Raw genomic sequence first — 56,730 nt, forward strand, 5'->3', positions numbered from 1 at the left:
ACGGGCGCCCCCATCAAGGGGCGCATCACCGAGCGCATCAAAGGTGGACTGAAAGTTAACCTGGGTGGGGTGGACGCCTTCTTGCCGGCGAGCCAAGTGGACCTGCGGCAGGTCCGAAATCTGGAGGCCTGGAAGGGCCGAGAGATCGAAGCCAAAGTCATCAAGGTCAATCGGCGGCAGAATAACATCGTCCTCTCGCGCCGCGCGCTCCTCGAAGAAGAGGAAGCGCGACGTCGCGCGGAGATTCTCAGCCAACTCGACGAGGGATATATCGTCGAAGGACGCATCAAGAGCCTGGCCGATTATGGCGCCTTCGTGGACATTGGCGGAATTGATGGCCTCCTTCACATCACCGATATCGCGTGGAAGAAGATCGCCCATCCGAAGGAGGTCTTCAACGTCGGTGAGATCGTCCAGGTGAAGATCCTCAAAATTGATCGAGAGACGGGACGCATCAATCTCGGGTATAAGCAGCTTTGGCCCAATCCGTGGGATACCCTCGCCGAACGATTGCCGCCCGGTTCTCGCATCAAGGGCAAGGTCACGCGCATCACCGACTACGGGGTGTTCGTCGAGGTGGAGGAGGGCATCGAGGGACTGATCCACGCGTCTGAGTTGACATGGGAGAAGCGCCCGAAACACCCGTCGAAGTACGTGGCCATCGGGGATGAGGTGGTGGTGGAGGTCTTACACGTGGACGTGCCAAACCGTCGGTTGAGCTTGAGCCTGCGACAACTGCAACCGGATCCGTGGCGGCTCTTCGCCGAGACTCACTCCATCGGCACGCGCGTGCGCGGCCGCGTGCGCGGGATTACGGATTTCGGCGCCTTCGTCGAAGTCGAGAAAGGGATCGAAGGTTTGATCCACGTCTCCGACATCTCGCGCCGACGCGTGAAGCATCCCTCGGAGGTCTTGAAGAAAGGCCAAGAGGTTGAGGCCATCATCAAGGAGCTGGACCTGAGCGCGCGACGCTTGGGGCTCTCGATGAAAGAGCTGGAGCCCGATCCGTGGGAGGAGTTCTTCAACGCTCACCGGGTGGGCGACATCGTCCGCGGGAAGGTGGTGCGTTTCGCTAGCTTCGGCGCGTTCGTGGACGTAGGGGGCGTCGAGGGCCTTTGCCACATCTCTGAGCTCTCGGACGAACACGTCGAGAAGCCCGAGGACGCTGTTCAAATCGGCGATGAGCTGGACTTTCGTATCCTGCGCCTGGATCCCGAAAGCCGACGCATTGCGCTCTCGGCCCGCGCTGCTCGTCGTGATCGCGAACCCGCCTACACGATCGGCGAAGATACGGGACGCATCGCGAGCCTGGGCGAGATCGCGCGACTCCAACAGGGAGAAGGCGATTGAAGGCGATTAAGGCCCTCTCTCAGTGAATTCTCGCTCCCCAGGCAACCCATCCGCCCTCTCCTGAATCTTAGTGAGCGACCACGTACCACCACGATACCTCCTTAGTTTGGGCGGGGTGAGCCAGAAAGACCGGCTCACCCTATCTTCGTTCGATGATGCAAAAATTGCTCGGAAATCCACAAAATTACGCGCTCACCTCTTACGAGTGACGACGGCGAAGGCGGCTGCCAGCGCCGAGATCAACTCATCAATGTGATCCTTCGTAGCGATCAAGGGCGGACCAATACGAATCACGTTCCCGTAGAGCCCGCCTCGACCGATGAGCACGCCACGTTTCTTTGTCTCTTCGAAGATCTGCTGCAGAGCTTCGGGATTCGGCTCTTTGGTCTTGGGATCTTTCACCAACTCGATCGCTTGCATCAATCCCATGCCCCGCACATCGCCGATGATTTGCGGATACGCTTCCTTGAGTGCCTCCAGTTGCTCGCGCAGATAATCGCCGACCCGGCGTGCGTTCTTCGGCAATTCTTCCTCCTCGATCACGCGGATCGTCGCCAAGGCGGCGCGACAGGCGACAGGATTGCCACCGAAGGTTGAGAAGGTGAGCGAAGGATAGGCATCGGCGATCTCCGGCGTGGCGATCGTGGCCCCGATGGGCGTTCCATTGGCCAGACCCTTGGCGAAGGTCATGATGTCCGGCTCCACCTCCCAGTGCTCGATGCCGAACATCTTCTCCCCCGTGCGCCCCCATCCGGTTTGCACCTCGTCGCAGATGAAGATGCCGCCATAGCGACGTACGATCTCGACGACGACTTTGAAGTACTCTTTCGGGGGAACGACGAATCCACCGACGCCCATGATCGGCTCCGCGATGAGCGCAGCGATGCGTCCCGAAGTCGCCGTTTGAATCAGTTCCTCCACATCACGTGCGCATGCCAGATCGCACGCCGGATAGGTGAGTTTGAAGGGACAGCGATAGCAGTAAGGGGCGACGGCGTGCACGATTCCGGCGACATAGGGCGTCCCGAGCTTCCAGGGCGCTTGCCCACTGACGCTCATCGCCAAGGCGGATCGACCGCTGTAGCCGTGGCGCAGCGCGATGATTTCCTGCCGCCCGGTGTAGAGCCGCGCGAGCACGAGCGCCGTCTCATCGGCTTCGGTGCCACTGTTGGTGAAGAAGCTCTTTTGCAGTCGTCCCGGCGTGAGCTCAGCCAGCTTCTCGGCCAATCGCACCTGCGGTTCATTGATGTAGAGCGTGGAGGTGTGCGAGATCTTCCGAACCTGATCCGTGATCGCTTCCACGACCTTGGGATGCGCATGTCCGACGCTGATCGTCAGGACGCCGCCGAAACAATCCAAGTAGCGTCGTCCCTGCGCGTCCCACACGTACATCCCTTCGCCCCGCTCGATCACCAAGGGCTCTCGGTAATACGTCGAGACACACCGGAAGAGGTATTCCTTCTGCTTGCGCACCAATTCCTCGTTGCTCATAGCCATCAACTCCTGGATCGTCTCGGGGGGAAAGCGTACTCCGCAACCGCCGTTTCGCGCAACCAGGCGGAGCCCCATGGGCGGGACGCTCGAGCTGATTCGAGGACGACTTGGTCCGAGATTTGACCCTCTCGCAGGTGGAGTGTTACCCTGAAGGATCGGATTTCGTAGGAGTCGAGCGCGACGATGTCGGCGAAGATCACGGTCCTTCTGTACATCCTCGTGTATTTCGAGCTGGGAGCCATCCTGATCGTGGCGCCGTGGACGTCCTTTTGGAGCGACAATGTGCTTTTGGCGTATCTCGTGCAGCGCACAGGATCGGCTGAGCTGCTGCTCACATTCAACAGCTTCGCCGTCAAAGCGAGCGTCACCGGACTTGGCGTGCTCAATCTCATCTTGGGCGCGTGGGAAGCCTCTCGATATCGCGATCTCCTCCGGCTAATCGAAGAAGGGAGGCGACGGCCTTCCTCCTCGGAGAGCGAACGATGAAGACGTTGGGGAATCCGCCCCTGCTCTACCTCATCACCGATCGAAAGCTCTGCCCATCGCGTTCGATCCTCGAGCTCATCGTGGAAGCGGCGCGCGCGGGCGTGGATCTAATTCAGATTCGGGAGAAGGATCTGCCGATCCGAGAGCTATGCGCGCTCGTCGAAGAAGCGGCAGCGCGAATCGCGGGAACGCCGGCGCGACTCCTCGTCAATGACCGCTTCGATGTGGCCGTAACTTGCGGCGCTCACGGTGTTCATCTGACGACGCGATCGTTGCCCGCCGCGATCGTGAGAGAGATCGTCGGGCCGGACGTGCTGATCGGCGTCTCGGCGCATTCGCTCGAAGAGGCGCGCGACGCCGAAATCGGAGGCGCGGATTTTCTTGTGCTCGGCCCCGTCTTCGAGACGCCGAGCAAAAAACCCTATGGACCGCCCCTCGGCTTGGAAGCATTCGCGTGCATCGCGGTGGCGGTTCGCCTTCCTGTTCTCGCCATCGGGGGCATCACGCCGGAGAACGCGCCGCAGGTGCTCGCCCGTGGAGCGGCAGGTATCGCGGCCATCCGTATGTTCGTCGAAGCGGAACAGCTCATCCCACTCGTTGCCCGACTCAAAGGGCACTGATGAGCGCGCTTTCGGTCACAACTCGGCGATGCCCTTGACGATGAGAGCCAGCGTCAATTCTCCCCCGGCCGTCGTCTTCACGGGTGCGACAAGTAGCGTATATCGAGAGGCCAATTCCACGACGGTCGGAACTGTTTTATACCCCTCCGCCGAGCGGAGACTGAGCCCGGCCGGATGATTCGTTCCGGCCGCCTTGGCGCTCAACTTCATCAACTCCTCGAACGAGTATCGAGCCGTTGCATCTTGATCCAGATCGGCTGGAACGAGCAAGAGGAAATCGCGATTGGGAGCGATGCCCATGTGATTACCGTCTGCCGGATACAATGCATACCGCAGCGTATAGGCACCCGGCTTGATCGCTTGCCCTCGATAGTCCGTCGTCGGGTGCGGGAACACGATCACGCCGACGAAGGTGGATTCTTCCATCCCTACGTAGACGACATCGGGATCCGCCGTTTTCCCGGCCTGGATCGGAACGGCCGCGCGGAACCAGATTTCGCATACGACGCGTCCATCCGCTTGGAGAACACGATACCCCTTCGGCTCCAGGACCTTTCGGATGGACTCCGGAACGGACGGCGCCGTCAGTGGACCGATGGCCTCCACCCGTCCCTCTTGAGCGAAAGTCGGGCCGACGAGGCTCAAGACGAAGCTCAATATGAAGATGAGAGCTCTTGCATGAGACCGTCGCATCGTTTTCCCCTCTCACAAAAAAGAGCGGGATGATCCCGCACTAAGGAGAAAGAGGCCACCTTCAGAGGCAGTGGCCTCGCCTTTCAGCATTGGTTTCACGAGAGCGCTTCTGCGCTCATCGCGCGAAGTGGCCGACGAAAGCGCTTCGCTTGCCACTGATGGTCCAGGTGACGCCCAAACCATCTCCGCGGAACTGATTGAGGACGGCGACGGCAGGCATTGCGTGCTGGACTGGAGCGAGCGGTGGATAGAAGATCTCCTCATTGCCGCAGATATGATCCTGCTCATTCAAGGGACGCGTCTCGATCCGCGCCCACTCGCCCGCTCGCACGATGGCTCGAGCCGCGTGCTCGCCCTCATCCCGAACGTCGAAGCGGATCGGAGCAGCTACGACGCGCACGACGTTCCCGAGCAGTTCACCCGCCATCGTTTGAGCGAAACGGAGCAAGGCCTCGCGTTGCTCCCGATTCGCCCGCTCGTCCACGACCACGAGGGCCTTCGCCGGATAGGGTTTCCCTTGTGGGTCTCCCAGCGTCGCGCGCGCTTTGACGATGCCGACGACGCTCAAGCCATCGAGGCGAATCCCCTCCCAGCTCCCTCGCTGAATGCGCCAGGCGAGGATCGCCTGATCGCCCACAAACCCCGCCTCCGCGTTGGCGAAGCAAGGACCAGTGTAAACATCCGCATTGCGCGCCTCGACATAGTCGCCGAGGATTTGCTGCGCATGCGCTTGCTCGAAGACGCCCGCAATGGCTGCGAGCACGAACAATACCATGATCAGGCTTCGCATAAATCGCACCTCCTCCAAAATCTCGCCCTGCTCCGACGGACGCCTCGCATCCGTCGGGGCCTCCGCGCTCGCCTCATCGAGCAACATCTTATCGCACTCGCCCCGTCCCATAACAAGCCCGCTGCGCCGAGGCACAGGATTCGGGCTCGACCAAGGCCCCATCGGGCCCCAGGCACGTCTGCGTGAACGCGCACCAGAAGAACCCATCATCAGGGGGCGGCGGCGGAGCGATGGGCGTCTCCGTGTAGAACTGCGTCTTCCACCGCAGGTGCGGGCAAAGCGTCCAGTACACTTCCGAGAATCGTTCCGCGTCGATCATCGTCGCGCTCCTCCTCCGACGGCTTGCTGGATCGCTCGACGCACGGCGACGCGAGCCAGCTGAATCTTGTATTCGTTCTTCCCTAAGCTTCGCGCCTTTTGTACGGCGGCGTCAGCGGCCGCCTTCGCGACTTCTTCGGTCACGGCCTTTCCCACGAGAGCGCGCTCCGCCTCGGGCGAGGGCCAGGGGATCGGAGCAACGTGTCCGAGCACGACGCGCGCTGAGCGCACGCGCTGGCCATCGAGCACCAAAGCCACGGATGCCGCCGCCAACGGCCAATCGAGCGCCTCGTGCTGACGCACCTCATAGGTCGCGCTCATCATCCCTGCCGGAGGCGGCGGCACGAGGATGTCGGTCACGATCTCATTCGGCTGCAAATCATATTCGCGCTCGGTCTCCGATTTCGGAATGCGGAAGAACCGCTCGACCGGGACTTCACGTGTCCCCTGCGGGCCGAAGATGCGAAGGCGCGCCCCATAGGCGATGAGTGCCGGGGCCAAACTCGAGGGATTAACGAAGTAAGCCGGCCCCTCATTGCCCAGGATTGCATGGTACCGATTGTCCCCCTCCAGCACGAGCGAGCGTCCCGTCTCATCGCGAGCCAAGAGGCCGAAGCCCGAGCGGAAGTACCAACAGCGCGGCCGCTGACAGAGATCCCCGCCGACGGTCCCCATGTTTCGAATCTGTGGACTGGTGATGCCACGGACGGCCTGCGCGAGCGCCGGATAGACGCGCGCGATCTCAGGATGATCGAGCAACTCCTGAAGAGTGACCGTCGCGCCCAAACGCAACCCCGTCCGCGGTGAGAAGCTGATCCCTCGCAGTTCGGCAATCTCCTTGATGTTGACCAAGCGTCGCGGCCGCACGATGTCATCTTTCATGAGCGCGAGCAGGTCAGTACCGCCAGCGAGGATTTCCGTCTCTCCCCACGTGCGGGAGAGCAGCGCGACGGCTTGCTCCTTCGTCGTCGGACTCACGTACTCAAACGCGCGCATGGCTCCCTCCCTTCTTCAAAGCCTCCAGGACGCGTTCGGGCGTGAGCGGCAAAAACGGCACGCGCACGCCGATGGCGTTGGCGACGGCATTGGAGATCGCCGCTCCCGGCGAGACCACCGGTGGTTCCCCGAGTCCGATGACGCCTCGCCGATCGTACTTCTCTCCGGTCATCATGTGCACGACCAATTCGCCGATATCCGCCAGGCCCGCCAACTTGTAGAACTCCATGTTCGGATTGAGCATCCGTCCGGTGACCGGGTCCATGATCTTCTCCTCGTAGAGGGCATAGCTGATGCCCATGATCATGGCGCCGTAGCATTGACTCTCGGCTGCCTTCATGTTGATGATCAAGCCGCAGTCCTGGACGGCGACCATCTTGTTGATGCGGACGATGCCCGTCTCAATGTCCACGGAGACATCGGCCATTTGCACACCGGCTGCGCCCGCCGTCGTCAGCTCGCCCGGACCGGGATTCTCTCCGCGTACAGTGAGCGGCATGCCATCGAGCCGAGCGCACGCTTGTTCCCACGCGATCGAGCGGCTCGGGTCCCCCTTCACCCGAATGCGTCCGTCCCATGCCTCGAGCTGATCCGGCGCGGCATTGAGCAACGGAGCGACGCGAGCGAAGAATTGATCCAAGGCATTGAGAGCGGCTCGGCGCGCCGCCGAACTGACACCGCCGATGGTCGTGCTGCCGCCGGAGCCTCCAGCCGGAGGATATTGATTGTCTCCAATCCGCACGCGCACAGCTTCCAGCGGGAGGCCCAGTGTATCGGCCACGACGATGGCAATCGCCGTGCGCGTTCCCGTGCCCAGGTCTTGCGAGGCGAGCTTCACCTCAACCGACCCATCCGGATGGATGGTCAAATCGCATCGGCATGCATGACCGCGCCCGGGCCAGGTATGGATCGAGACGCCGAGCCCGCGCTTGATCGGTCCGGGCGACGGATCGCCTCGCGGATGCCACCGTTTCTTCCACTCCATCAACTCGGCCGCGATCTGCAACTCCTCGCGATAAACGTCGGCGCGCTCACCCGCCAATTCGATGTTCTTCAAGAGCAGATCCAGCGGATCCATGCGCAAGGCGGCGGCCAGATCATCGATCGCCGCCATGGTCAGCAAACACGCTTGCGGATGTAAGGGCGCGCGCCAGGCTCGCGCCGGTCCGCTGTTGGTCGCAATCGCGATGTGTCGCTTCCGCTGATTCGGAATGCGCAGCACATACGGCAGCGGGAGTGGACTTGTTGGCGGAATGCCGCCCGTCCCCCACGTCTCCGATTCCCATGCGATCAGGGTTCCATCGCGCTTAGCACCCACGCGAACGCGTCCATAGTACGAAGGACGCGCGCCGGCGACCATCAACTCGGCATCCCGTTCGAGCATGATCTTCACAGGCCGTCCACCAGCCATTTTGGAGAGCCGCGCGGCGGCGATCCCCCAACTGTCCGGACCGAATTTGCTCCCGAATCCGCCGCCAATATGCTCTTGCTTCACGCGGATATTGCCCGCCGGAACGCCAAGCGGTCCAGCCATCTGCCCGGCGATCCCTGAGACGGCTTGCGTCGAGATGTGCACGAGTACGGAGTTCTCACCTTCCCACTCGACGACGGCGCCGTGTGGCTCCAGGCAACAGTGGGTGATCACGGACATGCCGTAGAGCCCCTCAGCGACGACCTCCGCCTCGCGAAATGCGGCGTCCGGATCCCCCTCGATCTGCTCGGCCGTCGGACGCGCTCGCTCGCCCGCTGCTTTCGGATCGGTGTCCAGAACGAAATGCGGCAGCTTCTCGTACTCGACGACGATGGCGCGAATGGCATCCTCGGCCGTGGGTTCATCAACAGCAGCAACGGCTACGACTTCATCGCCCGCCCAGAGGATCTCATCGCCCACCTTCTTCAAGGGGAGAACCGCCTTCACGCCCGGCATCTTCTCGGCCGCGCTCGTATCCAACCGCACGATCCGCGCGCGCGCATGTGGGCAGTGCAGAATCTTCCCGGCGAGCATCCCCGGACGATTCACGTCATAGGTATATTTGGCGCGCCCGCTCACCTTATCCGGGCCGTCCACGCGCGAGACGCGCTTGCCGATTAAGCGCCGTTGCCCAGGCTCCGGCCATTTGTATTCCGCCATCTCCACAGCCTCTCGTTCGGCCATAGCTCATCCTCCTCTCTGCATTCGCGCGGCCTGTGCGATGGCCGCTCGGATCCCCACATAGGTCCCGCAGCGACAGAGGTTCCCGCCCAATCCAGCCACCAGGTCCTCCGGCGTGGGATTGGGGATCCGATCCAGAAGCGCCTTGCAAGCGACGACGAATCCCGGCGTGCAGAATCCGCATTGCAAGGCATCGTTCTCGACGAACGCTTGCTGAATGGGATGCAGCTTCCCGTCCTGCATGAGGCCTTCGACGGTCGTGATCGCTCTCCCCTGCGCTTCGATTGCGAGCACGGAACAGGCGTAGACGGGCTTGCCGTCCAAAAGCACTGTGCACGCGCCACACGTCCCGCGATCGCACACCCGCTTGGCGCCAGTCAGATCGAATTCATTCCGAAGCGCATCGAGCAAGGTCACGCGCGGCTCTAGTTCCGCCCGATACGTCTTCCCATTGATGGTGAACGTCATCGGGACCTTCCCGGGACCGAAGACCTTCACCTCCGCCCCGGCGACCTTGAGCACGCGCGGCCCGACCACCAGAGGGACCGTGAGCGTGATCCCCGAGACTTTCAGAAAATCACGCCGTGAAAGGCTTCCCGGTTTCGATGGCTGTTTCTCCATAAGACCATTCCTCCTCACCCTCTCAATGCCGTGCTCTCACGGAGCGATGATCGGAGTCTCCTCGCGCACCAGCTCTTTCTGGCAACACGGGCAGACCCCAGGCACCGAGGATTTGATCTGACAAACGTCGCAGGTATAGGCGATGTCATACAGTCGCCCACCTCGAACGAGACGAATGCGGATGCTCTCCAAGCGATCGTCGCCATGCCGAAGGGCCAGGATTTGAAGGTCCTCGGCCCGAAGGTGTGAATCCGCAAAAAGTGCAATGGCCGGGTCCGCTGGGCCGAAGAAATACACTCGCCCTTCGACCGTGCGAATCCCGATGCGTTCGGGTGAACACGAATCCTCACGCTCGCCCGCAGACTCGGCACAGACCAAACGCCCGCGCACGAGCACCGATAAGGGATCGTGCGAAGAGGAGAGGGCCGATTCACCGCTCACCGTCAACAGGAGCAACAGGCTCACCTCGACGCTTCGCTTCCGAATATATGCGCTCACCCCTTTCCCCTCCTCCTTCGGCATGGGCGAGCCCAATCTTACTGAAAGAGCGCTGAAGCTGTCAACACGCTATCGCACCCCTTCCTCAGGGAGCATGGGCGTCCGAGCGGAAATCCTCGAGCGCGAGATACCCGACGATATAGCCGTCGGCATCGAGCACGGCACTGGCGCCCAGGCCATTGCGACGAAGCAGACGATGCGCCTCCCAAAGCGGCGTCTCCGGATGAACGAACATCGAGGGAGCGACCGGCTGCATGAGGTCTCGAACGGTCGTGCGCGCCCATTGCTCGCGCGGCAACGCGTGAAGAGCAGGGACGAGTAAGATGCCATGCAACCGACGATCTCGAGAGACGGGGAACGTTCGGCTCCGATGCTTCGGCAGCACGCGCGCAGCCAATTCCTCAATGGTCATCTCCGGCGGCAGCAGTGCCGGCGGATCCCGCATGACATCCGCGACGCGGATCCGCCTCATCTGATCCACCTGCTTGAGGGAAAGGCGACTATTTTCGGCCACATCGCGGAGGAAGATCCCGACCAAGATGGACCATGCTCCCGCGAAGATGTCCGCGCTCGTGCGCGCGCGCAGCACCCAGAAGATGCCCAAGCCAACAAGGAGATACGCGATCCCCTGCCCCACGCCGATAGCCCAGCGGCTCGCTCGCCAGTAATCCCCCCAACGCGCCCACAACCATGCTCGAAAGACGCGTCCACCATCCAGGGGAAACCCCGGCAGCAGGTTGAAGAGCGCCAGGATCAGATTCGAGAGGGCGAGATAGTTCGTGATGAGCGCCGCCGGTCGCGAGTCGAAGACGTGCACGCTCAATTGATTCAGCAGGAAGAACACCACAGCATAAAGGAAACTCGCGCTCGGCCCCGCGACGGCGATCCGAAATTCCGAGCCCGGCGTATGCGCCTCATGCTCAAAGCGCGCGAATCCCCCAAAGAGGTGGAGCGTGATATCGTAGATGCGTATGCCTTCGGCGCGCGCGACCAATGCGTGTCCGATCTCATGCCCCAACACCGAGAGAAACAGCAACAGCGTCGTGACTCCTCCGAGCGTCCAATGGGCGAGCGGATGAAAGTCGGGCAGATGCCGCGGGAGATAGAAGACCGAGACGGCATATATGTGCAAGAAGACGACGGGGATCCATCCGTAGCTCACCCGAATGGGGATGCGAAAGAGCGTCGCCAGTTGAATCGGTCGGAGTCGCACGGCCACTTCCCGTCCTTAGTGAAGCGACGAATCCTTCCTCATGAAGGAGGGGGCGACCGATGGGCGGGCGAAGTTGCGGAGCCGTCGGATGACGCTGCCGGATGGAGTCCCAATCGGTAGAGCGCGTGCGCCGTCGGATACCCGGTCACCTCGATGCCCTCCGCTTGCTGAAACCGCTTCATCGCCTCCACGGTCCGCGCGTCGTAGACGCCCGTCGGTGGGCCTTCTAAGAATCCCCGCTCGATGAGGGCCAATTGGATCTCGCGCACGCGCTCGCGCGGGATCAACTTTCCAGGACGCAAGACGAGGCGACGCACTGTTCGTCGGCGCGCGGAGGCGCGAGCGCGTTGCCTGGTGAGACGTCGGTTCCGCGCTGAAGCCGAGCGCGAGCGCACAGCCGACGTTCGCGAGCCTTGTGCCTTTGAGCGAGCCGCCGACGTTGCCGAGGGCGCATTCTGTCGGCTTTGAGCGAGCGTTTCTTCTCCCTGGCGCCATTCCCCCATCGGGATCGCTAGAAGAAGCAACAGCAGGCTGCTCACTGCGAATCGAGCCGTGGGTTTCACCTACCCTCCTCCTACGGGATCGTCCCCGAGAGCACCGAACGATTTGGGCCAAGCCCCCGATGGGCGCGCGCGACGATCATCACCACATCGTCGCCCGATTTCAACCCCTCGAAGACTCGCTTGACGTCCTCCGGACCTCGAACTTCCACGCGATTGATGGAGAGGATCACATCGCCCGGCATGAGGCCGAGGGTCTCAGCGAAGCTCTCCTCCTCGATCTCACCGACGACGGCCCCGCGAACGGCCCCGAGCTTGAGAACCTCGGCCACATGCGGCGTCACCGGCTCTAATGTCGCCCCCAAGCGCGGCGGTCCGGATGACTTCTTCTCCTCCGGTGGCTGAGCGTTCTTATCGCGCGGCTCTTCTCGCAATGGCTCCTCACGACGATCCGCAAGCGACGGACGAACGCCGAGCTTGACGCTGGTGACATGCTCGCGCCCATTGCGGATGTACTTCAACCGCACCGTACGTCCGACGTCCATCGAAGCCACGCGCCGCGTGAGATCGCGACTATCCCGAACGGGCTCACCATCAATCTCCACGATGATGTCGCCCGTCTGCAAGCCAGCATGCGCGGCCGGACTCTCCGGATCGGTCACGCTTTCGACGAGTGCGCCCTGTGGTTCTTTCAAGCCATTCAGACGCGCGATCTGCGGCGATACCGGCTTCACATAGACGCCCAAATACCCCCGCGCGACGCGGCCGCGCTGGACCAATTGATTATAGACCTCGACGGCCAAGGCCGATGGGAGCGCGAATCCCACCCCGTTGAAATATCCGGTGCTGGTCGAAATCTGCGTGTTGATGCCGATGACCTCCCCCCTCAAATTGACGAGCGGCCCGCCGGAATTCCCAGGATTGATCGCCGCATCCGTTTGCAGGAAGCGTTGGAACGGGGCGTTCTCCCCATCGGTGATGCGATCCTTCGCACTGATGATTCCCGCTGTGACCGTCTGCTCCAACCCGAATGGACTGCCGATGGCCAGCACCCAATCGCCGACGCGCAACTTGTTCGAATCGCCCATGCGCGCATAGGGGAAGGGCTCGCTCCGCGAGATCTTGATCACGGCCAGATCCGTCTCCGGATCCACGCCGATCACCTCCGGCGTATAGGTCTTGCCCTCGAAGGTCTTGACCCGAATTGTCGAAGCGCCGCGAATGACGTGGTAATTAGTGAGGATATACCCCTCTGGGTCCACGATCACCCCCGATCCCGTCCCGCGACGTGGCCGTCCGCGCGGCCCGAAGAAGAAATCGAAGGGATCCTCCGATCGCCGACTCGCTCGCGCGGCTTCCGTCTCAATATGGACGACAGCCGGCTCGACCTGACGCGCGACTTGCGCGAATGCGTCCGAGAGGGCGAGCGCCGTCGCCAGTGCTCCCGTCGGCGGGACATGGCTCTCACTCACGTGAAGCGGTCGCGCCGATTGTCGGGCTGAAGTCCCCCCGGAGATCCACACTCCGACGCCGATGCCAAGGATCACACTCAGGCTCAAGCCGATGGGCATCGTCCATCGTGGCCACGCCCCCCATCGGGACGAAGGACCGACACCTGACATCTGCTCCATGTTCGCCTCCCTCGCGTTCTGTTCACGCCCCTTCATTATACCAGATGTCCCTCAAGCACGCATCGAAACGCTCGATGAGCGTCGGGGATGAGGTTTGACAGTGGCGCGCTTCATCTGGTAGCTTGCCTATTTCGGCGGACGGTGAACGCGGGGCTCTGTAAGAGATTGAGCAAAGGCGGCGCGGTCCTTCTCCTCGTGTGGGGCCTGTTAACCAGCATTGGCTGTGGTCTGGTCTCGCGCGAGGTGAAGGTGCCCCAATTGGTCGCCCCATTGAGCACAGCGACGCTGGAGGAGCTGCTCGCGCGCTTGAACGATTTTCAGCAAGTGCGCACGCTCTCGGCGCGCGTCGCGATCCAATTCCAAACCGAAGCGCCCGAATCGGGATTGGGCCAGCGCTATCGCACGGCTGATGGGCGGTTGATCCTCGCCCGACCGGCCAACGTGCGCTTGCTCATTCAAGCGCCGCTGGTGAAGACGACCATTGCTGAATTGGCCTCGGACGGCCATCGGTTCCAACTCCTCGTCTATCCCGAAGATCATCGCCTCTTCGTCGAAGGCTCGAACGATCGGGATTATACGGAGCGCGAGGAAGCGCTGCAGCGCGATCCGCAGTGGCGCGAAGTCGGATCGTTGCGGCGCGTCCGGCCGCAGCACATCACCGAAGCTCTGCTCTGGGGGCCGGTGGACGACGGCGCTTCGAATCGCCTCACGACGCTGGAGGAATTCCGGCAGATCGAGGAAGAGCGCGCGTCCGGTCAGAAGCCGCGCATGGTCATCCGGAGTTACTACATCATCTCGCTCTTGGAACCGATCGGCCCTAACCGGGCGCGCATTCTGAGGAAATTCTGGTTCGACCGCACGCGCGGTCTGCTCCTTGTGCGCCAACAGGTCTTCGGCGAGGCCGGCGAGATCCGCAGTGAGATTCGCTACGAAGAATTCGCCACCGCTCCGAACTCTCCCTATCTCATCCCCGTCGAGATTCGGATCGCGCGCCCATACGACCGGTACTCGGTTCGCTTGGGTCTCGATCGCACGAGCTTGGTCATCAACGGCGAGGTCTCCGAAGCGCTCTTTCGCTTGGAGAAACCCGCCGAGTGGGGGGACGCCGTCCGAACCATCAACCTGGATCGAAAAGGGAACTGAATGCGGCACAGCTTCGTCTTAGCGAATATCCTGGCGCGCCCGACGCGGACGATCGCGAGCATGCTGGGGATCGCCTTGGGCGTCGTGCTCATCTTGGTGACCGTCGGATTGGCGCGCGGGATCCTTTATGAGACGGGACAACGGGAGAAGAACGTCGGCGCGGAGATCATCTTCCAATCGGCCGGGACGCTGGGAGCGAGCATCACGGCGACGCCGCTGGCTCTGCCCATCGCATATACCAAACGCCTGAAGGAAATCGAGGGCGTGCGCGCCGTCACTCCCGTTGGGCGCTATATCCGTAGCGGGGCGGGGGGGATTGGCTTCGAGATGCTCGAAGGCATCGCGGATCAGCCCACTGAAGACTATACGACCTATGCGGCCATCAGCGGCATTCGCATCGTCGAGGGGCGCCCCATGCAGAGTGACGATGAGATCATCGTGGATCGTCATTACGCGACGACGAAGAAAATCGCTCCAGGGGCGCGCGTGGAACTCCTCAATCACACGTTCACAGTCGCCGGCATCTACGAGCCCGAGAGCGGCGCGCGGGTGAAGATGCGGCTCTCGAAGATGCAACAGTTGCTCGGCGCTGAGGGGAAATGCTCCTCCATCCTCGTGAAATGCTTCGACCCGAACGAGCAGGAGCGCGTCGCCGAGCGCATCGAAGCCGCGTTGCCCGGGAATCAAATCATCTTCACGCGCGACATCCCGAGTTATTACGATCGTGGGATCCCTTCCCTCAACGTCTTCCTCCGCGTCGTCGTGGGCCTGGCGCTCACTGTCAGCGCGCTCGTCATCTTGCTGGCCATGTATACGTCCGTCACCGAGCGCACGCGCGAGATCGGCATTTTGAAATCGCTCGGCGCCTCGCGCCGCTTCATCATCGCGGCGATCGAGAAGGAGGCGTTGGCGATCAGCGCCCTAGGCGTCGCCGTTGGATACGTCCTCTCGTTCCTCACGAAAGCGGGCATCATGCGCTATACCTCGCTCATCGTGCGGTTCGAGTGGTCGTGGCTTCTCGTCGCGACGCTCGTGGGGTTGCTTGCGGGCGCCCTGGGCGCCCTGTATCCGGCCGTGCGCGCTGCCCGTCAGGATCCCGTCCGAGCGCTCGCGTATGAATGAGGGGGAGACGACGATGTCGGTCATTCTGAAGACTGTGGACCTGCACATGATCTACCGCACGGGCAAAGTCGGCGTCCACGCCCTGCGAGGCGTGAACTTGGAAGTCGAGCGGGGGGAGTTCGTCGCCATCATGGGACCTTCCGGTTGCGGCAAGTCCACGCTCTTGCACATCATCGGTGGATTGCTCACGCCCACGTCCGGCCAGGTCTACGTGGATGGGATCGAGATCACGAGCCTCTCGGATGCCGAGCGCACCGAACTCCGACGGCGCAAGATCGGCTTCGTCTTCCAACGCTTGAACCTCTTCCCCACCCTCACGGTCGAGGGGAATTTGCGACTCGCCGAACGCATTTACTACAACGGGACGCGCAACATCGAAGGCGATCCCGAACGCCGTCGTCAAATTCTCCGCCTGCTCGGGCTCGAAGATAAGCTGAACCATAAGCCGAATGAGCTGAGCGGCGGCGAACAGCAGCGCGTGGCCATCGCGCGCGCCATCATCAATCGCCCCGCCATCATCCTGGCCGATGAACCGACCGGCAGTCTCGATTCCGAGAATTCGCAGATCGTCCTCCGCATGCTCAAAGAACTCAACGCGCAGTTCGGCCAAACCATCGTGATGATCACCCACAATCCCGAAGCCGCCGCCATGGCCAATCGCATCATTCACATGCGCGACGGCAAGATCATCGTGCCGTGAGCCGTTTCCTCTCTTGTCGCCGAGTGCGCCCTTTCGTACAATTTACTCCTTGCGCGGGTTATCTCTTGCGCGGGGATGAAGATGAAGCTGCTCGCAGTGCTTAAGAGCATCCTGCTTTGGTCCTACGAACGCGGGACATGGCAATACGATGTGTTGTGCTTGGTGATCCTCGCCTTCATCTTCCTGACGCCGAGCAGTTGGTTTAATGGCCCGAGCGCTGGTTCCACCTCCCCCCCCGGGATGGAACGACGCGAGCCTCCCCCGCCTGCGCGAGCGAGCGACCCGACGTCGGAGAGGCGAAAGAACGATGCGAGAATTCCCCCCGCGCCGGCCATTGACAGGTAGCGTGTCTCTCCCTTACGCTTTGGGGAGTGTCGTATGAGGGGGCCACGGATGACAGTGAAGCGATGGATGAGCACCGTCGTAGGAATAGCGCTCGCTCTGTTGAGCGCTCCTCCTTCGCGGAGCCGCGGAGCGCCGGACTCGGGCATGGCGGTCACCCCGATTCTGGAACGGATGGCGCAAGCTGTGCGGCAAATGCAGACGCTACGCGCTGCGCTCAGTCAAGAGAAGTTTTACGCACAGCTCGGCTTGAAAGATCCTCCCGAAAGGGGCGTTCTCTACATGAAGCGAAAGGGTGAGCGGAACCTTTCCCTCCGCATCGAGATCAACGTCCCTGAGAAACGGATCATTACGATCCGAGACAACCACTTCATGCTCTATCAGCCCCGGATCAATCAGGTGATCGAAGGGACCATTGATCGCCACTCGCTACGCGCCGCCGCCGGTTTCCTCGCCTATCTCTTCCATGGCCTTGCTCAAGCTGCCGAGGATTATGAGATCACCCTCGTCGGGCAGGAGACGATCGAAGGCCGTCGCCTTTCGCATCTGGTCCTCACCCCGAAGCCGAATCGACGTGGCCTCTATCGCCGCGTTGACCTCTGGGTGGATCACCAACTTTGGCTGCCCATTGTGCAGAAGATCGTCGAATCCAACCGCGATGAGACGCTCCTCAAGCTCGACGATGTGAGACTCAACGTGAGCCTCCCCGACCACCTCTTTGTGCAAAAGCTCCCGCCGGGCGTGCAACGGGTCAGAGGGTGAGGTAGTATCCCTCCCTGGTTGAAATCTCCGTCAGCCGAGAGATGTCTTGACGATGCCCGCCCCATCTGATATAAGTGAGCTTCGCCGTGCGTGAGGGAGAAGAGATGAGGCGCTGCAGTCCCTTGAAGCCCGCTAAATGCCTGCCTCATAGCGCCCTCGCCCATTGGCGTAGTGGAAGAACCTCACTGGGAGGATTTCGCATGTCCTGGCAAACAGTCCGATGCCTTTTCCCTCGCATTGTGGCGCTTGCGTCGCTCGCTCTTCTGATCGGCGGAGCGTGGTTCGTGCGTTCGGCGCGACCGGTCCAATCGCGTGAGGACGTCGCGCCCGCCGCCTTGGATCTTCAACAAGGACCGGATCTGGCTCTGGTCGGGATGACGGCGAGCGATGGGATCACGGTGAACGCTGTCGGTCAGATCTCCGGTAACATTAATGCTATCGCGGCCGATGTCAACGGCGATGGGATGAACGATCTCCTCATAGGCGTGCCATACAACGATGGACCGGATGGAGCACGATCCAACTGTGGAGCTGTCTACATCATCCTGGGACGACCGGGACAAAGGCTGCCGCTCATCCGAGACCTGAATGCTGAAAGACCAAATGTCATCATCTATGGGGCGGATCCAGGCGACCAACTGGGATATAGCCTCGCTGCTGGTGATGTCAATGGGGATGGCGTGGCTGATGTGATCATCGGCGCCCCATTTGCAGATGGGCCGAATAATGCTCGGTCGAACGTCGGTGAGGTCTATGTGCTCTTCGGTGGTTCTTCCATCGCCGCAACCTCTGTGCGCGATCTGCGTTCTTCTTCAGCGGATGTCACGATCATCGGATGGGGAGGCCCGGCAGGAAAGAACGTGCAGGATGAAGCGGGCGCATCTGTCGCTGTAGGTGATGTGAATGGGGATAGAATTGCGGACATCATCATTGGGGCTCCAGGCGTGAAAGGCCCAGATGGAAATCGAACGACGTCTCCGGCTCTTGGCCTTCCGGTCTCAGCGGGAGCGATTTATGTTCTCTTTGGCTCCTCCAGATGGACGTCTCCCAGGGACATCGGGAGCAATCCGGCTCAGCCATCGGCAGATGTCGTGATCTATGGCCGGACAAGCACGGTCGCCCAAATCTATAGAGTCGGCGAAGGCCTTGGACAGGCTGTGGCTGTGGGAGATGTCAATGGGGATGGGATTGGAGATATCATTGGAGGCGCACCTTTCTACACCGCGGGGAACGACGTCAGTCAAGGGCGAGCGTATGTCTTTTTGGGGAGTCGTTCCCCCCGGAATCTCCGCGATACCTCAAGGACAGGTACTGACCCCCAAGCCCCGAACGCTACGATTAATGGAATTGACGCCGCCGATTTTCTGGGAAGCATCGTCGCGACGGGCGATGTGAGTGGGGATGGCATAGATGATCTCGTCATCGGTGTTCCTCAAGGCTCTGGCCCAGGGAATGCACGCCCAGGCTCGGGAGAAGTCTACGTGCTTTTTGGGGGTAGCTCTCTGACAGGAAGTCGAGACCTCGATAGGAATCCACCTGACGCGCGTTTTTATGGTGCGGATCCTGGAGATGCCTTGGGCTTTTCCATCGCCGTGGGGGATTGGAACGGGGATGGCCAAAGGGATCTAATTTTGGCAGCTCCGGCAGCCGATGGGCCGGGAAACCGACGGGATGGAGCCGGCGAGATTTACATCATTCTCGGTGGAGCGAGTTTCTTGCGCGGCACGGTGGATTTCGCGGAAACGCCGCCTGATCCGAATTTGACGATCTACGGCGCGACGATTGGGGATCAGGTGGGATTCTCTCTTGCCGCCGCGGATCTGGATCGGGACGGGAAAGCGGACGTCATCGCGACGTCTCCATTTGGAGATGGTCCGCCGGAGATCCGGCGCCCAAAGGCCGGCGTGGTTTACGCCATCCGCGGCCGATAGCTCGAGGTGGAGGGGCGAAGGAGCAGATTCCTTCGCCCCGTGCGAACAATTGCGGTCGCTGAGGAAAAACTCGGATGAGGCCTCCCTGTGAAGTAAGGTGATCACCTTACTTCCACCTTCCGCTCGTACACCACGCGGCCTTGGATGAAGACAGCCCGCACCAAATTCACGCCGAAGAAATACGGGATTTGGCGATAATCCGATGCTTCGAAGAGGACGAGATCGGCTCGCTTGCCGATTTCGAGCGATCCCACTTGATGACCGCGATCGAGGCTATAGGCAGCATTGATCGTCGCCGCGGCGATCGCCTCGGCCGGCGTTAGTTTCATCTGCGTGCAGGCGAGCGCGAGGATCATCGGCATGCTCGGCGTGGGGGATGTCCCCGGATTGAAGTCTGTTGCGAGGACGACGGGAACGCCCGCCTCGATGAGCTTCCGCGCCGGAGGATACTCGTGTCGGCCGAGATGAAAGCATGCCCCGGGGAGAAGAACGGCCATCACTCCAGCCTCTGCCAAGGCGGCGATGTCTTCGTCCGTGATCTTCTCTAAGTGATCCGCCGTCCGCGCGCGAAACTCAGCGGCCAAGCGCGCCGCGCCCGAGCGTGCGAGTTGTTCCGCGTGAAGACGTAGCTTCAATCCATGAGCCCGTGCAGCCTCCATCAAGATGCGGGCCTCATCTACCGTGAACGCGCCTGCGTCGCAAAAGACATCGTGATACTCCGCTAGGCCCTCGCGCGCGACCTCCGGCAGAAGCTCTTCCACGATCATCCGAATGTAAGCCGAGCGATCGCCGACAAATTCCTCGGGAACGACATGAGCGGCCAGAAGCGTGGGGACGATGTCCAAGGGACCCTCCTCACGAAGCCGTCGGATCACGCGCAAGATCTTCAACTCCTCCTCTCGGCTCAAGCCATATCCGCTTTTGACTTCGATTGTCGTCGTCCCGTGTTCGAGGAACCACCGAAGGCGATGGCGCGCGATCTCCAGGAGCGCATCTTCTGACGCAGCGCGCGTCTGACGGACGGTCGTCCAAATGCCCCCTCCTCGACGGGCAATCTCCTCATAACTCAAGCCGCGCATTCGCCATTGGAACTCCTCGACCCGATCGCCAGCGAAAACCAGATGTGTGTGGGCATCGACGAAGCCCGGCAGCACGACCATGCCACGTGCGTCCCATCGCACTACATCACGGGGAAGCGCGGATTCTAAGGCATTCGTCGGCCCGACGGCGACGATGATCCCGTTCTCGATTAATATGGCGCCGTTCTCGATGATGCCCAGCTCTTCCAGCTCTCGACCGACGCGCGGTCGGTTCGGTCCGGCGAGCGTCACCACCTGAGCCGCCGAGTGGAGGAACAATGGTCGCGCTGTCTTCGGATCAGCCATTTTCACCTCCCGGCCGAGTATCCTACTTCCCCTTGCCGAGATGGGCAACCGAGCTGGGTATTCTCTCGACCCAAAGTCTTTGCACCGGACGAAGCGATTGGCTATACTGCCAGGGCGAACATGTCCAATCCGGGCGAGCGAAAGGAGCGTGCGCATTGTATTGAGGAAGCCGTGCGCGCGTATGCCGCGCGCGTCTTTGGTCTCGATCCCTGCCGCGTTCGAGCGAAGAAGTTGGCCGGCGATGCCTCGCTGCGACAGTATTTCCGCGTTTACCTGCCGGATGGGCGCCATTACGTCGTCGCGCGCTACCCTGAACCGTTCGATCCGACCACGCACCCCTATTGCGACGTGACGGCTCTCTTCCTCAAAGCCGGACTCCCCGTACCAACGATCTTTGATGCTGACGGCGAGCGCGGGATGATGCTTCTGGAAGATCTCGGTGATGTCCGATTGCAAGATTGGCTCCCAACGGCGCGCCCCGATGAGCAACGAGCAGCGTATCGGGAAGCTATTCAATTGATCCTTCGGATTCAAGGAGCGACGCGCTTGGCCGACGAATGCGGGTCAATAGCTGCGCGCCTAGCCTTCGATGTGGAGAAGTTGGATTGGGAGCTGCGCTTCTTCTTCTCGAATTTTTTCGAGAAGTATCTTGGCCTCTCGCTCGCTCCCGGACAGACGGAGCGCTTGCACGCGGAATTCCTGGAGATCGCTGCGGAGTTGGCAGCGATTCCGCGTGTGCTGACGCATCGGGATTTCCACTCTCGGAACTTGATGTGGTATCGAGGTCGGCTTTACATCATTGACCATCAGGACGCACGCTTGGGGCCGCCCAGTTATGATCTCGCCTCGCTGCTCGGCGATCCGTATGTGGAGCTGGACGATGCCCTCATCGAAGCGATGATCGAGTTCTTCCTGGAGGAAAAATCCCGCGCGGAGGCGACGTGGGGACAGGTCGAGCGACGCGCGGCCTTTCGCCGGGAGCTGGATTTGATGGCCCTGCAGCGACTCCTGAAAGCGACGGGCACGTATGCGTATCAAGCGGCCGTGGTAGGGAATCCCGTCTACAAGCCATATATCCCGCGAGCGCTCCAGCGGGCCGCGCGCGCCCTCTTTCGGCTGGGACGCTTTCCCGCGCTTCGGAAGACGTTTGAAGAGATCATCGCGCCCGCCCTCTTGGAGCGAGTGGCAATGGAGGCGAATCGCCAATGAGTGAGAAGCGATACACGAACCGATTGATCCACGAGACGAGTCTCTATCTGCGGCAACACGCCCATAATCCCGTGGATTGGTATCCATGGGGGGAGGAGGCCTTCGAGCGAGCGCGGCGCGAGGATAAGCCGATTCTCCTGAGTATCGGATACTCGGCCTGTCACTGGTGCCACGTCATGGAGCGCGAATCGTTCGAGAACGAAGAGATCGCGCGCTTGATGAACGAGAACTTCATCAACATCAAGGTGGATCGGGAGGAGCGGCCTGATCTGGACGCCATCTACATGAGCGCTGTCCAAGCGATGACGGGACATGGGGGATGGCCGCTGACCGTCTTTTTGACGCCTGAGGGCGTTCCCTTTTACGGGGGAACGTACTTCCCGCCGGTGGACCGGCACGGGTTGCCTGCTTTCCCTCGCGTGCTGCGCGCGGTTGCTGAAGCTTATCGCACGCGCCGTCAGGAGATCGAGCGCGCCGGGCAGGAGCTTCTGACGCATCTGCAGGGACTGAACGCTTGGGAGCCATCGGATCGTCCCTTGACGTCGGAATTACTTGATGCGGCCTATCGCGCCCTGATCGAACAGTTCGATGCCACGCACGGAGGATTCGGACGCGCCCCCAAATTCCCCGCGCCGATGGTCCTGGAATTTCTACTGCGCGTATATCTCCGCACGGGAGACAGCTACGCCTTGGAGATGGTCGAACGCACCCTCACGCGGATGGCACGCGGTGGGATTTACGATCACCTCGGCGGCGGATTCCACCGATACGCCACCGACGCGCAGTGGTTGATTCCGCATTTCGAGAAGATGCTCTACGACAATGCTCTCTTGGCGCACGCGTATCTGGCCGCCTATCAGCTGACGCGGAATTCGCTCTATCGGGAGATCGCCGAGGAGACCCTCGATTACGTCCGGCGGGAGATGACCGATCCGCAGGGAGGCTTTTATGCCACGCAGGACGCCGACAGCGAAGGCGAGGAGGGGAAATTCTACGTCTGGACGCCCGATGAGATTCGCGCCGTGCTGGGTGAGCAAGAGGGGGAGATCGTTTGCCGCTATTTCGGCGTCACCGAGTGGGGGAACTTCGAGGGGAAGAACGTCCTGAGCGTTCCGCGCGATCCTGAAGTGATCGCGCGTCTGGAAGGACTCACGGTTCCGGAATTGCGAGCGATCATCCAACGCGCTCGACGTGCGCTTTGGGAATCTCGGGAGCAGCGGGTGAAACCGACGCGCGATGAGAAGATCCTCGCGGCCTGGAATGGGCTCATGCTGCGCAGCTTCGCACGCGCGGCCATCGTGCTGGAGCGGGAGGAATACTATCACGCCGCCCGCCGAAATGCGGAGTTTCTGCTGACGGCGCTACGGCGCGACGGTGCCCTTTGGCACATGTTCGCTGACGGAACAGCGAAGATCCCGGCCTTTCAGGACGATTACGCGTGCGTGATTGATGGACTGCTCACTCTCTACGAGGCCGATTTCGACCCTCGATGGTTTCGAGAAGCGCTCGCGCTCACCGAGGCCATGGTGGAACGCTTTTGGGACGCAGAGCGCGGCGGTTTCTTCTCTACGAGTGCGGAGCATGCTGACGTGCCCGTGCGCTTGAAGGAGGCTTTCGACAATGCCACTCCGTCGGGGAACTCCGTGGCCGCCGAGGTTTTCCTCCGCCTTTATCGCTTCACCGGAGATGACGCTTACTGGGAGCGCGCGCATGCGATCCTTCGCCTCTTCGCCGATCCGATGCGGCGCCACCCCTACGGCTTCGGACGCTTGCTCTGCGCATTGGACCTCGCACTGGCCTCGGCGCAAGAGATCGCGCTCGTGGGGGATCCGGACGCGCCGACGACGCGCGCCATGCGACGCGTTCTCTCCGAACGCTATCTGCCCCACGCGGTCATCGCCTTCCGTCGCCTCGAAGACGACGAAGCACCGCGCCTCATCCCACTTCTGCGCGATCGCGAACCGCTTCGCGGGTCCGACGGACGTCCGGCTCCGTGCACGGCTTACGTGTGCCAGAACTTCACCTGCCACCAGCCAGTGACGCGCGCGGACGAGTTGGAACGCCTTTTGCCGCCCATCCCCTCAGCGAAGGCATGAGCCGCATTCGCGGCCGCTCACGGCGGTGAAGGTCCTGCAGATCGGAAAATTCTACTTCCCCGTCCCCGGCGGCATGGAGACGGTCTTGCAGCATCTCTGCGAGGAGCTGAATGCGCACGTGGACCTGCATGTCCTCGTCGCGAATACGCAACCGCGAACAGTGACCGAATGGGTTAACGGCGTTTTGGTGACGCGCGTGGCTCGATGGGGACAAATCGCTTCTACGCCGCTCTGCCCTTCACTTCCTCATCTTGTGACCAAGCATCGTGCCGACATCCTCCACCTTCATGAACCGAATCCGATGGCCACACTCGCAGTGCTGATGGCGAATCCGAGAGCGCGCGTGCTCGTCTCTTTCCACAGCGAGGTCGTGCGACAGCGCATATGGCGACCGGTCTATCGTCCACTCCTTGCGCGGCTCTTGCGACGCGCCGATCGCATCATCATCGCCACGCCGCGCCATCTCGATCTTCCCACGCTTCGCCCCTATCGCGACAAGTGCGTCATCATCCCTTTCGGCATTGATGTGACCCGCTTCCGACCGAATGAGACACTGCGACAGCGCGCCGCAGCGATTCGCGCCGAATTCGGGCCTCGCGTGATCCTATTCGTTGGTCGACTCGTGTACTACAAGGGCGTGGAGTATCTGATCGAGGCAATGCTCCGCGTCCCAGCGCGGCTCCTCATCGTCGGGCGCGGCCCGCGCGAACGCGCGTTGCGACGACGCGCGCGCGCCCTCGGGCTCGACGAGCGAGTCGCCTTCCTCGGGGAGATCGCGCACGAGCACCTTCCGGCCTATTACCACGCCTGCGATCTCTTGGTCCTCCCCTCCATTCGAGAGAGCGAGACCTTCGGCATCGTTCAACTCGAGGCGATGGCAGCGGGGAAACCCGTCATCAGCACGGCGCTACCCACCGGCGTCGCGTGGGTGAATCAGCACGAAGTCACTGGACTCCTTGTTCCCCCAGCGAATGCCGATGCCTTGGCGGACGCCATGAACCGATTGCTGGAAGACGACGCGCTTCGTCAACGGCTCGGGGAAGCTGCTCGCCAATACGTGAGCGAGCGCTTCACTCGTCAGAGGATGGCGCGCGCCGTCCTCGCCCTCTACGAGGACGTGCTCTCTGACGCCCTACGATCGGCCTCTTCGCGCGAACCGTAGCCAAAGATCCCTGCGCGCAGGCATCACGGTCGCTTCGGTCGAAGGCTCAAGCGATGCATGATCTCGTCGGCCACCGCTTCGGGCGCTTGAGAACCCGCATCCACTCGCAGATCGGCTTGTTGATAGGCCGGAAGGCGCGCCTCGAGCAGCGCGCGCATCTGCTCGGCCGAACGATAGAGCGGACGATCGGATGTTCCACTTAATCGTGCCAGGATGACCTCCAGCGGACAATCGAGCCAGACCGAGACGCCCAATCGTTTGACTTCGCGACGATTCCCCTCGCTCACGAAAGCCCCGCCGCCGAGCGCCACGACGACATCTTCCCATGCTTCGAGCTCGCGCAAAGCACGGCTCTCCATCTCACGAAAGGCGCCTTCCCCCATTCGCGCGAAGATCTCACGGATCGAGAGACCCGCTTGCTCTTGAATCAGCTCATCGAGATCCAGGAAGGCGTATCCGAGTTTCTCGGCCAAGAGGCGCCCAACGGTCGTCTTCCCCGATCCCATGAAGCCGACCAGAAAAATCCGCATCACCGTTCGACGATCTGCTCCAGTAAGCGAAAGAACGCCGGGAAGGAGATGGCCGCGACCTCGGGGTCCCGGATGATCGTCTCCCCTTCGGCCAAAAGTCCGGCGATCGCAAACGCCATCGCGAGACGATGATCGCCCTCGTGTTCGATTTCCGCTCCCCGCAGCGCCTGCGGCCCGGCGACGGCGAACCCATCCGCATATTCGATCACCTGAGCGCCCATGCGCCTCAAGTTCTCCACGAGTACGCGAATCCGATCGCTCTCTTTGACGCGCAACTCGGTCGCCTCGCGCACGAGCATTCCCCCTGGCATTTGCGTCGCGAGAACAGCGAGCACGGGGATCTCATCAATCACCTTCGGGATGAGCGCTCCGCTGAGGACGAGCGGCTCCGCGCGCCCGCGCTCAGCGCGCGGAGGAGAGACGACGCGCACATCGCCCACTGGCTCGCCATGCCATCGGCGCACGTTCTCGATCTCGATACGCGCCCCCCACTGCCGAAGGACGTCAAGAAACCCCGTGCGCGTCGGATTGAGCAAGACGTCGCGAACGAGCAGATGCGAGCCCGACAGGGCGAGCGCGCCAGCGATGAAGAAAGCCGCCGAGGAGATGTCGCCGGCGATTCGATACTCTCGCGCTCGCAGTTGAGGCCGCCCCACGACGGAGATGATTCCTCCCGACGAGTTCACACGAGCACCGAATTCAGCAAGCATGATCTCCGTATGATCTCGCGTGGGGACTGCTTCCTCTACGGTCGTCGTCCCCGAGGCGAAAAGACCAGCTAACAGCACGCACGACTTGACCTGCGCGCTCGCCACCGGCATCCGATACCAAATTGGGCGCAAGCTTCCTCCGCAAATCGTCAGGGGCGCATAACGCTCTTCGCGCGCGCGCACCGAAGCCCCCATCAATCGCAGCGGATGCACGATCCGATCCATGGGCCGACGCTGCAGCGACATATCGCCCGTGATCGTGCTCTCAAACCGTTGCCCGGCCAGAATCCCCGCGAGCATGCGGATGGTGGAGCCGGAGTTTCCGGCATCGAGCACATGCTGGGGTTGGGTGAACCCTTCCAGGCCCATTCCACGAACGACCACCACCATTCCCTCTTCGGCGTCGGCGACTTCGATCGGAACGCCCAAGGCCCGCAGACAAGCGAGCGTGCGCTCGCAATCGAGACTCGGAGAGAAATTCTGCAATCGGGAGACGCCCTCGCTCAGAGCGGCGCATAAGGCCGCGCGATGCGAGAGGGATTTGTCCCCCGGCATGCGCAGCTCACCCACGAGGCGCTTCGCTCTGCCGATCACGCATCTTGACATAGGACCCCTGCTATGTTACATCACTCCTTCCGAAGATGCACAACGCCTGCTCCGCAACTGAAAAACACGCGCGCATGGACAGCCCTCCTCCCGAACAGACTGTTCGGCCCGGCAGCTTCCAGCGCGCATGGGGGGCTCCATGAGACAGGAGCGGGGCCCGGAGACCTACAGCATCAGTCTGAGCATAGCGAGCGGCTTCGAATTCGTCGAACTCGTGGAGAGGGTGACCGCGACGCTCGCCCGCCTCGCAGGATTCGATGAGGAGACGGCCATGTGGATCAGCATGGCCGTGCGCGAGGCCGTCATCAACGCCATCAAGCATGGCAACAAGGAGGACCGACAGAAGCGGGTCGAGATCCAATACGCCTTTAATCACGAGGGCCTCAGCATCCGCGTGCTTGACCAAGGAAGCGGTTTCGACCTCTCCCAGGTGCCCAATCCGCTGGACCCGGAGAACCTGTTGAAGCCAACCGGACGCGGCATCTTCTACATGAAGGCGTTCATGGATGAGGTGGACATCTGGTCATCGCCGGGCAGGGGAACGGTCGTCCGATTGCGGAAGAAGATGCGCTCGGAGAGTCCGTAGATGATCCGCATCGAGCATCGCACCATCGGAGATGTCCACATCCTGGACATCGAGGGACGCATCACGATCGGTGAAGGGACGCTTCAATTTCGCGAGGCCGTGCACCGCGTGCTCCAGCAAGGAGGGCGCAAGATCTTGCTTAATCTCGCTGGCGTCACGCACATGGATAGCTCGGGCATCGGAGAGCTGGTGAGCGCATATACGGCGGCGGGGAATCGCGGCGGCCGTCTGAAGCTCCTTCACGTTCCCCCACGCATCCGAGAGGTCCTGACGATCACGAAACTGGTTGCCGTCTTCGAAGCCTTCGATGACGAGGCGGTCGCGGTGGAGAGCTTTCAATAGCCTTCTCTCCCCCCAGGAACCTCCTACCTTCACCGAGGCGCGCGAGAACCATTCCCGACTCGCGATGCACGCCTTGTGCCTGTCCGAGGCGGAAAGATCATGGAGAGATCGCGCAAGCTCTCCCGAAGGAGAGCGCGAACGATTCGAGGGGGGATGTCGTCGCGCACCGTCACATGCCCGATGCGCGTCGGAAGCACGAAGGTCAATCGTCCCGCTCGCGCCTTCTTATCATGGCGCATCGCGGCCAGGATCTCGTCCGGATCAAGATCGGCGATCGAAGGAAAAGGCCCGCAGGCGGCGATCGCCTGCCGAAGGCGCTCGGCCTCCTCGGGAGCGAACATCTTCAGACGAACGGCCAAGCGTCCGGCCATGAGCATCCCGTAACCGACGGCCTCGCCATGTTTCAATCGGCGATAGCGCGTGACGGCCTCCAGCGCATGTCCGAAAGTGTGGCCGAAGTTGAGAATACGCCGAAGCCCGGATTCTCGCTCGTCGCGTCGCACGATCTCGGCTTTGATTTCGCAGCAGCGTCGAATCATCGGCACGAGGGCCGTCGCCTCGCCATTTTTCAGCGCCTCCATGCGCGCGACGATGTGATCGAAGAGCCTTGCATCCCGAATGACGCCATACTTAAGCGCCTCGCATAAACCGGCCTCCATCTCCCGAGGCGGGAGCGTGCGCAGAGTCGCGACGTCGGCGAGCACAAGGCGCGGTTGGTGAAACGCGCCGACGAGATTCTTCCCTTGCGGTAAGTTCACGCCGGTTTTGCCCCCGATCGAGCTGTCAATGGCTGCCAGCAAAGTCGTCGGGATCTGCACGTATGCGATCCCACGCAGGAACGTAGCGGCCACGAATCCTGCGATATCTCCGACGACGCCGCCGCCGAGCGCCACAATTGCCGACGTGCGATCCAACTGCTGCTCGGCCAGCTCCCCATATAATCGCTCTACAGTCCGCAAGGTCTTGTATCGTTCGCCGTCGCCAACGAAATGGACGGAGACGGAGAAACCCGCTTGTCGGAGGCTGGCACGAAGCCTCGCGCCATAGAGTCCAAACACGCGCGCATTGGAGATGATGGCCAAGCGCGACGTTCGTTGCCCATCCGCTTCCAGAGCGATCCTCACCAACTCTCCGGCACGCTGCAGCACCCCGTCTCCGATCACGATGTCATAGCGGCGCTCGCCCAACGGCACATGGACGCGCACCTCGTCGCTCATCGTCGCCTCCTTCGTCGTCCGAAACTGGCCTTCACTTCATCCACCAGAGGCTCGATCGAGGGTTCGTCGGAGCCGATCTGCCGAATGATCTCCTCGATGGTGTATCGCTCACCGGTCTCCCATAACTCGACCAAGAATCGTCCGGCCCGCGGATGTCGCCACCACCGATGTCCGAACCGCGTCTTCACGTAGTCGCGCAACCACACCTCGGCCACCCACGCTCGCCAATAATCGGCCGCGTAGAAGCCATCATCCACATCGCTCAAAAACTCCTCGGGGCCGTAGCGAAATCCGGTCGCGCGCGTGAGCCGTTCGGCATATTCCGAAGCCACGGCCTCCGGCTCATCGGTCACATGCAGAAGTTGCTCGTACTCGCACTTGGCAGCGTATCGGCGAAGAAGGAAGAGCCGCTGCCCCCACATGAGCTTCAGGAAATGTTCGCTCGCCGGGAAATGCAAGGCTTCGTCCAGCCACCGCGGCTCCCGCAGCAATGACTCGAACAAAAACGCGTAGCTCTCGCTCACGGCGCGATCGCCCGAATACTTGAACTCTGGCAGAAGCGCGGCCGAAGTCCATGCATAGTGCTGCGCATGTCCGGTCTCGTGAAGCAAGGCCTGGTAATCAGATACGCCCCCATTAGGGGCGATGACGAGCTTGATCTCCTCCGGGATTCGAATCGGGACGCAGAATGCGCGCGGATGCTTTCGCGGGCGCTCCTCATCATCCACTTCGACGTTCTTCTGCCGATCGGCTTCAAGGTCCAACGCCTGCAGCAATTCATCGTAGATCGCGCGCAATCCCTGGCGCGGGAAAAGGTCCGCGTAGCGTCCCATGTGAAGGAAAGCCGGAATGTCCGCGCGATCGGCCTCCGTCGGGCGCAGTCCCAACTCGCTCATCAGCGCGTCGTGGAGGTACGCCCGATAGAGCTCATCCGTCGCCTCCAGGAACTGCGCCCACTGGTGCCCGAGCGCTTCGAAATTCCGCGCGCGCACAGCTTGATAGAGCGTTCGCGAGTCCGCATATCCGAGTGCGCGCGCGGCGCGTTGTAGCTCGCGCCATCGTTCCACGCGCAGATCATTCGTCTGCTGAATGATCTCCAGGCATCGAGCGTGAAGCTCCCGACGCCGATGGGGATCCAGCTCGGTCGCCAACCGTCGCCTCGCCTGATGGAACGTGAGCGTCTCCTCATCCCAGAGGATCTCCGCCTCCGCTTCCGCGCGCGCGATCTGCTCCGTCAACGACCGAACGCTCATCTCCAGGGCGCGCTCGGTGGCGTCGGCGATCAAGAGATCAAGCGCGCGGCGCGCCGTCTCGAATGATTCGGGGATCGCCTCGCGTTCGCGCCGCAAGGCCTCGATGGCCTCGCGCGTGAAGAGATGTCCGTAGCGATCGTAGATCGGTTCCAGCTCGAGCGCCTCTTTTTGCCCAGAATAATGCTCGTATTCTTCGCGCGCTAGCGCCTCGTGGAATTCGGCTAATTCCTCTCGATACGCGTCGAGCATGTCCTCCTACCAAACGATGATGAATCGAGGCCCCTCAAGCTGTCAAGCGAGGGGTTCGGCGGCGTTCGGGCGCCGCCGAGAAGCGGTTTCTTGACAAGCTTTCCGGAAGCTCGGTACGCTTGTGTACTGAAACGCGATGAGCGAGGGCGTCTCCATCACCGTCGCCATTACGGGTGCCAGTGGTGCGTGCTACGCGCAGCGGTTGCTGCAATTGCTGGATGCGAGCCCGCATGTCCGGCAAATCAATCTGCTCATCAGCGATAACGGGCGCCGCGTCTTCGCCGAGGAGCTGGACGTGGAGATCCCCGTCCCACTCAGCGTTGAGGTCGCTGACCGGCTGGGTCTCTCCCGCCATAAGCTCGTGTGCTTTCAACTGAACGATTTGGCCGCGCCTATCTCCAGCGGTTCCTATCCCGTGAATGGGATGGTCATCATCCCCTGCAGCGTGGGGACACTCGGCGCGATCGCCACAGGGGCGACGACGAATCTCATCCATCGGGCGGCCGACGTGATGCTGAAAGAGGGACGACGGCTCATCCTCGTCGTGCGCGAGACGCCGCTCAATGCCATTCATCTGCAGAACATGTTGACGCTGCGGCAGCTGGGAGCGGTGATCTTGCCGGCCATGCCGGCCTTCTACCATCGCCCGCGCACGATTGACGATTTGGTGAAGCACTTCGTCTATCGCATCTTGGATCATCTGGGCATCGAGCATTCGCAGGAAACGATGTGGCGAGGAGGGCGCACATGACGACGAGCGTGATGTCGAAGATGTCCGCGCGCCGATCGCTGGCGGCGACGCTATGGCAAAACACGCGAGTGACACTGGAGATGATCAAGATCGAGCACACGCTCTTTGCCCTCCCGTTTGCGCTCCTCGGTGCGATTCTCGCCGCCAATGGCCTGCCCGATGGGCGCACACTCTTTTGGATTTTGGTCGCCATGGTGGGCGCGCGCAGCGCCGCGATGGCTTTTAACCGGCTCGTGGATCGCGAATTCGATCGTCAGAATCCGCGCACGCAGAATCGCGCACTGCCGGCGGGACGAGTGAGCCCGCGCTACGTCCGCACCTTCACCGTCGTCTCGGCGGCGGTATTCTTGCTGGCAGCGGCCATGTTGAATCGGCTCACGCTAATGCTGGCCCCGATAGCGTTGGCCTCGATCTTCCTCTACTCTTACACGAAGCGTTTCACGGCGTATTCGCATCTGGTGCTTGGCTGGTGTTTGGCAATCGCTCCGACGGGGGCGTGGATCGCCGTGCGCGGGACATTGGACGACTGGCTGCCGCTTGCGATAAGCCTCGCCGTGATGATGTGGGTGGCTGGGTTCGATGTGATCTACGCCTGTCAGGACGTGGACTTCGATCGGCGCGTGGGCTTGCGGTCGCTGCCCGCGCGATTCGGTCTTCGACGCGCCCTTTGGATCGCGCGCGGCTTTCACGGGATCGCGTTCGCCAGTCTCGTATGGGCCGCTCGCCTGGCGGAGGTGGGCTGGCTGGGAGGAGTGGGACTCGTGGCGACGCTCTGGCTCCTCATCCGACAACATCGGCTCGTTCGCCCCGATGATCTCTCTCGGGTCAACGAAGCCTTTTTCACCACTAACGCTTATGTGAGCCTGGTCCTCTTGCTCACGATGGGAGGAGACGTGCTGTTGCGATAAATCGCCATCGCTTGTGGAGGGGGATGGGAATGGACGCGTATATCGCCCGCTCGGAATTGGCGCCGATCGCCGAGAAGGTCTTCGCTGGCGAGCGCCTCACATTCGAAGATGGTGTGGCGCTCTATCGCTCGAATGATCTCTTGACGCTCGGCGCGCTCGCCAACTACGTGAGGGAGAAGAAGAACGGCAATGTCGCCTACTACATCGTCAACCGCCACATCAACCCGACCAACATCTGCTTCGTGGACTGTCAACTCTGTGCCTTCGCCCGCAAGGTCGGAGAGGAAGGCGGATGGACGATGAGCATCGAAGAGGTCGTCCAAACGGCCGCGCGCGGGTATACCGACTCAGTGCGCGAGTTCCACATCGTGGGAGGTTTGCATCCGTATCTTCCGTTCCAATACTACGTGGACTTGCTGCGCGCGCTGAAATACCATTTCCCGAACGTGCACTTGAAGGCCTTCACGTGCGTGGAGTTGGACTATTTGGCGAAGCTGGCGGGGAAATCTCTGCACGAGACGATCGAGATTCTGAAAGAGGCGGGCCTGGATTCGGTCCCCGGTGGGGGCGCCGAGATCTTCGCCCGGCGGGTGCGCGACATCATCTGCACGCATAAGATCAGTGGCGAGCGCTGGCTGGAAGTCGCGCGCGCCGTTCATGAATGTGGCTTGAAGTCCACGGCGACGATGCTCTACGGTCATGTCGAGACGTATGAGGAACGCGTGGATCACTTGCTGCGGCTGCGGGCGCTGCAAGACGAGACCGGAGGCTTCACGGCCTTCATCCCGCTGGCCTTCCACCCGGAGAACACCCAGCTGAGCCACCTGCCGTGGACGACGGGCATAGACGATCTGAAGAACATCGCCGTCGCGCGCTTGTTGCTGGACAACTTCGATCACATCAAGGCGTATTGGATCATGATGGGGCCGAAGCTGGCGCAAGTCGCTCTCCGATTCGGCGCCGATGATTTGGACGGAACGGTGATCGAGGAGAAGATCTATCATATGGCGGGGGGACAAACGCCACAGGGCCTCACGCGTGCGGAGATCGAGCATTTGATCCGGCAAGCGGGTCGCATTCCTGTCGAACGCGATTCGCTCTACAATCCGGTGACTCCGGTCACCGTGAGCTCCTCGTGACGAAAGGACGCGGTGGCGAACGCCCTGTTGCGAAAGGGAGGCCTCTCGCCTACAATGCCTCCGCATACGGCGCGGTGAACAGCACAACGGACATGGAGAAGAGGCAAGCGGACCATGAAGTGTGAATACTTCGTCTGGACGGATCGGACTCGTCTCCCCTCGGTCTCGGACGTGATCGCCCAGCTTGAAGCGAGCGGGTATCCCTGCCGCGTGCGACCGCGCGGGAGTGAGATGCCGAATGCCACCCATTGGGCAGCTCTCGAGGTCGAGGCCGAGACCGAACGCGGGCGCGAAGTCTGCATCATCACGGCTGCCCATCCGTCGGCCGAGGAGATCGAGGAGCTGCGGCAGACATACGAATCTCTGCCTCTTCAAGTGAAGAAGGCGGCCCGAAAGTTCAAGATCGAAGCGGAAGCCGATGAGTACGGGCAGCCGACCGATTTCCATCTGAAGGTCATCGCGGCTCTGGCCCGCTTGACTCACGGCGTCGTGGATGATCCGCAAGAGAATGGGCTCATGCTCCTGGAGGAATTCGAGGAGTACATGAGCTGAGACTTTCCGATGGGCTCCTCCAAACGGCGATGGCTCTCGCGACACGCCCGCTGAGGATCGGGATCACGTGCTATCCCACTTATGGCGGCAGCGGCATCGTCGCCTCCGAATTGGGGAAGGAGCTGGCGCGACGAGGGCACACGGTTCACTTCATTGCAGCGGCCCTGCCGACGCGGCTCACGGAGCTCTCCGAACGCCTCTTCTTCCACGAGGTCGAGATGCTCGATTATCCCCTCTTCGAGTATCTGCCGTACGATATGGCGCTGGCGACCAAACAATTCCGCGTCGCGTCCGAACATGGACTGGATCTCTTGCATGTTCACTATGCCATCCCTCATGCCATCAGCGCCTATCTGGCGCGCGAGATGCTGCGCCCCTATCGGTATCTGCCGGTGATCACGACGCTGCACGGGACGGACATCACCCTCGTCGGGCGCGACCGCTCCTACTTGCCGATCACGCGCTTCGGCATCGCGCAGAGTGATGGCGTCACAGCCGTCTCACAATATCTGCGACGCGCGACCTGTGAGATCTTCGGGATTTGCGACATCCGAGTTATCCCGAACTTCGTCAACGGCGAGGAATGCGCCCGTCGGCCGCGTCCGGAGTTGCGCGAGCGTTTCGCGCCTTCGGGGGAGAAGGTCCTCGTGCACATTTCCAACTTCCGCCCGATCAAGCGCGCACCTGATTGCGTGGAGATCTTCGCTCGCGTGGTCGAGCGGGTCCCCGCTCGCCTCATCATGATCGGCGATGGACCGGATCGCGCGCGCGTCGAGTGGCTCATCGAACGCTACGGGCTCGTCGGGCGCGTCCATTGTGTGGGGAAACAACCCAACATCGTTGATTTCCTCTCGATCGCCGACTTGCTGCTGCTGCCCAGCGAGATGGAGGCCTTCGGATTAGCCGCGCTCGAAGCTATGGCCTGCGAGGTCCCTGTCATCGCCAGTCGCACCGGTGGCTTGCCCGAAGTCGTCGAAGATGGAGCGACGGGGTGTCTACTCCCGTGCGGCGACATTGCGGCCATGGCCGAGGCCGCCATTCGCCTTCTGCAAGATGACGCTCAACGTCGCGAGATGGGGCGACGAGCGCGCGAGCGCGCTCTCGCTCTGTTCTCCAGCGAGCGCATCATCCCCATGTACGAAGCCTATTATCACGAAGTCCTCGCCCGCGCATCGGAGGCTCGGCGATGACCAATCGCTCGAGGAACACCTCGACGTCTGTCCCCATGGAGGTTCAGGATCTCATCCGACATATCCTCGAACATTTGAAGGCGACCTACGGGACACCCCGACTTCGCCGCGATCGCGATCCGTTGGATACGCTGATCGAGACCGTCCTCTCCCAATCCACGAACGATCGGAATCGGGATCGCGCGTTCGCTCGCCTGAAGGCGCGCTTCCCAACGTGGGAGGCCGTGCGGCGCGCTCCGACGCGAGAGATCGCCGCGGCGATTCGCGTTGGCGGCCTGGCGCGGATCAAGTCGGCGCGCATCAAACGCATCCTTCAAGAGATCGAGCGGCGCACGGGCGCGCTCGACCTCTCTGTCCTCTGCCGTATGCCGCTTGATGAAGCGCTCGAGTTCCTGCGTTCGCTCGATGGCGTCGGTCCGAAGACAGCAGCCTGTGTCTTGCTCTTCGCCTGTGGGCGCCCGGTCTTCCCCGTGGACACGCACATTCGCCGCGTGGCCGGACGACTCGGCTTGATCCCCCCGCGCTGCTCCGATGAGCGCGCGCACGAGCAGCTCGGGCGTCTCATCCCCACCCGTCACTACTATGCCGCGCACATCAACTTGATTCGCCTCGGACGCGACGTCTGCCGTCCGAGAAATCCGCGTTGCGAAGCCTGCTGCCTCGTCCAATACTGCGCCTATGCGCACGAGATGGGGAAGATCTAGTTCGGCAATGAGCAACGGCGAGAAGACACATCGCGCGGGAGCGCGCGCTCTGCTAAGCTCTTCGTTTACGGGAGGAGGCCTATGGAGGATTTGATCGCTCGCATCCAGACGGCGCTGAAGGAAGCCGGCGTAGACGGATGGCTCTTCTACGACTTCCGCAAATCGGACCCACTGGCGTATCGCATTTTGAAGCTCGACGAGAACCGGTTGGGAACGCGCCGCTGGTTCTATTTCATCCCGACCGAAGGCGAGCCCATCAAAATCGTCCACATCATCGAATCGGAGCAGCTCGATTCGCTGCCCGGAACGAAGCTCATCTATCTGCCGTGGGCGCAACTTCACGAGCATCTGCGCAACATCCTGCGCGGGCGGCGACGCATCGCCATGCAATACTCCCCGGACAACGCCATCCCTTATATCTCGCGCGTGGACGCCGGCACTGTGGAGCTGCTCCGCCGCTTCGGCGTTGAGATCGTCTCCTCGGCCGATCTCGTGCAACAGTTCGAAGCCGTCTGGGATGAAGAGCAACTGCGGACTCATCTCCTCGCAGAGCCGAAGATGCGTCGGATCGTGGACGAGACGTTCGCCGAGATCGCGCGACGCGTCGTCTCCGGGCGGGCTACCGATGAGTACGAGATTCAGCAATTCATCCTCCAGTGCTTCGAACGCGAGGGCTTGACGGCGGATCATCCTCCCATTGTTGCCGCCGATGCCCATTCCGCGAATCCGCATTACAGCCCGACGCCGGATTCCGCCTGGCCGATCCGAGAGGGGACGTTCGTGCTCATTGATCTCTGGGCGAAGCTGCGCGATGTCCCTCGCGCCGTCTACGTGGACATCACGTGGACGGGATTCGTCGGGAGCGTCGTGCCCGATCGCTACACGCGCGTCTTCAACGTCGTGCGCGAAGCTCGCGATCGCGCCATCGAGTTCGTGCGCGAGGCCGTGCGCGCGCGGCGCCCCATTCGGGGATGGGAAGTGGATGAAGTCGCCCGCGAGGTGATCCGCCGAGCCGGGTTGGGCGACTTCTTCATCCATCGCACGGGCCATTCCATCGGCGAGGACGTACACGGCAATGGCGCCAACATGGATAACCTGGAGACGCGCGATGAGCGTCGCATCCTTCCGCACACCTGTTTCTCCATCGAGCCCGGGGTATACCTGGAGGGAGAGTTCGGCATTCGCAGCGAGGTGGATGTCTACGTGGGGGATGACGATGTGCTCGTGACAGCTCGCCCGATTCAAACGGCGATCGTCCCCATCCTGACGCTCCTCTGACGCTATTCGCGCAACATGTAGCCGACGCCGCGAACCGTGTGAATGAGGGGACGCGAGAAGGCGCGATCGAGCTTCTTCCGCAAGGCGTTGATGTACACGTCCACGATATTGGTCAGGGCATCGAAGGATTCACCCCACGCTTCCTGCATGAGTCGGGCGCGCGTCAGCGCCTCGTTCGGATGGCGCATGAGGCATTCGAGCAGGGCGAATTCCTTGGGTGTCAGGGCGATCTCTCGCCCGGCGCACGTGACGCGCCGCGTCACAGGATCGAGGACGAGCTCGCCGACGCGCAATCGGAGGTCCACCGGCTGACGGCGACGTACGAGCGCTCGCGCGCGCGCCAACAGTTCCGCGAAGGCGAAGGGCTTCGTGAGATAATCATCCGCGCCGCGCTCGAAGGCCTCGACCTTCACGTCCACGGCATCTCGAACCGTGAGCATGAGGATTGGCGTCAGCACGCCCCGTCGGCGCAGCTCCCGACATACTTCGATCCCATCGCGTTTGGGAAGACGGATGTCGAGGATGATGAGGTCATACTCCCGTTCGCTCCCCAAACGCAGGCCTTCATCCCCATCGGCGGCGATCTGCACGATGTACCCTTCCTCCTCCAGCCCTCGCCGGAGCGCCTCGGCCATCTTTCGTTCGTCCTCGACAATCAGAACGCGCATCTCCCCCTCCCAAGTATCAGCCGGAAGCATTCGCTCACAAAGGCCGCTCGGAGATCGGGACGCTTCCTTATGATCGCAAGAAGAGCGTCCTCCACCCGAGCCCTCGTGGGAACAGGGGATCACTTCTTGAACAACCGATCGAAGGCCGCGCGCGGATCTTGAATCTGCATGGGCGAGGTGGTCGTCTCGCGCTCCACGATCTTTCGCGGCTCGAAGAACTCGCATTCGTTCCGCACATCCTTTCGCGGGATGCGCACCGGGATCGGCTCAGTGCACTCGAACCGACTCTGTGGATCGAAATGGATGCAGTTCTTGCAGGTGTGCAGATCGGCATGACATTTCGGGCACTCGCCATCCATCGGAATGCCGATCTCCACCGGGACGACAGCTCCGCAGATCGCGCAGCGAAAGACCTCGCGAACGGTCAGCAAATTCGGCTTCGGAAAGTCCCGCGAGCGTCGAGCGGCCTGTCGCCATTCGTCTTCCAGATGCCTGTACCTTTCGCTCATACGCACTCCTTCCGCGCTCACTTGGGATGTTGGACTCAAAGACGCCCAGCCCTTCGACTGGACACCACGAGCAACGTCAGGCGTCATTATAAACCGACGCGAGCGCGTTCGCAAATCCGTTCATCCTTACATTGCACCCGCTCCAATTCGCTCTCGTCCCAACGCAGCGTCCGCGTCGCGCGCTGCTCCGGATGGTCTGTTCATCGCAATCCGGAGACGCGCTCTGGGCGAATCTTGTAGAGGACACGAACCTCTCCCGGCTGGCGATAGGGATAGGTCTCCAGGCCCAGATATTTCTTGGCCAACCGATCAATGTGCGCGTCCGCTCCCTCTTCGGTGATCTCGACGACGCGCCCGCGAATCTCCACGTAACGATACGGATTCTCAGGATCCAGGATCACGAGCGCGACGCGGGGATCGCGTCTCATGTTCCGATCCTTCACGCGACCACGCGCCGAATTCACGAGCACGTGCGTCCCGTCGAAATCGCACCACACCGGCGTCACTTGCGGGGAGCCATCGGGCATAAGCGTCGCGAGGACGGCGAACGCGCGCTTCTGGAAGAGATCGAGATACTCGTTCGGGATCGTCTCCGGCATCTCTCATCATCCTCTTGAATCTCGAAGTGCGAGGGGAGTCAGTGTAGCAGAGATGCGCGCTTCTCGCAATGCACGCCGCAGCCCCTATGCGTTGACGCGCGAGCGGTTTTGTGTATCATTACCTCCGTATGATGGTCAGGTGCCCATGCTGTGGGAAGCGCGTCCCCTGGGAATCGAATCCGTTCCGCCCATTCTGCTCGGAGCGATGCAAGCTGATCGACTTGGGGATGTGGGCATCGGAGGCGTATCGAATTGCTGGTCCATCAATTGGAATCTCTGCGAGAGAACAGTCGGAGGAGGAGTTCGCCGAACGTGGGGATGAACATGGCCGCTACTGAGGGGACCTCGAAGCGCTCGACTTCGGCGCGTTGGACGGCCCTATTGGTGATCGCTGGGATGGGAGCGGCCTGGGCCGCGTACGCGATCTTCTTCCGAAGCGGCGCGCGACCTTCGACGGCGGTCATTGATGGATTGCCATGGGCGCCCGATAGTCATCGGCGGGCTCCCGACTTCCGCATTCGTACGCTCGACGGCCGCGAGATCGTCCTCTCGGACTTCCGCGGCAAGGTCCTCATCGTGGATTTCTGGGCGACCTGGTGTCCCCCCTGTCGGGATGAGGTTCCGCTTCTGGTCGAACTGAAGAACGCCTACGGCGACCGCGGATTAGAGATCCTCGGACTCACGATCGAAGACCCGGAGCGCGATGTTCCGCAGGTTCAGCGATTCGTCCGAGAATTCGGCGTGAATTACCCGATCGGCTTCGCTCCCGACGGCATGTTCGAAGCCTTCGTCGGGCCGGGCGAGCATCCCATCCCCCAAACGTTCCTCTTCGATCGGGAGGGGAAACTCCGCGAGCACCTGGTGGGATTCAACCCCCTGACGGACGCCCGACGGCTGCGGCGCGTGATCGCGCGAATCCTTCACGAGTGAATCGCCGGGTGCACTGTCCCTGGGAACCCGGCTTGTCCGACGGCATGCGATTTCGATAATATTTTCCATGCTCGGCGAGGCGCTATGGGCGAGCGAGGGCTGACATGGCGAAGGCACGGGCGCGCGATGGTGATCGCGCTGCTGGCGACGTTCCTCACTGTGACGGCTATTCTCCTGCTGACGCGTGAGCGCGCCTCGGGCTTGGTGAACATCGCGACCGATCCGCCGAAGGCGACCGTTTTCATTGACGGTCGGTGGGTCGGCCATACGCCCTTGGTGGTCGAACTCACGGCGGGCACCCACCGCATTGTCCTGCAGAAAGAAGGGTATAAGCCGATCGAGCGCGAGATCTTCGCCGATCCTTCGGAGCCGGAGGCGAACTACGATTTTTCGCTTGAGCCGATGATCTCTTCGGAAGCTCCCGGCGATCGACAGGAACGCATTCGCCAGCTCAAGCTCTTAGTGGAGGAAGCTCTTCGACGAGGAGATTATGTCGCGCCCGAGAACGAGAACGCGCTCTACTACCTCAACCAATTACAGCGTCTTGCTCCGGACGATCCCTTCATCTCTGAGGTGCGCGAGCGCATCCGTCGGATCCTTCGCCAGCAGGCGGAGACTTCCCGCCGCCGCAAGCATCTCTCCTAGCCCGCGCTCACGGCTGACGGTTCTGCGCGCGCACCAGCTCCCGCAACCTCTTCACCCGCTCACGAACCTCGGCAGCATTTGTTGCATTCGGGACCTCTTCGAGATATTTCTCCGACTGCTCCAACGCGCGCACGTACTCTCCGCGCCGCAGGAAGAGATTCGCCAAATGCAAGCGCACGATCGAGGCCGCTGGCGGGAAGCCGAGCGAGAGCGCCTTCTGCAACTCGCTCTCCGCACGCTCCAGATCGCCCGTCTGCATGAAGGCGATCCCACACAGCATGCGCGCGGACCAATTGGCCGGATCGAGCGTCACGGCTCGCTGCAGGTGCGCGAGCGCCTCTTCGTATTCCTTCTGAAGCAGGTGCAGGAATCCGAGATTCACATACGGATGTGGGGCCTGAGGATCCACTTCGATTGCCTGTTGAAACGCCGCGCGGGCTTGGGCGAGATCGTTCAGACGGAGATACTGGACGCCGAGATCATTGAGCGCTTGAACGTATCGAGGATAAAGGGCGAGCGCCCGTTGGAAATGCACGATCGCTTTCTGGGGATTCCCCTTTCGCGACTCCTTAGCTCCTCTCTCGTATTCCTTTCGCGCCTCTTTCGGAATCGCTTCGCTCAAGCGCGCCAAGGAGACCGTTCCAGCGGGCGTTCGTTCGGAAGCCGCGCGCTCTTTCTCGCGCAAGAAGATGTTCTGCGTGAAGACGCGTGCGGCCCGGCCGAAGACCTCGATGCGCTCGATTTCAGTCGCGTATCGGTCCGTCTCCCACACGACGATCTCATAGGTCCCATTGGGCACGCCTCGGAACTCGAAATTCCCCAGGGAATCCGTGAACGTCTCGTTCACGACGCTATGCCCGAACGTGCGCAGCGTCACGCGGAAGCGTTCTTCGGCAGGCGCGCCTGTGGGGAGATAGACGCGCCCGCGAATCTGATGCATGGCGGCACCAAGGCCGGGCGCTGGTCGTCCTTGTCCTTCTTGATACGCCCGCCCTTCGACGACGAAGACCAAGGTGATGAGGATCGCAAAAGCGGCACCCATACCCCCTCGACTCCTCCCCATGGGACGAACGGAGGCTCAGCGAAGCGGGACGTCCTCGAAATGTCGTCGCAGCTTTCGGTAGGTCGTCGCCAAATCCTCGGGCAGGACGCGGGTCTCAGCGATGACGGTCGTGAAATTCGTATCGCCGAACCACCGCGGGAGCACATGCAGATGGAAATGATCGGCGATGCCCGCTCCGGCCGCTCGCCCCAGATTCATTCCAAGGTTCAACCCATGCGGGCGGTAGACCTCCGTCAGGATCCGGCAGCAATACTTGGCCAGATCGGTCATCTCGTCGGTGAGGCTCTTGGGCGCTTCCGCGAAGGACGCCAGATGTGCATAGGGCGCGATCATCAAATGGCCGGTCGTATACGGATAGAGGTTCAAGAGGATGAAGTTCTCCCGCCCGCGATACAAGATCAAAGCCTTCTCATCGCTCAACCGAGGCGCTTCGCAAAAGACGCAACGCGTCTGCTCCTCGGCCGTCGAGACGTAGCGGAATCGCCATGGACTCCAGAGAAAATCCATGCCTATTGATTGATCAACTCCTTCAGCTCCTTCCCCGGCTTGAAATATGGCATGCGCTTAGGAGGGACATCCACCACCTCGCCCGTCTTCGGATTTCGCCCGCGCCGAGGACCCCGCTCGCGAAAGCGGAAGGAACCGAAGCCGCGCAACTCGATCCCCTCGCCCCGCTTCAGCGCGCTGACCAAGCTCTCCAAGACCGTCTCGACGATGACCTGGGAATCCTTTCGCGCGAGTTCAGCCGCACGAGCGACCTCCTCGATGAGATCCGCCTTCGTCAGCGTCTTCTTCCTCGGCAATGGTGCTCCTTCGATCGGATTGTGCGCATCCATGTTCATAGCTTCCCCTCTCGCAGAAGACACGCGCTAAGGTAACAAATCTTCCTGCGCAGATCAAGATGCGTTGAGGGATTGTGCCAGCCACTCTAGGTAAGCCTCAGATCCTTCCACGATGGGGAGGGCGATGATCTCTGGGACTTGATAGCTATGTCGCTCCTTCACCACTGCCATGAGCCTCGGCCACTTCGCTCGCATGGTCTTCACGAGCAGCAGAACCTCCCGATCCCGAACGATCCGCCCTTCCCACCAATACACGGATTCGACCTCAGGGACGATCGTGACGCACGCGGCCAATCGCTCGTGAACGAGGGCTTCGGCAATCCGCTGAGCCTCTTCGCGAGAAGAGGTCGTGATCATCCCCACGCAATATTCTCCGCTCATACGATCTCGGCTCCTCACAGAAGATAGGCATAGAGGTTCATCGAACGCGTGAGCAAAGCCACGGGATCCTCCACGTGCAAGACCTCGCGAACGAAGAAGGCCTCTCCATGCTCGACCTCAATGAGGGCCCCATAGTAGCGCTGCCGCGCCTCCACGCGTCGCAGGAATCCTTCGGCACTGATGCGCGTCTGCGGTTCCGGACGCGAGGGATCATGGAGCTGCGAACGATGCGCGCGAATCGCCCGCAGCTTCTCCTCGGCGAACGCTGTGATGTCCACGACGAAGCTCGGCGGAAGAGTGCGCGGGAAGAGGAAATACGCGACCGCGTTCGGCCGATGGCGCGCCTGTCCGGTCTCAGGGTCATACTTGGGCAGTCCCGCGAGGAAAGCGGCCTCGCGCACGATTCGGCTCGTGTGCGCGTGATCCGGATGCGGATCCTCCCAATAGTGGGTGAAGACGACCTTCGGTCGAAGCCGTCGAAGCACGCGGACAAAGGCGCGTCGCGCTTCGTCCGTGCAGAGGACGCGGGTATCGGGAAGTCCGAGCGTCTCGCGCACAGCGACGCGCAAGATACGCGCCGCCTCGGCGGCCTCGCGCGCTCGTTCCTCAGGCGTCCCGCGCGTTCCGGCTTCCCCTCGCGTCATATCAATGATCCCCGTGCGATAGCCCAAGGACGCCAACTTGAGCAGCGTCCCTCCCATCGCCAATTCGACGTCATCGGGATGAGCACCCACGGCCAGGACGTCTACCGTCTCCTCGCTCATCGCTCCTCCTCACAGCATCAATAGCGCAGGAACGCCCCCAATCCCCCGGCCGCCTTCAACTTCTCCGCCGCCGGGCCCCGGATTTCTTCCACGCTCCCGCCCAAGGCGAGCGCGCGTTCCAAGACGCGGTTCAAGAAATCTGGCGCTACGTCCAACCTCCCACCGCAATACCAGCAAGTCTCGCGCTGCGGCTCCCAAAAGAGCGCGCTGCACTGTGTGCATACCGAGCCCACGAGGGCATGGTTGCCAACGTAGATGAGCCGCCAGACGCGCCCTTCGTGGAGCGCTTCCAACGTCGCCGTCGGACCGACGACGGCTCGATCGCCTTTGCCGGCCGCCGTCAGCAGAGACTCCACCAACTGATGCTCCGCTTGCCGCTCGACCTGCTCCTCGATGCGGAGGACCTCAGCAAGAACGTCCGATGCCGAGGCCGTCACGGGGACCGAAAGCGTGCCCGCCACGCGCTCGTGCAGGCGCTTGGGCAACACGCGCATCAGTTCGCCCACCGCTTCCACTGTGCCTCCGATGACGAGCCGATCGAAATGGTAGCGCTCGACCAACTCGCGCAATCGCTCCGCCACATGGGCCGCATGCCAATGCACGTGCATATCGTGATGTCGCTGGAGATTCTTCTGCGACCAGAGCCGATCCATGCTCGTCGTCACCGTGCGGCGCGGCACGTCGTCGAAGACCGCGGCGTGCTCCTCGATCTCGCCCACGTGCACGGTGAACAGGCGTGCCTTCTCCTTGTCAATAAGGACGACGCCGTACCGCTCATGTTCGTCCAGGACTTCGATGAGCGGTCGGAGATAGGGGACTCGCTCGAAGCGAGCGGCGTTCGGCAAGAGAACGGGCAATTCGCGATCCCACCAAAACTCATGCCGTGCATCGGAGAAGATGATGAGGCCCTTCTTCTTCGGCTCATAGCTCTGTATGAACCGGAGCACGCGCGCTCGGTTCGCCGCGAACTCTTCGCGCGCGCGCTCATCCACTCCTTGCTCCACCTCCCGCAGGAGGTTTTGCAACACCGTCTCAAACCCGCGCTTCAAATTGCTCGCCTTCGACTGATCCACATCCAGATACACGCTCAAGACCCACCCATCGCCTTGCGGCGCGTAGGCTTTCAACATCTCGATATCCGCGTATGAGACCATAGCGCTCCTCCGAATGAGAATTGCTCGCTCACGCTTCGGCTTCCGCCGCCGCGCGCCCGTGCTCCCGAATCCGCCGAACGGTGAAGCGGTAGATTCGAAACGACTCGTCCGGACGGATGCCGGCTTTCACGCGCGCGTAGTGAAGCTGCCGTTCGACAGTCTCGATCCCCGGCAGATCCGGCAATAGCAATCCACGTCGCCCATCCTCGGTCTCCACGATGACGCCGTATCGCTTCGGATCGAGATCGCGCGCATCGGCGACTGGTTCCGGCGGAGAGAGAATATCCACCGAGAAGACCAACTCTTCGAGTTCGTCCGCGCGCACCGGATCAAAGCGCGGATCGTGCGTGGCGGCAGCGATGGCGTTATGAATGACCTCGCGCGCCACGTTCTCATAAGTGGGTTCAATGGTCCCGATGCACCCGCGTAACTGGCCCTGACGCGTTTTGATGCTGACGAAGACGCCCGCGCGCTCGGCTGCGCCTCCACGAAGCTGTGATGGCGGATCGAGAATGCGCCCCTCTGTCACATACGCGTGAACGGCTCGTCGCGCGAGCGCCGGTAGATCGGACTCGCCGATGCTCTCTGGCAACTCTTCGGCCTCCGAGACGCGATCGGAGTAATCGGCGAGCACGGCCGCCATGTATCCGACGCCAAAGGGGCCTTCATAGGAGAAGACTTCCGGACGATGCAACGCGCGTCCCAAAGCTCCATAGGCGATCAGCAGCGAGCGATAGATGTCCTCACCCGCTTCCTCCCGCAGATCGGGATCCAGGCGCAAGATGCGCTCGAAATCGCCCGCGCGGATCGCTTCGACAATCGCCTCATCGTAGCGATGCGCCTCCGGGTGATACCCCGCTGGCGCTCCTGGTTTCAAGCGGTGACTCATATCGCCGCTGGCGCAGATAGCCAAACGTACGCCCAGTTGGGCGGCGGCTTCCGCTAAGCATTCGCCGAAGCGGATATGATCCTCAAACGGCCGCAGCGACAGCCCGACGACCAGCACGCTCGAGCGCCATCCCGCTTGAAGGAGATAGTACAGCGGGACCATCGTCCCATGATCCAACCGCCGTCCCGCTGGAACGAGCCACATCGGCAGGCCGCGCTCATGGGCGACAGCGGCCAGACGCGAGAGCAAAACAATGTGATTGGGGACGTCGAATTCGACATGCGGCGCGCCGAACTCCCAGAAGCTGCCGCGCAGTCGAGGTCCGCTGTACGCGCTGAAGCTTCGGGGATCGAGCGGCGCATGCGGGCTGATGATGGCGACGACATCTGGCCGCGCGGCGACCAGACGACGCATCATCTCTTGGACACCGCGCACCGTCGCCTCCACGTCCTTCAAATGTGGCCCACCGATCTCCGGGACGATGATCGGCGGATGCGGAGAAACTCCAGCGAAGACAACGGCCGACATCGCCCACCTCGCTTTCTCTTCCCGGAACGAGACAATGAGTCGGAAACGCTCAATCGGCCTCGCTCCGAATAGACCCTCATTCAGTCGGCACGTGCGCGGCGGCGGTCATGCTCTCGCGCACCAACTGTTCCAACTCCTCGCGATCCAAAGTCTCACGTTTGATCAGCTCTCGCGCCACATGATGGAGCGCCGCCTGCTTCTGGCGCAAGATCGCCCGCGCGCGCTCATAAGCTTCGGTCACCACCCGCTGCACTTCCTCGTCAATCAGGCGCGCCGTCTGTTCGCTGAAATTTCGCTCCTCGCCCAAGGGGACTGAGCCTTGAAGGAACTGCGAAGTCCAAGGACGTCCATAGGTCAGCGGCCCCAAACGCTCGCTCATGCCGAAACGCATGACCATCTGCCGCGCGATCTCGGTCGCTTGTTCCAGATCGTTATGCGCCCCCGTGGAGACATTGCCGAAGCTCAACTCTTCGGCGGCACGTCCTCCCAACAGCACGACCAAGCGATCCTCCAATTGCGGCTTCGTCAGCAAATACCGATCCTCTGTCGGTAATTGCAGCGTCGCGCCAAGAGCGCCGATCGTGCGCGGAATAATCGTGACCTTATGCACGGGATCAGCATGTGGGACCGAGAGTGCGCAGAGCGCATGCCCGACCTCGTGATACGCCACCCGCTCCTTCTCTTCCGGGGACATGACCCGTCCCTTCTTCTCCAAGCCGAGCAGGATGCGATCAATGGCGTTCTCGAAATCCTGCATCTCGACGGCCTCCGCTCCCCGACGCGCCGCCAAAAGCGCCGCCTCGTTCACGATGTTGGCCAAATCGGCGCCAACCATACCGGGAGTCCGCGCGGCGATGATCCGCAGATCCACATCCGGCGCCAGGCGGATCTTTCGAACGTGCACGCGAAGGATCTCTTCGCGCCCTTTCACATCGGGCTTATCAATGACGATCCGCCGATCGAAGCGCCCAGCGCGCAGCAACGCCGGATCCAGGATCTCCGGCCGATTGGTCGCCGCCATGATGATCACGCCTTTGGACGAATCGAATCCATCCATCTCGACGAGCAGTTGATTGAGGGTCTGCTCGCGCTCATCATGAGCGCCAACGAGTCCACCGCCGACGGACCGCATCTTCCCGATGGCATCCAGCTCGTCAATGAAGACGATGCAGGGAGCACGCCGCTTCGCTTGCTCGAAGAGATCGCGCACGCGAGCCGCGCCCACTCCCACGAACATCTCCACGAACTCCGAACCCGAGATGGCGAAGAATGGAACACCAGCTTCCCCGGCCACGGCGCGCGCCAGAAGCGTCTTGCCCGTTCCCGGCGGCCCGATGAGCAACACCCCTTTCGGAATGCGCCCGCCCAACCGCTGATACCGGGCCGGATGCCTCAAGAAATCCACGATCTCCATCAGCTCGGCCTTCGCTTCGTCCACGCCCGCCACGTCGGCGAAGGTCACTCGATTCTCGCTGCTCGTGTCGTAGATCTTCGCCTTGCTGCGCCCGAAAGTGAGCACGCCGCTCCCGCCTTGCGCCAACCGACGCATCCCGTAGCCCCACAGAGCGACGAGGATCACAAGCGGCAAGATCCAATAGAGGAAGAATTGCTCCCACCAAGAGGCGCGTTCGATCACACCGGAGAACTTCACGCGACGCTCCTCAAGCTCTTCGAGCAGAGCCGTGTCCTCAATTCCCGGCACGCGCGTGGCAGCCACGAGTTTCTCGCCTTCAGAGAGGCGCGCGCGAATCTCGCTCTCACTGATCCACACCTCGGCCACCTTGCCATTGCGGACGGCGTCGAGCAGCTCGCTATAAGCGATCGGTTGCGGCCTCACTCGCGCATACTGCTGGATGGAGAACAACACCCCCAGCACGAAGAGGAGATAGAGGCCGCTGAAGATCCACCTTTGCCTCGTGAGTTTGTCCATATTCTCTCCTCTCAGGGCAGGGACCTCCGCCCCCACGCCTCTCCTTCCGAAGGGAGAGTGCGCCTTATGCCGCCTTCGGAAGCACCGCTTGGCCGAAGACTTCTTCCGGCGAGATCTCGCGCCCCGTTCTCAAATCCGGATCTCTGTCCTCTACGAGGAAGAAGCGCATCGGACGATCGCCGAACCACCGCCGGAGCAAGCGTTCGTCTGCGGGGGCCGGCACATAGACCATCAGGTCTGGATTCGCGCTCTTGCTCCGCCGCACCGCTCGTTCATCGGCCCAGACGGCGACGTAGGAGACGCCGCCCCTTTGGAGCGTGAAGATCTCGCCATTAGCTCGCCGTAAGACGTAAAACATCGCCCCCTCTCCGCTCGATGAGTTGCTTCACCCACGCGGTTCGAGAACGATGAGGACGCTTCCGCCTTGGCGCTGACTGTAGACGCGCAACACGGCTCGGCGCCGTCCAATCTCGGCCGCCATGCGACGGAAGTCGGCGACGGTGCGAATCGGTTGGCGATTGATCTCTTGGATCACATCGCCCGGCATCAAGCCCGCTTCCGCCGCCGGGCTTCCCTCGGCGACCCCGATGATGAGAACGCCCGTGATCTGGCGCGGCAGATCATATTGCCGTTGCAGCGCCGGCGTCAGCTCATGAACCTCGAGGCCACTCAAGGTCGCTCCACGTTCGACGCCCTCTCCAAATCGCGCGCTCGCTCGCTCTTCCTTCAGCTCGCCCACTTCGACCGTGAGCACTTGCTCGCGCCCCTCGCGCAGGACCTTGAGCGTCGCGCGCGTTCCGGGAGCCGTCATCGCCACCAGGTTTCGCAACTGCTCGCTCTCGGTGATCTTCTGTCCGTTGTACTCGATGATGATGTCATCGCGTCGAAGACCTGCGCGATCAGCCGGGCTGTCGGGAACGACTTCGAGCACGATCGCCCCACGACGCCCTTTCACACCATAAACTTCGGCCATCGCTTCATCCAGCGTCTGAATGTTCACGCCCAAGTAGCCGCGCACGACGCGCCCGTATTTCAGAATGCGGTCCATGACCTCACGCGCCATGTTGATCGGAATGGCGAAGCCGACCCCTGCATTGGCCGGCGCGCCTCGCGTGAAGATCGCCGTATTGATGCCGATCAATTCTCCCCGCATATTCACCAGCGGCCCACCCGAATTGCCGGGGTTGATCGCCGCATCGGTCTGGATGAAATCGCCATAATCGGCGATGCCGAGGCTCCCTCGTCCGGTCGCGCTCACGATCCCGAAGGTCACCGTATGCTGCAATCGAAGATCGAACGGGCTGCCGATCGCGATGACGAAGTCACCAGCTTGCACGCGGGAGGAATCGCCGAAGATGGCCGCCGGCAGTTTCGTCGCCTCAATCTTCACGACGGCCAGATCAGTCTTCGGATCGGCTCCGACGACGCGCCCGCGGAAGCGACGGCCATCGAAGAGCATTACGTCCAGTTCGCTAGCGTTCTCCACGACGTGATGATTCGTCAGGATGTACCCATCGGGACTGACGATCACGCCCGAGCCGAGCCCTCGACGATATTGCTCCCGCCGTGGGATCTGTGGGCGGCCGAAGAACCAGCGAAAGAACGGATCATCGAAGATGTCCCATCCCGCGCGATCCGGGATCTTCGTCTCGATCGTCACGACCCATTCCCGCGCCGCCCGCACAATTGGCGCCAAGCCCTCCAACAGCGAGATGTTCCCGCCCACGGGCGTCCCCGTGGCCAAATACACGGGAACATGCGTTTCAGTCCGACCAGAGAATGGCGACCACTCCGTGCGCGCCGTGATCGCCGACCCCATCAAAACGCCGATGAGCATGAGCGCAAGTGCTCCGGCGATCTTCCCCGAGCGCGTTCCGAAGAGGGTACCGAGTTTCGTCCTGAGCGCGTTCATGTCCTCTCCCTCCCTCCAAGCGCTCATCCGGCCACTGACACCTCCTTCGGCTGAACCGAGAAGGTGAGCCGGCCTCCGTCTTCATCCACGAGCACGAGGGAATTATCTCGCACTTCCCCCTGCAAGATCAATTTCGCCAGCGGCGTCTCCACTTCCCGTTGGATCACCCGCTTGAGGGGCCGCGCCCCGAAGACGGGATCATATCCCCACTCAGCCAGACGCGCCTTCGCCCGCTCGGTCAGCTCCAACTCGATCCGGCGATCTCGCAATCGATGCCGCAACCGCTCGAGCTGGATCTCGACGATGCGCTTCAGATGCTCCTCCGTCAATGCATGGAAGACGACGATCTCGTCCACGCGATTCAAGAATTCAGGACGGAACGTCCGCCGCAATTCGGCGAGCACCGCCTCCTTCATCCGCTCGTAGCTCTCGCCGGCCCCGCCACGATGCTCGAGGATCAAATGGCTCCCGATGTTGGACGTCATGATGATGATCGTGTTCTTGAAGTCCACCGTCCGACCGTGACTATCGGTCAGCCGTCCATCATCGAGGATCTGCAGGAGGATGTTGAAGACGTCCCAATGCGCTTTCTCCAGCTCGTCGAAGAGGATGACCGAATACGGCCGACGGCGCACAGCTTCGGTGAGCTGCCCTCCCTCTTCATATCCGACGTAGCCCGGTGGCGCCCCGATCAACCGAGCGACCGAATGCTTCTCCATGTACTCGGACATATCAATCCGCACTAGGGCGCGCTCATCATCGAAGAGACACTCGGCTAAGGCGCGAGCCAGCTCCGTTTTGCCGACGCCAGTCGGGCCGAGGAAGATGAAGCTGCCAATTGGACGATTCGGATCTTTCAATCCGGCGCGCGCCCGACGCACAGCCTCGGCCACAGCGCGAACTGCCTCATCCTGTCCCACGACCCGGCGATGCAACTCCTCCTCTAGGCGCAGCAGCTTCTGAATCTCTCCCTCCAAGAGGCGACTCACGGGAATTCCCGTCCAACGGCTCACGACTTCGGCGATGTCCTCCTCATCCACCTCCTCCTTGAGCAAGCGCACTCCACCATGCCGCGCCGCCAGCTCCGCAAGCTGTGCCTCTTGCTCGCGCACCTGCTTCTCCAACTCGACCAAACGCCCGTAGCGCAACTCAGCCGCGCGATTCAGATCATAGGCGCGCTCGGCCTGGTCGATGAGGATCTTCGTCTGCTCGATCTGCTCGCGCAACTCGCGCAAACGAGCGAGGATCTGCTTCTCCTCCTCCCACTGCGCGCGAAGCCGATCCGCATGCACGCGCAGCTCGGCCAGCTCCTCCTCGATCTTGCGCAATCGCTCGCGCGAGGCCGAATCGGTCTCCCGCTTCAGTCCCTCGCGCTCGATCTCCAGTTGCATGATCCGCCGCAGGATTTCATCCAACTCCGAAGGCATCGAGTCGATCTCGGTCCGAAGCCGCGCCGCTGCCTCGTCCACAAGGTCAATCGCCTTGTCCGGTAAGAAGCGATCCGAGATATAGCGATGGCTGAGCATCGCCGCTGCCACAAGCGCCGCATCCTTGATGCGCACGCCATGATGGACTTCATAGCGCTCCTTCAAGCCCCGCAGGATCGAGATCGTGTCCTCGACCGAAGGCTCGCCGACCAGGATCGGTTGGAAGCGACGCTCGAGCGCGGCATCCTTCTCGATATACTTGCGATATTCGTCCAGGGTCGTCGCACCGATGCAGCGCAGTTCGCCGCGCGCGAGCATTGGCTTGAGCAGATTGCTGGCATCCATGGTCGCCCCTTCTGCTCGACCGGCGCCCACGACCGTGTGCAGCTCGTCAATGAAGAGGATGATCTCTCCCTGCGACTCTTGCACCTCGCGGAGCACGGCCTTCAACCGTTCTTCGAATTCGCCGCGATATTTCGCCCCGGCGATGAGCGCCCCCATGTCCAATTGGATGACGCGCTTGTTCTTCAAGCCCTCGGGAACATCCCCCCGCACAATGCGCTGCGCCAATCCCTCGACGATGGCCGTCTTCCCGACGCCCGGCTCACCGATCAGGACGGGGTTATTCTTGGTCCGACGCGAGAGCACTTGAATCACCCGCCGGATCTCGTCGTCTCGCCCAATGACGGGATCGAGCTTCCCTTGAGCGGCGAGCTTAGTCAGATCGCGTCCATAGCGTTCGAGGGCTTGATAGGTCGCCTCGGGCGTCGGGCTCGTCACCCGCTGCGTGCCGCGAATCTGTTGCAAGGCCTTCATCAGACGATCCCGATCCACACCAAGATCCAACAGAATGCGTCCGGCGGCACCCCCACGCCCTTCCTCCAGGATCGCGAGCAAGATATGCTCGACGCTCACGTATTCGTCCTTCAGCCGCGCCGCTTCATCCTCGGCCATCGCGAACAGGCGATTGAGCCGCCCGGTGATGTAGACATAATCGGGACCGGCCGCCGGTCCGCTCACCTTCGGCCAGCGCGCCAGCTCTTGCTCCAAACGGGCGCGGACGAGCTTCGGATCCACCCCCGCCTTCTCCAAGATCGCCGAGGCCAAACCGCCCTCTTGCTGCAGAAGCGCCAGCAGCAAGTGTTCGACATCAATCTGTTGATGACTGTAGCGCGCCGCGAGGCTTTGCGCCGCGCGCACTGCCTCTTGCACTTTCTCCGTCAAGCGATTGAAATCCATAGGTCCTCCCCCAATCCGTGATCTCCTCGGAAGCTCCCCTCAATGAGGTCCCGCACGATGCCTACTGCCGTGGGTTGAAACTCGACTCGCGCGCCAGTTGCTCGAACAAGCGGCGTTCGGCCGGCGTCGGATTCGTGGGGACGACAATCCGAAGCTGCACGTACTGATCGCCCCGCCCACCACGCCGACGGTTCAAGCCTTGACCGCGCAGCCGAAGCTTCTGTCCGCTCTGCGAACCCGGCGGGAGCGTCACTTCTACTGTGCCGTCCAACGTCGGGACTCGAATCTTCCCTCCCAGCACGGCCTCCCACGGCGTGATCGGGACCTCCACGTAAACATCGTCGCCAGAGACCGTAAAGATCGGATGTTTCTGCAGCCGAATCTTCAAATAGAGATCGCCCGAAGGACCGCCCAGACCGGGTTCGCCCTGCCCCGCGAGCCGAATGACTGAGCCCTCGCGCACACCGGCGGGGATCTTCACCTCAACCGTGCGCCCACTAGGGAGCGTGACCCGGCGCGTCGTCCCACGATGGGCCTCCTCGAGCGTGAGCGTCAGCTCGGACTCAATGTCCTTCCCACGAATCCCCCAACCGACGCGCGTGCCCGCCGCCGAGCGGCGCGACGCCGCTCGACCGCGCAGTCCTCCAAAGAGCGTCTCGAAGAACTCGCTGAAGCTCCCCGGCCCTCCCGTGAAGAAGTCGAAATCGCCGAAATCAATCCGAATCTTCTCCCAGTCTGGTGGTGGGGTGAAATCCGCACCCGCTTTCCAATTCGGTCCCAGCCGATCGTAGAGTTCACGCTTCTTGGGATCCCCCAGGACCTCGTAAGCCTCGTTGATTTCCTTGAACTTCTCCTCCGCCTGCTTATCCCCCGGATTCAAATCTGGGTGATACTTTCGGGCCAGGCGGCGGAAGGCCGCCTTGATCTCCTCCTGCGTGGCCGTTCGAGGGACACCCAGGATCTCGTAGTAGTCTTTGTACTTGACCGCCATACCCTATCCCACATGTGGATCGGCTCAGACCCTGTAACGTCCTCCGGCCCGCGCGAACTCGACACGCGCCGCGCCCGTTCACCCTCGCCAATTGAGGGCCTGAATCAGCTCTGCTCGGGCCAAGTTCTCCTCCCGCCGCGCCGCGCTCAATTCCGAGATCGCCCGTTGATACTGTTCCTTGAGGCGCTCGGGAGGACGGGGCCCGGCATCACGCAGCTGCGCGTTGATGTCGCGCACGCGCTCCAGCGTCGCCCGCACGCGCTCGCGGGCTGCCAGTAGCCGACGCATGAGCCGCGCCAGCATCTCTTGGCGCGTCTCATATCGAGGAGCAGCCGGTTCAACGACCTCCTCCTCAGGCTCGGATATCGCCTCTGAGACCGGCGCTTCTTCCACTTCCTCCTCTTCCTCTTCGACGACGTCCAGAGGTTCCTCCTCTACGGCGAAATCGTCTTCGTAGTAATCCTCTTCGAGGACGTCATCGTAGGGTTCGACCGGTTCTTCGTAAGTGGGAGCCGGCTCCTCCCGCACAGGGAGTGCCAGCTCCTCCGACTGCGTTTTCTTCCGACGTGGCATAGAATGTCCTCACCTCCGCTAAGCTCCACGCGATCGCTCACGTGGGCCTCAATGGCTGGGTTTGAACTCCGCATCAATCACATCATCGGATCCACCATCGGATCGGCTCGACGTCCCCGCTCCGGCCGAGGTCGCATGCCCATATGCAAGGGCCGCGATCTGATGCGCGATCTGCTGCAACTCGGATGTGAGCTGACGAATTCGCTCGATCCCGGCCTCCTCCTTGATTGCCTGACGGATCTCCTGGATCAAATGCTCAGCGCGCGCGCGCTCCGGAGCTGATACCTTGTCCCCCAGATCGCGCAAGGTGCGCTCGACCTGATAAGCGAGGCTATCAGCCTGATTGCGGGCTTCGACCAGCTCGCGCCGCCGCCGATCCTCCTCCGCATACATCTCCGCTTCGCGGATCATCCGCTCGATCTCCTCCTTGGAGAGTTGCGTCGAGCCGGTGATCGTGATCTTGGCCTCCCGCCCAGTCGCCTTATCCCGCGCGCTCACATGCAGGATGCCGTTGGCATCAATATCGAACGTCACCTCGATCTGTGGGACGCCACGCGGCGCTGGTACGATGCCCTCCAAGCGGAACCGCCCGAGCGTGCGGTTATCACGCGCCATCTCCCGCTCGCCCTGCAGGATGTGAATGTCCACGGCCGTCTGATTGTCCTCAGCCGTTGTGAAGATCTCCGTCCGCCGCACGGGAATGGTCGTGTTCCGCTCGATGATCTTCGTCATCACGCCCCCGAGCGTCTCCACTCCCAGTGAGAGCGGAACGACATCCAACAGCAGCACCTCCTTGACCTCGCCCGCTAGTACCCCCGCCTGAATAGCCGCCCCGATCGCTACCACTTCGTCCGGATTCACGGACTGATTCGGTTCCTTCCCGAGCAACCGCCGTACCAGTTGCTGCACAGCCGGAATGCGCGTCGCTCCTCCAACGAGGATGACCTCGTCAATATCCCGTTCGGTCATCTTCGCATCCGCGAGCGCTTGCCGGACTGGCCCGATGCAACGTTCGACCAAATCCGCCGTCAATTGCTCGAACTTCGAGCGCGTCAGCTTCATCTCCAAATGCTTCGGCCCCGTGGCATCGGCCGTGATGAAGGGGAGACTGATGATCGTCTCCATGACGCTCGAAAGCTCGATCTTCGCTTTCTCAGCCGCTTCGGTCAACCGCTGCAGCGCTTGACGATCCTTGCGCAAGTCAATCCCATACTCTCGCTTGAACTCCTCAGCCAGCCAGTCCACGATCCGCTTGTCGAAATCGTCCCCTCCCAGATGCGTGTCACCGCTCGTCGCCTTCACCTCGAAGACCCCATCGCCAACCTCCAAGATGGAGACGTCGAAGGTCCCTCCTCCGAGATCGAAGACCAAGATGGTCTCGTTCTTCTTCTTGTCCAATCCGTAGGCGAGAGCCGCCGCCGTTGGCTCATTGATGATCCGCAGGACGTTCAATCCGGCGATCTTTCCAGCATCGCGCGTGGCCGTCCGCTGCGCGTCGTTGAAGTACGCGGGAACAGTGATCACGGCATCGGTGATCTTCTCACCGAGATAGCGCGACGCATCCTCCACGAGCTTGCGCAGGATCATGGCCGAGATCTCCTCCGGCGAGTAGAGCTTCCCCATAATGTCGAACCGCACCGCGTCATTGGGCCCGGCCACGACCTTGTACGGGACGTTGCGGATCTCACTCGTCACCTCCGAATAGCGCCGCCCCATGAACCGCTTGACCGAATAGATGGTGTTCTCCGGATTCAAGATCGCCTGTCGCTTGGCCAACTGCCCGACGAGCCGCTCTCCCGTCTTCGTGAACGCGACGACCGAAGGGGTCAAACGACTCCCCTCACTATTGATGATAACCGTCGGTTTTCCCCCTTCCATGACGGCAATCACAGAATTCGTCGTCCCTAAGTCAATGCCTACGGCCTTCGCCATGGTCCCTCCCTCCTCAGCAAAATTCGGCTGTCGGCCCCCTCAGCGAGAAGCTCGGCCACGTCGGCCACGACGCGCCTGAGGTCCCTCCAACTCCGGTTGCTCGAAGGGGATCTTCCCTTCGTCTAACTCCTTCAATGCCTGAGTAATGGCCCACGCCAACCCCTGGCTCTCCGGATGCTTCACCAGCTGTTTGGCGCGCTTGGCCACCACCGAGCAAATCAGGTAGCGACTCTCGAACTTCGAGAGGGCTTCCTCAGCCAACTTCACCCTTGTCGCCATTGTTCCTCCCTCCTGGTCGTGAAGTCTCCAAGGGCCCATCGTGAGCCCTCTCCCTCGCGCCAGGAGATTATACTGCAATGAACAGCTCACGTTCAAACGTCCTCGATGCGGCTAAAAGCCGAACGGCAAGCTTTTAGCCGAACTCTATAATAAAATATGAGTCTGAGATTGTCAAGTCTCTCTCCCGAACGAATCTCCTAACGATTCCCCACCTTCAGGACGGAGCGGACCGGCGAAAACTTGACA

The 56,730-nt window shown here is 61.8% G+C and carries 58 protein-coding genes (1 of these 58 cut by a window edge); 24 read left to right on the top strand and 34 right to left on the bottom strand.

Annotated elements, in window-relative coordinates:
• On the top strand, positions 1-1,350 hold the 3' portion of the coding sequence (locus tag NZ746_10565; protein ID MCS6817804.1) for a 30S ribosomal protein S1. The gene continues 423 nt to the left of window position 1, outside the view; the window shows 1,350 of its 1,773 coding nt (coding positions 424-1,773); its start codon lies off the left edge, out of view; the stop codon is at positions 1,348-1,350.
• Between the two features lie 192 nt (positions 1,351-1,542).
• Here the strand turns inward: NZ746_10565 and NZ746_10570 are convergent, their stop codons facing one another.
• On the bottom strand, positions 1,543-2,841 hold the full coding sequence (locus tag NZ746_10570; protein MCS6817805.1) for an aspartate aminotransferase family protein: 1,299 nt from the start codon (positions 2,839-2,841) through the stop codon (positions 1,543-1,545).
• Between the two features lie 186 nt (positions 2,842-3,027).
• Here NZ746_10570 and NZ746_10575 point away from each other — a divergent pair, with 186 nt between their 5' ends.
• Together NZ746_10575 and thiE are read left to right on the top strand one after the other, a co-directional pair.
• The gene (locus NZ746_10575; protein MCS6817806.1) at positions 3,028-3,330 is read left to right on the top strand and encodes a hypothetical protein; all 303 of its coding nucleotides are present in this window, start codon (positions 3,028-3,030) and stop codon (positions 3,328-3,330) included.
• Positions 3,327-3,950 (top strand): thiamine phosphate synthase, encoded by a 624-nt coding sequence (gene thiE / locus NZ746_10580; protein MCS6817807.1) that lies wholly within the window; start codon positions 3,327-3,329, stop codon positions 3,948-3,950. Before NZ746_10575 ends, thiE begins: the two co-directional genes overlap by 4 nt.
• A gap of 15 nt (positions 3,951-3,965) precedes the next feature.
• On the opposite strand, the gene NZ746_10585 is transcribed toward thiE, so the two are convergent.
• The 10 genes from NZ746_10585 to NZ746_10630 form a co-directional block, all read right to left on the bottom strand.
• The gene (locus NZ746_10585; GenBank protein ID MCS6817808.1) at positions 3,966-4,643 is read right to left on the bottom strand and encodes a hypothetical protein; all 678 of its coding nucleotides are present in this window, start codon (positions 4,641-4,643) and stop codon (positions 3,966-3,968) included.
• Between the two features lie 115 nt (positions 4,644-4,758).
• On the bottom strand, positions 4,759-5,433 hold the full coding sequence (locus tag NZ746_10590; protein ID MCS6817809.1) for a DUF1326 domain-containing protein: 675 nt from the start codon (positions 5,431-5,433) through the stop codon (positions 4,759-4,761).
• Between the two features lie 88 nt (positions 5,434-5,521).
• A complete protein-coding gene (locus NZ746_10595) occupies positions 5,522-5,752 on the bottom strand; it encodes a hypothetical protein (protein ID MCS6817810.1) in 231 nt (76 codons plus the stop codon).
• Positions 5,749-6,747, bottom strand: a complete 999-nt coding sequence (locus NZ746_10600) for a xanthine dehydrogenase family protein subunit M (GenBank protein MCS6817811.1) — start codon at positions 6,745-6,747, stop codon at positions 5,749-5,751. The genes NZ746_10595 and NZ746_10600 overlap by 4 nt, the downstream gene beginning before the upstream one ends.
• On the bottom strand, positions 6,734-8,902 hold the full coding sequence (locus NZ746_10605) for a xanthine dehydrogenase family protein molybdopterin-binding subunit (protein ID MCS6817812.1): 2,169 nt from the start codon (positions 8,900-8,902) through the stop codon (positions 6,734-6,736). Before NZ746_10605 ends, NZ746_10600 begins: the two co-directional genes overlap by 14 nt.
• A gap of 3 nt (positions 8,903-8,905) precedes the next feature.
• Positions 8,906-9,520, bottom strand: coding sequence for a (2Fe-2S)-binding protein (locus tag NZ746_10610; GenBank protein ID MCS6817813.1), 615 nt, complete (start codon positions 9,518-9,520; stop codon positions 8,906-8,908).
• Between the two features lie 36 nt (positions 9,521-9,556).
• The gene (locus NZ746_10615; protein MCS6817814.1) at positions 9,557-10,018 is read right to left on the bottom strand and encodes a hypothetical protein; all 462 of its coding nucleotides are present in this window, start codon (positions 10,016-10,018) and stop codon (positions 9,557-9,559) included.
• 85 nt (positions 10,019-10,103) lie between these two features.
• Complete coding sequence (locus NZ746_10620; GenBank protein MCS6817815.1) at positions 10,104-11,237, bottom strand: site-2 protease family protein; 1,134 nt, start codon at positions 11,235-11,237, stop codon at positions 10,104-10,106.
• Between the two features lie 32 nt (positions 11,238-11,269).
• Positions 11,270-11,794 (bottom strand): peptidoglycan-binding protein, encoded by a 525-nt coding sequence (locus NZ746_10625; protein ID MCS6817816.1) that lies wholly within the window; start codon positions 11,792-11,794, stop codon positions 11,270-11,272.
• A gap of 11 nt (positions 11,795-11,805) precedes the next feature.
• A complete protein-coding gene (locus NZ746_10630; protein ID MCS6817817.1) occupies positions 11,806-13,362 on the bottom strand; it encodes a trypsin-like peptidase domain-containing protein in 1,557 nt (518 codons plus the stop codon).
• A gap of 87 nt (positions 13,363-13,449) precedes the next feature.
• Between NZ746_10630 and NZ746_10635 the strand changes: the two genes are divergently transcribed.
• The 6 genes from NZ746_10635 to NZ746_10660 all read left to right on the top strand — a co-directional run bounded on the left by NZ746_10635 (position 13,450) and on the right by NZ746_10660 (position 19,362).
• Complete coding sequence (locus tag NZ746_10635; protein ID MCS6817818.1) at positions 13,450-14,505, top strand: hypothetical protein; 1,056 nt, start codon at positions 13,450-13,452, stop codon at positions 14,503-14,505.
• Entirely contained in the window at positions 14,506-15,627 is a 1,122-nt protein-coding gene (locus tag NZ746_10640) for an ABC transporter permease (GenBank protein ID MCS6817819.1), read from the top strand.
• A gap of 13 nt (positions 15,628-15,640) precedes the next feature.
• Positions 15,641-16,327 carry an ABC transporter ATP-binding protein gene (locus NZ746_10645; GenBank protein ID MCS6817820.1) on the top strand — a complete coding sequence of 229 codons (687 nt, stop codon included), beginning with the start codon at positions 15,641-15,643 and terminating at the stop codon, positions 16,325-16,327.
• Between the two features lie 81 nt (positions 16,328-16,408).
• Positions 16,409-16,672, top strand: a complete 264-nt coding sequence (locus NZ746_10650) for a hypothetical protein (GenBank protein MCS6817821.1) — start codon at positions 16,409-16,411, stop codon at positions 16,670-16,672.
• 33 nt (positions 16,673-16,705) lie between these two features.
• Positions 16,706-17,431, top strand: coding sequence for an outer membrane lipoprotein carrier protein LolA (locus NZ746_10655; GenBank protein MCS6817822.1), 726 nt, complete (start codon positions 16,706-16,708; stop codon positions 17,429-17,431).
• A 200-nt stretch (positions 17,432-17,631) separates the two neighbouring features.
• Positions 17,632-19,362 (top strand): FG-GAP-like repeat-containing protein, encoded by a 1,731-nt coding sequence (locus NZ746_10660; protein ID MCS6817823.1) that lies wholly within the window; start codon positions 17,632-17,634, stop codon positions 19,360-19,362.
• A gap of 101 nt (positions 19,363-19,463) precedes the next feature.
• Here the strand turns inward: NZ746_10660 and hutI are convergent, their stop codons facing one another.
• Positions 19,464-20,747 (bottom strand): imidazolonepropionase, encoded by a 1,284-nt coding sequence (hutI, locus tag NZ746_10665; protein ID MCS6817824.1) that lies wholly within the window; start codon positions 20,745-20,747, stop codon positions 19,464-19,466.
• 120 nt (positions 20,748-20,867) lie between these two features.
• Here hutI and NZ746_10670 point away from each other — a divergent pair, with 120 nt between their 5' ends.
• The 3 genes from NZ746_10670 to NZ746_10680 are packed head-to-tail and all read left to right on the top strand — an operon-like array spanning position 20,868 to position 25,214.
• Positions 20,868-21,956, top strand: a complete 1,089-nt coding sequence (locus NZ746_10670) for a phosphotransferase (GenBank protein ID MCS6817825.1) — start codon at positions 20,868-20,870, stop codon at positions 21,954-21,956.
• Positions 21,953-24,052 carry a thioredoxin domain-containing protein gene (locus NZ746_10675; GenBank protein ID MCS6817826.1) on the top strand — a complete coding sequence of 700 codons (2,100 nt, stop codon included), beginning with the start codon at positions 21,953-21,955 and terminating at the stop codon, positions 24,050-24,052. The genes NZ746_10670 and NZ746_10675 overlap by 4 nt, the downstream gene beginning before the upstream one ends.
• A 25-nt stretch (positions 24,053-24,077) precedes the next feature.
• Complete coding sequence (locus NZ746_10680) at positions 24,078-25,214, top strand: glycosyltransferase (protein ID MCS6817827.1); 1,137 nt, start codon at positions 24,078-24,080, stop codon at positions 25,212-25,214.
• Between the two features lie 23 nt (positions 25,215-25,237).
• On the opposite strand, the gene NZ746_10685 is transcribed toward NZ746_10680, so the two are convergent.
• Both NZ746_10685 and aroA read right to left on the bottom strand, forming a co-directional pair.
• Entirely contained in the window at positions 25,238-25,744 is a 507-nt protein-coding gene (locus tag NZ746_10685; protein MCS6817828.1) for a shikimate kinase, read from the bottom strand.
• A complete protein-coding gene (gene aroA / locus NZ746_10690; protein ID MCS6817829.1) occupies positions 25,744-27,060 on the bottom strand; it encodes a 3-phosphoshikimate 1-carboxyvinyltransferase in 1,317 nt (438 codons plus the stop codon). The genes NZ746_10685 and aroA overlap by 1 nt, the downstream gene beginning before the upstream one ends.
• Before the next feature lie 139 nt (positions 27,061-27,199).
• On the opposite strand from aroA, the gene NZ746_10695 reads away from it, so the two are divergent.
• A complete protein-coding gene (locus tag NZ746_10695) occupies positions 27,200-27,646 on the top strand; it encodes an ATP-binding protein (protein MCS6817830.1) in 447 nt (148 codons plus the stop codon).
• Positions 27,647-27,988 carry an STAS domain-containing protein gene (locus NZ746_10700; protein ID MCS6817831.1) on the top strand — a complete coding sequence of 114 codons (342 nt, stop codon included), beginning with the start codon at positions 27,647-27,649 and terminating at the stop codon, positions 27,986-27,988.
• A 29-nt stretch (positions 27,989-28,017) separates the two neighbouring features.
• Here the strand turns inward: NZ746_10700 and aroB are convergent, their stop codons facing one another.
• Together aroB and NZ746_10710 are read right to left on the bottom strand one after the other, a co-directional pair.
• Entirely contained in the window at positions 28,018-29,205 is a 1,188-nt protein-coding gene (gene aroB / locus NZ746_10705; GenBank protein ID MCS6817832.1) for a 3-dehydroquinate synthase, read from the bottom strand.
• Positions 29,202-30,707, bottom strand: a complete 1,506-nt coding sequence (locus tag NZ746_10710; protein ID MCS6817833.1) for a hypothetical protein — start codon at positions 30,705-30,707, stop codon at positions 29,202-29,204. The genes aroB and NZ746_10710 overlap by 4 nt, the downstream gene beginning before the upstream one ends.
• Positions 30,708-30,843: 136 nt before the next feature.
• Here NZ746_10710 and NZ746_10715 point away from each other — a divergent pair, with 136 nt between their 5' ends.
• From NZ746_10715 to NZ746_10745, 7 genes are all read left to right on the top strand, one after another.
• Complete coding sequence (locus NZ746_10715; protein MCS6817834.1) at positions 30,844-31,458, top strand: UbiX family flavin prenyltransferase; 615 nt, start codon at positions 30,844-30,846, stop codon at positions 31,456-31,458.
• On the top strand, positions 31,455-32,366 hold the full coding sequence (gene ubiA / locus NZ746_10720) for a putative 4-hydroxybenzoate polyprenyltransferase (GenBank protein MCS6817835.1): 912 nt from the start codon (positions 31,455-31,457) through the stop codon (positions 32,364-32,366). Before NZ746_10715 ends, ubiA begins: the two co-directional genes overlap by 4 nt.
• A gap of 29 nt (positions 32,367-32,395) precedes the next feature.
• On the top strand, positions 32,396-33,505 hold the full coding sequence (gene mqnE, locus NZ746_10725; protein ID MCS6817836.1) for an aminofutalosine synthase MqnE: 1,110 nt from the start codon (positions 32,396-32,398) through the stop codon (positions 33,503-33,505).
• A 114-nt stretch (positions 33,506-33,619) separates the two neighbouring features.
• A complete protein-coding gene (locus NZ746_10730; protein ID MCS6817837.1) occupies positions 33,620-34,057 on the top strand; it encodes a hypothetical protein in 438 nt (145 codons plus the stop codon).
• A gap of 29 nt (positions 34,058-34,086) precedes the next feature.
• A complete protein-coding gene (gene bshA / locus NZ746_10735) occupies positions 34,087-35,247 on the top strand; it encodes an N-acetyl-alpha-D-glucosaminyl L-malate synthase BshA (GenBank protein ID MCS6817838.1) in 1,161 nt (386 codons plus the stop codon).
• On the top strand, positions 35,244-35,951 hold the full coding sequence (locus tag NZ746_10740; protein MCS6817839.1) for an endonuclease III: 708 nt from the start codon (positions 35,244-35,246) through the stop codon (positions 35,949-35,951). Before bshA ends, NZ746_10740 begins: the two co-directional genes overlap by 4 nt.
• A gap of 81 nt (positions 35,952-36,032) precedes the next feature.
• The gene (locus NZ746_10745) at positions 36,033-37,229 is read left to right on the top strand and encodes a Xaa-Pro peptidase family protein (GenBank protein ID MCS6817840.1); all 1,197 of its coding nucleotides are present in this window, start codon (positions 36,033-36,035) and stop codon (positions 37,227-37,229) included.
• Positions 37,230-37,231: 2 nt separating this feature from the next.
• On the opposite strand, the gene NZ746_10750 is transcribed toward NZ746_10745, so the two are convergent.
• The 3 genes from NZ746_10750 to NZ746_10760 all read right to left on the bottom strand — a co-directional run bounded on the left by NZ746_10750 (position 37,232) and on the right by NZ746_10760 (position 39,005).
• The gene (locus NZ746_10750) at positions 37,232-37,897 is read right to left on the bottom strand and encodes a response regulator transcription factor (GenBank protein MCS6817841.1); all 666 of its coding nucleotides are present in this window, start codon (positions 37,895-37,897) and stop codon (positions 37,232-37,234) included.
• Positions 37,898-38,016: 119 nt separating this feature from the next.
• Positions 38,017-38,406: a hypothetical protein gene (locus NZ746_10755; GenBank protein MCS6817842.1), complete on the bottom strand. Its 390-nt coding sequence runs from the start codon at positions 38,404-38,406 to the stop codon at positions 38,017-38,019.
• A gap of 200 nt (positions 38,407-38,606) precedes the next feature.
• Complete coding sequence (locus NZ746_10760) at positions 38,607-39,005, bottom strand: PPOX class F420-dependent oxidoreductase (protein ID MCS6817843.1); 399 nt, start codon at positions 39,003-39,005, stop codon at positions 38,607-38,609.
• A 128-nt stretch (positions 39,006-39,133) separates the two neighbouring features.
• On the opposite strand from NZ746_10760, the gene NZ746_10765 reads away from it, so the two are divergent.
• The 3 genes from NZ746_10765 to NZ746_10775 all read left to right on the top strand — a co-directional run bounded on the left by NZ746_10765 (position 39,134) and on the right by NZ746_10775 (position 40,580).
• A complete protein-coding gene (locus NZ746_10765; protein ID MCS6817844.1) occupies positions 39,134-39,343 on the top strand; it encodes a DNA gyrase inhibitor YacG in 210 nt (69 codons plus the stop codon).
• Complete coding sequence (locus NZ746_10770) at positions 39,324-39,935, top strand: TlpA family protein disulfide reductase (protein ID MCS6817845.1); 612 nt, start codon at positions 39,324-39,326, stop codon at positions 39,933-39,935. Before NZ746_10765 ends, NZ746_10770 begins: the two co-directional genes overlap by 20 nt.
• 84 nt (positions 39,936-40,019) lie before the next feature.
• Positions 40,020-40,580 (top strand): PEGA domain-containing protein, encoded by a 561-nt coding sequence (locus tag NZ746_10775; GenBank protein ID MCS6817846.1) that lies wholly within the window; start codon positions 40,020-40,022, stop codon positions 40,578-40,580.
• Between the two features lie 7 nt (positions 40,581-40,587).
• Here the strand turns inward: NZ746_10775 and NZ746_10780 are convergent, their stop codons facing one another.
• The 15 genes from NZ746_10780 to NZ746_10850 form a co-directional block, all read right to left on the bottom strand.
• On the bottom strand, positions 40,588-41,622 hold the full coding sequence (locus tag NZ746_10780) for a tetratricopeptide repeat protein (GenBank protein ID MCS6817847.1): 1,035 nt from the start codon (positions 41,620-41,622) through the stop codon (positions 40,588-40,590).
• Positions 41,623-41,658: 36 nt separating this feature from the next.
• A complete protein-coding gene (locus NZ746_10785) occupies positions 41,659-42,150 on the bottom strand; it encodes an HIT domain-containing protein (GenBank protein MCS6817848.1) in 492 nt (163 codons plus the stop codon).
• Positions 42,151-42,152: 2 nt separating this feature from the next.
• The gene (locus NZ746_10790) at positions 42,153-42,485 is read right to left on the bottom strand and encodes an HU family DNA-binding protein (protein ID MCS6817849.1); all 333 of its coding nucleotides are present in this window, start codon (positions 42,483-42,485) and stop codon (positions 42,153-42,155) included.
• Between the two features lie 54 nt (positions 42,486-42,539).
• Positions 42,540-42,866, bottom strand: coding sequence for a divalent-cation tolerance protein CutA (locus NZ746_10795; GenBank protein MCS6817850.1), 327 nt, complete (start codon positions 42,864-42,866; stop codon positions 42,540-42,542).
• Positions 42,867-42,880: 14 nt separating this feature from the next.
• Complete coding sequence (gene bshB1 / locus NZ746_10800; GenBank protein MCS6817851.1) at positions 42,881-43,630, bottom strand: bacillithiol biosynthesis deacetylase BshB1; 750 nt, start codon at positions 43,628-43,630, stop codon at positions 42,881-42,883.
• Positions 43,631-43,647: 17 nt separating this feature from the next.
• Positions 43,648-44,784 carry a hypothetical protein gene (locus NZ746_10805; GenBank protein ID MCS6817852.1) on the bottom strand — a complete coding sequence of 379 codons (1,137 nt, stop codon included), beginning with the start codon at positions 44,782-44,784 and terminating at the stop codon, positions 43,648-43,650.
• 28 nt (positions 44,785-44,812) lie between these two features.
• Positions 44,813-46,201, bottom strand: a complete 1,389-nt coding sequence (gene amrA / locus NZ746_10810) for an AmmeMemoRadiSam system protein A (protein MCS6817853.1) — start codon at positions 46,199-46,201, stop codon at positions 44,813-44,815.
• 76 nt (positions 46,202-46,277) lie between these two features.
• Positions 46,278-48,131 (bottom strand): ATP-dependent zinc metalloprotease FtsH, encoded by a 1,854-nt coding sequence (gene ftsH, locus NZ746_10815; protein MCS6817854.1) that lies wholly within the window; start codon positions 48,129-48,131, stop codon positions 46,278-46,280.
• Between the two features lie 64 nt (positions 48,132-48,195).
• Positions 48,196-48,489, bottom strand: coding sequence for a hypothetical protein (locus tag NZ746_10820; protein MCS6817855.1), 294 nt, complete (start codon positions 48,487-48,489; stop codon positions 48,196-48,198).
• Positions 48,490-48,516: 27 nt separating this feature from the next.
• On the bottom strand, positions 48,517-50,043 hold the full coding sequence (locus NZ746_10825; GenBank protein ID MCS6817856.1) for a DegQ family serine endoprotease: 1,527 nt from the start codon (positions 50,041-50,043) through the stop codon (positions 48,517-48,519).
• Positions 50,044-50,066: 23 nt separating this feature from the next.
• Positions 50,067-52,709: an ATP-dependent chaperone ClpB gene (gene clpB / locus NZ746_10830; GenBank protein MCS6817857.1), complete on the bottom strand. Its 2,643-nt coding sequence runs from the start codon at positions 52,707-52,709 to the stop codon at positions 50,067-50,069.
• A 61-nt stretch (positions 52,710-52,770) separates the two neighbouring features.
• On the bottom strand, positions 52,771-53,700 hold the full coding sequence (locus tag NZ746_10835; protein ID MCS6817858.1) for a J domain-containing protein: 930 nt from the start codon (positions 53,698-53,700) through the stop codon (positions 52,771-52,773).
• Between the two features lie 78 nt (positions 53,701-53,778).
• Positions 53,779-54,273 carry a hypothetical protein gene (locus tag NZ746_10840; protein ID MCS6817859.1) on the bottom strand — a complete coding sequence of 165 codons (495 nt, stop codon included), beginning with the start codon at positions 54,271-54,273 and terminating at the stop codon, positions 53,779-53,781.
• 48 nt (positions 54,274-54,321) lie between these two features.
• Positions 54,322-56,205 carry a molecular chaperone DnaK gene (dnaK, locus tag NZ746_10845; GenBank protein MCS6817860.1) on the bottom strand — a complete coding sequence of 628 codons (1,884 nt, stop codon included), beginning with the start codon at positions 56,203-56,205 and terminating at the stop codon, positions 54,322-54,324.
• Between the two features lie 39 nt (positions 56,206-56,244).
• Positions 56,245-56,484, bottom strand: a complete 240-nt coding sequence (locus tag NZ746_10850) for a DNA-directed RNA polymerase subunit omega (protein MCS6817861.1) — start codon at positions 56,482-56,484, stop codon at positions 56,245-56,247.
• Positions 56,485-56,730 lie beyond the last annotated feature (246 nt).

It is taken from the genome of Blastocatellia bacterium, assembly GCA_025055075.1.
In the GTDB taxonomy this organism is placed as follows: domain Bacteria; phylum Acidobacteriota; class Blastocatellia; order HR10; family HR10; genus HR10.

Coding starts and splice junctions, on each gene's coding strand:
- NZ746_10585 (MCS6817808.1), bottom strand. CDS start 4,643: ATGCGACGGTCTCATGCAAGAGCTCTCATCTTCATATTGAGCTTCGTC.
- NZ746_10770 (MCS6817845.1), top strand. CDS start 39,324: ATGAACATGGCCGCTACTGAGGGGACCTCGAAGCGCTCGACTTCGGCG.
- NZ746_10610 (MCS6817813.1), bottom strand. CDS start 9,520: ATGGAGAAACAGCCATCGAAACCGGGAAGCCTTTCACGGCGTGATTTT.
- NZ746_10840 (MCS6817859.1), bottom strand. CDS start 54,273: ATGCCACGTCGGAAGAAAACGCAGTCGGAGGAGCTGGCACTCCCTGTG.
- NZ746_10835 (MCS6817858.1), bottom strand. CDS start 53,700: ATGGCGGTCAAGTACAAAGACTACTACGAGATCCTGGGTGTCCCTCGA.
- NZ746_10650 (MCS6817821.1), top strand. CDS start 16,409: ATGAAGCTGCTCGCAGTGCTTAAGAGCATCCTGCTTTGGTCCTACGAA.
- NZ746_10645 (MCS6817820.1), top strand. CDS start 15,641: ATGTCGGTCATTCTGAAGACTGTGGACCTGCACATGATCTACCGCACG.
- NZ746_10805 (MCS6817852.1), bottom strand. CDS start 44,784: ATGGTCTCATACGCGGATATCGAGATGTTGAAAGCCTACGCGCCGCAA.
- amrA (MCS6817853.1), bottom strand. CDS start 46,201: ATGTCGGCCGTTGTCTTCGCTGGAGTTTCTCCGCATCCGCCGATCATC.
- NZ746_10785 (MCS6817848.1), bottom strand. CDS start 42,150: ATGGATTTTCTCTGGAGTCCATGGCGATTCCGCTACGTCTCGACGGCC.
- NZ746_10765 (MCS6817844.1), top strand. CDS start 39,134: ATGATGGTCAGGTGCCCATGCTGTGGGAAGCGCGTCCCCTGGGAATCG.
- mqnE (MCS6817836.1), top strand. CDS start 32,396: ATGGACGCGTATATCGCCCGCTCGGAATTGGCGCCGATCGCCGAGAAG.
- NZ746_10750 (MCS6817841.1), bottom strand. CDS start 37,897: ATGCGCGTTCTGATTGTCGAGGACGAACGAAAGATGGCCGAGGCGCTC.
- NZ746_10820 (MCS6817855.1), bottom strand. CDS start 48,489: ATGTTTTACGTCTTACGGCGAGCTAATGGCGAGATCTTCACGCTCCAA.
- NZ746_10760 (MCS6817843.1), bottom strand. CDS start 39,005: ATGCCGGAGACGATCCCGAACGAGTATCTCGATCTCTTCCAGAAGCGC.
- aroA (MCS6817829.1), bottom strand. CDS start 27,060: ATGTCAAGATGCGTGATCGGCAGAGCGAAGCGCCTCGTGGGTGAGCTG.
- NZ746_10715 (MCS6817834.1), top strand. CDS start 30,844: ATGAGCGAGGGCGTCTCCATCACCGTCGCCATTACGGGTGCCAGTGGT.
- NZ746_10775 (MCS6817846.1), top strand. CDS start 40,020: ATGGGCGAGCGAGGGCTGACATGGCGAAGGCACGGGCGCGCGATGGTG.
- hutI (MCS6817824.1), bottom strand. CDS start 20,747: ATGGCTGATCCGAAGACAGCGCGACCATTGTTCCTCCACTCGGCGGCT.
- NZ746_10740 (MCS6817839.1), top strand. CDS start 35,244: ATGACCAATCGCTCGAGGAACACCTCGACGTCTGTCCCCATGGAGGTT.
- NZ746_10600 (MCS6817811.1), bottom strand. CDS start 6,747: ATGCGCGCGTTTGAGTACGTGAGTCCGACGACGAAGGAGCAAGCCGTC.
- NZ746_10825 (MCS6817856.1), bottom strand. CDS start 50,043: ATGAACGCGCTCAGGACGAAACTCGGTACCCTCTTCGGAACGCGCTCG.
- NZ746_10795 (MCS6817850.1), bottom strand. CDS start 42,866: ATGAGCGGAGAATATTGCGTGGGGATGATCACGACCTCTTCTCGCGAA.
- NZ746_10655 (MCS6817822.1), top strand. CDS start 16,706: ATGAGGGGGCCACGGATGACAGTGAAGCGATGGATGAGCACCGTCGTA.
- ubiA (MCS6817835.1), top strand. CDS start 31,455: ATGACGACGAGCGTGATGTCGAAGATGTCCGCGCGCCGATCGCTGGCG.
- NZ746_10595 (MCS6817810.1), bottom strand. CDS start 5,752: ATGATCGACGCGGAACGATTCTCGGAAGTGTACTGGACGCTTTGCCCG.
- NZ746_10745 (MCS6817840.1), top strand. CDS start 36,033: ATGGAGGATTTGATCGCTCGCATCCAGACGGCGCTGAAGGAAGCCGGC.
- ftsH (MCS6817854.1), bottom strand. CDS start 48,131: ATGGACAAACTCACGAGGCAAAGGTGGATCTTCAGCGGCCTCTATCTC.
- NZ746_10780 (MCS6817847.1), bottom strand. CDS start 41,622: ATGGGTGCCGCTTTTGCGATCCTCATCACCTTGGTCTTCGTCGTCGAA.
- bshB1 (MCS6817851.1), bottom strand. CDS start 43,630: ATGAGCGAGGAGACGGTAGACGTCCTGGCCGTGGGTGCTCATCCCGAT.
- NZ746_10635 (MCS6817818.1), top strand. CDS start 13,450: ATGAGGTTTGACAGTGGCGCGCTTCATCTGGTAGCTTGCCTATTTCGG.
- NZ746_10685 (MCS6817828.1), bottom strand. CDS start 25,744: ATGCGGATTTTTCTGGTCGGCTTCATGGGATCGGGGAAGACGACCGTT.
- NZ746_10605 (MCS6817812.1), bottom strand. CDS start 8,902: ATGGCCGAACGAGAGGCTGTGGAGATGGCGGAATACAAATGGCCGGAG.
- NZ746_10575 (MCS6817806.1), top strand. CDS start 3,028: ATGTCGGCGAAGATCACGGTCCTTCTGTACATCCTCGTGTATTTCGAG.
- NZ746_10660 (MCS6817823.1), top strand. CDS start 17,632: ATGTCCTGGCAAACAGTCCGATGCCTTTTCCCTCGCATTGTGGCGCTT.
- NZ746_10570 (MCS6817805.1), bottom strand. CDS start 2,841: ATGAGCAACGAGGAATTGGTGCGCAAGCAGAAGGAATACCTCTTCCGG.
- NZ746_10630 (MCS6817817.1), bottom strand. CDS start 13,362: ATGGAGCAGATGTCAGGTGTCGGTCCTTCGTCCCGATGGGGGGCGTGG.
- NZ746_10790 (MCS6817849.1), bottom strand. CDS start 42,485: ATGAACATGGATGCGCACAATCCGATCGAAGGAGCACCATTGCCGAGG.
- NZ746_10640 (MCS6817819.1), top strand. CDS start 14,506: ATGCGGCACAGCTTCGTCTTAGCGAATATCCTGGCGCGCCCGACGCGG.
- NZ746_10675 (MCS6817826.1), top strand. CDS start 21,953: ATGAGTGAGAAGCGATACACGAACCGATTGATCCACGAGACGAGTCTC.
- dnaK (MCS6817860.1), bottom strand. CDS start 56,205: ATGGCGAAGGCCGTAGGCATTGACTTAGGGACGACGAATTCTGTGATT.
- NZ746_10710 (MCS6817833.1), bottom strand. CDS start 30,707: ATGCTCGACGCGTATCGAGAGGAATTAGCCGAATTCCACGAGGCGCTA.
- NZ746_10700 (MCS6817831.1), top strand. CDS start 27,647: ATGATCCGCATCGAGCATCGCACCATCGGAGATGTCCACATCCTGGAC.
- clpB (MCS6817857.1), bottom strand. CDS start 52,709: ATGGATTTCAATCGCTTGACGGAGAAAGTGCAAGAGGCAGTGCGCGCG.
- NZ746_10730 (MCS6817837.1), top strand. CDS start 33,620: ATGAAGTGTGAATACTTCGTCTGGACGGATCGGACTCGTCTCCCCTCG.
- NZ746_10850 (MCS6817861.1), bottom strand. CDS start 56,484: ATGGCGACAAGGGTGAAGTTGGCTGAGGAAGCCCTCTCGAAGTTCGAG.
- NZ746_10670 (MCS6817825.1), top strand. CDS start 20,868: ATGTCCAATCCGGGCGAGCGAAAGGAGCGTGCGCATTGTATTGAGGAA.
- NZ746_10590 (MCS6817809.1), bottom strand. CDS start 5,433: ATGCGAAGCCTGATCATGGTATTGTTCGTGCTCGCAGCCATTGCGGGC.
- NZ746_10755 (MCS6817842.1), bottom strand. CDS start 38,406: ATGAGCGAAAGGTACAGGCATCTGGAAGACGAATGGCGACAGGCCGCT.
- aroB (MCS6817832.1), bottom strand. CDS start 29,205: ATGAGCGACGAGGTGCGCGTCCATGTGCCGTTGGGCGAGCGCCGCTAT.
- thiE (MCS6817807.1), top strand. CDS start 3,327: ATGAAGACGTTGGGGAATCCGCCCCTGCTCTACCTCATCACCGATCGA.
- bshA (MCS6817838.1), top strand. CDS start 34,087: ATGGCTCTCGCGACACGCCCGCTGAGGATCGGGATCACGTGCTATCCC.
- NZ746_10695 (MCS6817830.1), top strand. CDS start 27,200: ATGAGACAGGAGCGGGGCCCGGAGACCTACAGCATCAGTCTGAGCATA.